Here is a 57,671-nt window from a genome sequence, read left to right as displayed (position 1 = left end):
GACATGTATGTACAATCTTATTTGATAAGTGAATCATTTGATATATTGGTAAAGAAAATAATTGACGATAACGAATCAGATATAATACAATCTTGTCAGGAATATTTAAAACAATGTGAATCTGGTAATAAACATTTTATGACACCGGATATAGACGGAATAATTAATATGTTGAATACAAACAAAGACACCAATTAAGGTGTCTTTTATTGTACTACTCTTTTTCCAGTCCAGTGATATTAATTGACACTCCATTCTCAGATTCACGAAGCATAATCTTAACCCCATTTGAATATGTCCGTGTGATCACAACAAAGTCATCAAGTTTGATAATTTCACCAGAAACTGTAGTCCCTTCGGGATATGAAATTGTCATCATGTGTGCCTCCACTACCCTTTTGTGAATAAGTAATATGAATATTATATCATTCACATGGTAAAGAAATAGTTAAGAATTCTGAATGCGTACAAATGTTCTGATAGTATTATGTCTATTATTGGTATATAATGGGAAATAATACATTCAGGGGGAACAAAATGAGCGACAAGTTATTAACATGGATAGAAAATCATAAAAATGATGATGGAGCGTTAGTCCAATTTATTAGGTTAAGTTATTCTGTTGGACAAAAATCATATGTACATACTACTATATCTGCATTATTAGGAATTTTTGCTCCTATTTTATATGAAAAGGGGAAAAATATTCTATTTATTTTATTCTTAATTTTAATAATATTAGATGGCATTTATGCATATATATGTAATGCATATTCAAAAGAAGCTTATAAAAAAAGGAAATTTGCTCATGAAATTTTGTCAAATCAAAGTTCTTTATTAAAATCAATTACTGTTGAAATTGAAAATAATAATAATTGGAAGAGTAAGATTTTTAAAACTGTTTCCGATTTAGTTTGTGAAAAAATATATCAAAATTTTAAAGAAATTTTTAGATGCGACACAAGAGTATCTGTAGAGTATGTTTTTAATAAGAATTTTAAAAATGCAAAAAGCGAAAAACATATAAAAATGGTTAGTAGACGAAGTGGCAAAAGGTCAACTGTTAGGAAATCAGTGGAACTTGAAAAGAAAAGAAAATATTATGCATATAAAATATTTTTAAATGAAGAAGGCGGAGTTAATGTATTAGATACAACTGAGTTGAATGATAAAGATATATGGTATAAAAATCCTATGCATACAACAGATGTTAAAACATATATTGGTATTGCTGTTAAGGCATATGATAAAAACGATTTAAAGTTTATTTTACAAATTGATTTTTTAGATACTTTTGCTATCAATGGACATAATAGTAAAGCGGATATAAGAGACTTTGTAGAGAATTATTTAACTCCATATATTAATTTAATTCATGTCTCTTATTTGTTAAATTTAAACAATAAAAAAGAAATACCGGAGGTGTAATGTGTCAGCTAGGAGAAAAAAGAAAAGCATAAGCGTTAATGAAGAAATAATTAAAAATCAACCTAAAGAGTATACTATTGAAGAATTAATTGAATTGGGAGAAAAAAAGAATAAATTAAAATTAATGCCTACTTTATATAATAATAAAAAAAAGGTTGATCAAAAAGAGCAGGAAAGTTAATCTCCTGCTCTTTTGTTATGCTCATTCATTATTTTGAGGTCGGAAATGGTTCCCGACACACTCTGAAAAGAGTACCTGAGATGATGGATACACCGCCCATCCAAAATAATAATGATTTTATTTTATTTATCTTCTATTTTAGATCGAACGGAATAACTAGATTAATGAAACAGAGGTATATAAACATGAAAACATTGGAAGAAATTAAAAAAGAAATCCATACAATAAATCCAGATATCACAGATGCATTACTGGATCTATTGTATGAATATATGTTTACAAAACATTTAAACGGATATAAAAAAATTAATACAAATGATTTTCAAGACACTATTAATTATTTATTAAGTCCAATAAATTACGTAAAGGACGAGCACTAATTCTACTCGTCCTTTTTATCTTCTTGAGACATCTGAAGTGCTTGCGTTGTCATTTCTGCTATAAGATTAACTATATCTTTACTAAGGTTGGTAGTTAACTTGGTGCTTTTAAAATTAGAAATTAATTTTTCTTTTATCTCTTGGTTTTCTTTTGACAATTTTACTTTCATGATAAATCCTCCTCATTTGTATAAGATGATAATATATTATCATAATTTATACGCATAATACAGGTTAAACATATGTTTTGTGAAAAATTACCAAGATGTAATCTATTGTGATCATGAATATAAAAAATAGACATCCATACGTCAAATAATTATATGAATGCCTATATAACATTATTTCCAACTTGTTATTTTACATGATCGCTTGTGAATTGGCAATACTTATGGCACAAAAATTACCATTCACTCCCACAACTATTGCAGTGCCATTGTTTATGAACTTTTCGAGATAATATTCCAAACATTGCAACTGATCCTGCCTTGGCTAATCCTGATATTTTTTTGATATTGGTTGAGCCACATGTAGGGCATTTTGGAGTATTACTAACTGTAGTGGTATTGCTATTCTGTTGTTGAAGTTGCGTCTTAAATTGGGACATTTTTAATTGGAACTCGATTGGATCTTTTTGCTTAAGTTCATCCATTGCGAGAATAAATGATGTTTCACCGGAGATATCAAGGATTGTATTGAACTCAACAACATCTATTTCCATTTTCTTAGTTGGGTTACCACAAATCGGGCAAGTTGTTATTTCGGTATTGAATCGACCATTAAAGCATTCGGCACATCGGTTACTTCCTTCTGCTTTATCTATACCATGCTCATAACAATATTGACAAAATGTTATCTTATACACTATATCACCACCTTTTTTATTAGTATAACAAAATCATATATTGTATTCAATATAAATATCACTCATATCTTATATAAATGTATTGACATCTAACTTTTATAGTGTTATAGTTAATACTGTAACAAGGAGGTATAGAGATGTCAGATGTAAGAGAAGTATTTATTACTGCCGAAGTCTCTCGACAATTAGATATCACACCTGCATATCTTGTTAGAATGGCGAAAGCGTTGAAGTTACCCGAAACTGATTTTAGAGAAACTTCAAAAGGTAGCTATCTGTTTAATAAGAATGCGATAGATAAGATTAAGTCTAATTTAAAGAGAAAATAAAAAAACTCCTGCTATCTTTGGACGGATGCACAGGAGTTTCTACATATGGTAAGATGTTCTCTTACTCTTCTAGTCTACTATACTTTCAAAATTTTATCAATGAAATTTTGGAGGAATACAGATGAATGAAGTGTTAACAGTCATCCAAGAGACTGAGATTCTTGGGAAAAAGATTAAAGTATACGATAATATTGAAACACCATTGTTTCTTGCAAGTGATGTTGCTGATTGGATTGAACATTCACAGACTTCTAAAATGGTAAAATCTGTGGATGATGACGAAAAGCTGATGGGAACATTATTCCTATCAGGTCAGAACAGAGATGCTTGGTTTTTAACAGAAGATGGGTTGTATGAAGTGTGTATGCAGTCTCGCAAGCCTATCGCTAAAAAGATGAAAAAAGAGATTAAGAAGTATTTGAAATCAATTCGATTAACAGGTGCAGCAATACCTCATGGCAGAGAGCAGGAAATGGTAAATTACTACTTCTCTTCTCTCTCATCAGATTTACAAGGTAAAATAGTGAATGAATTAATAGAGAAGAATAAAGAGCTACAGACATTCTATGATGATTTGATGAATACTGAAGGATTAATGCAAATGAATACAGTTGCAAAAGAACTGGGAATTGGTGAATACACATTATTCGCTTACCTTCGTGGTAAAAAGGTTCTGTTCTATGATAAAGATATGGTGAATGTACCTTATGAGAGATTCAGAAAAGAAGGCAAATTTGCTGTAAAGGAAACACCTTGTCATGATGGAAAAATACGGTCTGTGACATATTCGACTAAAAAGGGATTAGATTACATAAGGAAACTATTGCGTAAAGATGGATATTATGATATACCGATTGTGTCATAATCATTAATAAAAATACTATATTACATTTTGAGAAGCCATTTACATTATTTGGATATAATGAGTACAAAGTGATTTATATTCTACGCTTGCAAACTATGATAATGTGAATGGTTTTTCATTTGGTAAAAATAATATTCAGCTAAATGATGACACGATTGGATTTTTAAACGATGAAAATTTAAACAATCCTAACAAACCACTTGACGATCTCATCAAAAAATACCCAAAAGCTACAGAAGGATCTATTACGTTTGCCAAGTCGGTTCGAGATGGTAATGTTTCTCTCAAAGAAGGTCAAACCTATCTACAAGCATATCAAAAGCAATTAAATCAGACTGGATTTAATTTAAAAAATATTGGCTCATCTATTAAAAATTTAGGCGGTAAGTTACTTGCAGGAACTATCAATGCTATTGGAGGCATGGTTATTGGTGCTGCTGCGTCATTAGTAGTTGAAGGCATTTCACAACTGTTTAAAGAATTCTCTGGAAAAGCCGAGGAAGAAGCTAAACAGAAAATATCTGAACTTGGTGAAACTGCCCGTAGTGAATTCAAATCTATCCAAGACGAAATGAACTCTACCGCTTCAAAGGTAAATGAAGTTAAAGATCGTTATGCAGAACTCGCACAGGGAGTCGGGAATCTTGGCAAAGCAACACAGAATCAGGGTTCATTATCCAACGATGATTATGAAGAATTCTTAAATATTAGTAATGATCTGGCTGATTTATTTCCTACTCTCACCAATGGATATACAGATAATGGAGATGCGATACTCGACTTAAATGGTGATGTACAGATAATTACCTCATCTCTTAATGGTTTAGTAGAAGCACAAAAAGCTGTTGCTGCACAGGATATGGCAAAACAGATGCCAGATATTTTTAAATCATATCGTCAGGATATGAACGATGATGTTAAGAAATACAACGAAGCATTAGAACAGCAAAAGAAAGCACAGGAAGCTATTGCTAAATTAGATGATAGTAATACTGGGGAATCATATATTACATATTTTGATGATCTGTCAGAGATGATGCAGAAACATCAGATGGATTATGATTCATGGATAAGCCAAACGGGTCATAATACTACTAATGTCAAATTAACCTCTGAAGAAAAAGAAAAATTCACTCAAATTTATCAAGACTATTATGAACAGTATCAAAAAACCATATCTGATTTAGAGACTAAAATTGATAATGAAAATAAATCATTTGGACAGTATGTAACACAGTCACTTTATAGTGATGCTACTTATCAGGATTTTGCCAAGAATAATTCTGTCAAACAAGGGATTGTAGATACAATTGTTTCTAATCTTGGTTATGATGACGAAACGGCTGATTATGGTACTGACTGGGATAAGATGTTCAAGGATAAAATACAGGATGATATTATCAATTCTATTGCCAGTATAGATGACACACGAGTTGTCGATGCTATGAACAAAGTCCTGAACGAAGATCTATCCAAAGCTGATTTTGACCGATATGCACAGATCATACAAGACTACGATACTGATCATACAGAAGTCGATTTCTCTTCATGGTTTAAACCAGATGATGCTGAAATTACAAAAACTGCACAGGAACAGAAAGACCGTATCTTGAGTGTGTTTGGAGACACAAGAGAAGGTGATAGACATGTTTTAAACAACTTTATCGATTCTCTCACTCCTGATAATCTGGATATACTGGACAAACTGTCTATAGATAAACAATCTACTGACCAGACTGCAAAAGAATATGTTGAATATCTTAAACAGAAAATTGAGGATTATATCAATTCGGATGAGCTAGATGCATCATTTAAAGCCGATCCTATTGACCCATTAAAGGATATTAAGGATTCATTCTCTGGTTTTGAAGATATCTATAATGAAATTGTATCTGGTTCAAGTGTAGCTGCTGATGCGATCGAGGGACTGAATGAAAAGTTTAGAGAACTTGATGGCGGTACTGCCCTTGAAGATTTTAAGGATACATTGACTTCTATGCCGGGGGATATATCTGCTGGTAAAGAAGCTTTGAATAAGCTCGCAACGGCATATATAGATAATTCTGACCTGATTAAAAACTTGACTGAAGACAATGCAGATTATGTAAAATCAGAACTTGAAAAAATCGGTGTTGTTAATGCCGATGAGGTTGTTAATAGTCGATTGGCAAGTTCAACAGATTGGTTGACACAAGCGCAGGAAAATCAGAGTGCTATTTTATCAAATCTGTCCACCAATATCAACGCAGCAACAGATGCTAAACGATATTCACAGTTAGCTTCGATTGATTTGCAGAATGCTACATTAGGAGATATTGCATCGTTAATTAATGAAGCAAACGCATCAGGACAAGACGCAACTGCATTACAGAATTATGCGATTCAGAAGGTCGCAGCAAATCAGTCATCTATTTGGACATCTGGTAGTATTCAGAACTTAGCGAAACTGGCTGACTCTTTAGAGGGTACAACTCGTTATATGGGCTTGTATCAAAGAATGAAAAATGCAACCAGTAGTCAGGAAGCTATTGAGATTGAAAAGGAATTAAATCATCAGGTTAAGGTTGCTATTAGTGCAAAAATGGCATCAGATGCACAAGTACAGTATAAAGCACCTAGTACGGTTAAGTCGTCAAATTCTGACAAAACAGGTTCGTCCGCCAAAAAGAAAACCCCACTTGAAAAACTTCAAGATTGGCTCTCTACTCTCTTCGACTGGATAGAAATCAAACTGGAACGTCAGACGGATAAGATCAGTAAATACATTTCTAAGGCTGAATCCCAGTTAGACGACAAGAAATATTCATCCTCTGCCAAAAATTACAACAATGCTATAGACGCAACAAATGTACAGGTTGGCTACGAGGAAACTGCTAGAGATAAATATTATACACAAGCAAGTCAAATTCTGGATAAAGCTGTAGCAGGTGAAGTTATCTCACAGAAAACAGCCGATGTCATTGCGACTCGTGTTGCGGATGGTAGCATGAATATTTCAGAATACTCAGATGAGATTCGGGAAGTTATCTCCGCTTATCAGGAATGGTATAACAAAGGCAAGGATGCTTCTGACGCATTAGAAGAACTGCACAAGAATATCCGCACCTATATTCAGGATCTGAAGGATGTTCGGGATAAACAGCGTGACGCTAAACTCGATTCCATTACAGGATATAATGATATTGCGACAAATACAGTAGCTAATTCAGCCAGAGCAAAGAATTCACAGCTTAATGCTTCTAACTCTTCGCTAGGCAAACAGAACGCAACATATCGTGACTATGTTCAAAATGTAACCCGTGATACAAATGGAGTAGCTGCATCGGCAAATGGCTCGGTTACTAATGCTATTAAAGGAACGAAAGATACTAAATATCGCACTGCTCTGTTGAATGCTCAGAAAGCGATTAAGAACAAGACTGCTGTATCTGATGCGGATTTATCTACAATCAGTGCACATTCTACTTATGTGTATAATCGGTTATATGCATACAATGTAGCTCTTGATAATGCTGAAACTGCTAGGATGGAATACGCAACAGCTTACTCTAGCAATTACACCGATGCGATTAAGAATATTACAGAGAAGTATAGTAACAAAGACGATGCCACAAATGTTACTATGGATTTGAATAGTTCGAAGTCTGACAATGCTGTTACAGCAAAGACTAAGAACAAATATCTTAATAAACAAGCTTCTGGCTATGATACAATTGCTAAGAATAATCAAGCTGAAATTGATCAATATGCTTCATCTGTAAAATCTGCAAGAAAGACTATGAATAAGTCTGCCACAGCAACAGCTTATAAAGGGTTGGGAAGCAAAGGTCAGAAAGCAGTATCAAATGTAATTGAAAAGGCACGTACACAGGCAAAATCTAAGAAACCAATTTCTGCATCATTAATATCTAAGATCACAGAATACTATAAAAAGGGATATATCTCTCGCTCTTTCTATGAATCGTGTATCCGCTATAATAATGCTCGTGAGTCATTAGACCAAACAAGAAAACAGGCTGAAATAGATAAGCAGACCGCTATTGCACAGAAAGCGGAATTGGCACAGCAGAAGTTCTCCAATATCTCAACAGAGATGGATAACAAACGTCATAAATATGAACAAACTGCTACAGAGTTAAATGCCAAAATGTCTTTATATGAGGAGCGTGGCAATGGAGCTTCTGCTAATTGGTATGTTCGTTTACAAAAGACCGAACAGAAAGAATACGATTCTCTTATAGAAAAACGTAAGAAACAGATTAAAGAATTAGACGACAGTGTGGCTAATGGAAGCATCAAAAAAGGAAGTACGGAATGGCATGATATGAAGTCGCAAATTGACGACACAACCAATTCCATTAATGATGCGAAAAAGGCACTTGCTGAATATAATAATCAGATTTTACAGGTACGTTGGGATCGTGTAGATGAATATGTTTCTAAGTTGCAGAATCTTACAACAGAGACTGACTTCGTTATCAATGAATTGTCTCGTAAGGATTTGACATCCGATAAGACTGGTGGCTTAACAAAAGAAGGTAACGCTGTTGCCGGATTACATGTATCTAACTACAAAGTCTACCAAACGGAAGCCAAAAAGTATCAGAGTGAAATTAAGAAGATTAATAAACAACTTGCGGACGATCCGTATAATCAAAAACTGATTGCCCACAAAGAAGAATTGGTTAAATCATATCAGGATGCAATTGCAGGGGCACAAGATGAAAAATATGCCGTGATTGATCTCATTGAAAATGGCTATACTTCACTCAGGAATCATATTTCTGATTTGATCGACCAATATAATGATCTTATTAGTTCTGAAAAGAATGCTTATGATTATGCAAACAATATTAGTGATAAGACTCAACAGATTGCTAATATCCGTAAGCAACTTCAGGCATATTCTGGTGATGTTTCTGAAGAAGCAAGAGCAAAAGTTCAGGAATTAAATGTTTCACTCAAAGATGCTGAGAAAGATCTCAAAGATACGCAGTTTGACCAGTATGTTTCTGCTACACAGGATATGCTCTCAGACTTCCAGGATGATTTGGACGAAAGTATCCAGAATATCATTGACACATTGGATGATAAATTCAAAGGTCTTATTGATACAATCAACGAGAATTGGTCAAGTGATAATAATGTCATTAACAAGACATTATCTACTATTGGTTATAGTGCTACAAAAGATGGACTTAAAATGTATGCTAATGGCGACATTACCAAGAATACAACGGATGCGGTTAATGGAGTTAGGATTTTCTTAGAAAAGGCATGGGCAAAGTATGATAAAACGGCTCATGATTCACAGACAACAAGTGAAAAAGAAAAAGAACTGAAACAGAAACAAGAACAGATAGATGCATTAAATCAGCAGATTAAAGCACTAAAAGAAGAAAAGGTAACATCAAAAGCACAGAAACAGGATGTTGCGAATCGCATTAAAAATTTACAAGATCAGATTAAAGAACTTGAAGGGAACAAATCTGGTAATTCTTCTGGTGGAACATCAGCTTATGGTGGTGGAAATGGCTCTGAAAACAAATCTACTTCAAAAACGACAAGTTCTGGAACAGATGCAGGTAAAAAGTTGTCAAAGTCCAGGGTACGTGAGATTCAGAATTTCATAAATAGCAGTTTAATTAATCCTGCCAAGGGTAAAAAAATATCTGATTATGATGCTTTTAATCAAGCTATATGGAAATCGTATGGTGGTAAAACTGGTAAGATTTTGTCAAAGGAAGCATTACAACATCTTGCCAACTTGACTGGTTACGCATTCTCAAATAAAGCTACTTCGCCATTCTGGCAGACACTTCACAAATCTGGTATTAAAGGATTCAGACGTGGTTCAGAGAGTATTCCTTATGATATGATTGCTAATCTCGGTGAAGATGGCACAGAGTTACAGTATGATGTGTCTAAGGGTGTACTGAAATCTGTTGGTCAGAATGATATGATATTCACTGCTGAACAGGCTAAAACATTGATGGATTTTGCAAAGAATCCTATGATGTTTAGTAATATGTATACTGGTAATGCATTTAGAATGCCAAATATGCCTGTTACTAATCGAACGGATAATGACATCAATATCACTATTGGTGATGTAAACTTAGAGGGAGTACAGAATCCACAGCAGTTTGCTAGTTCTATGAAGGACGCTATTAAAAATAATACGGGTGGAGTTCGTAATATGATTAAAGATACTACAGTAGGATCTTTATCACCTAATCACAACTCACTTGGAATACGGAAATATTAAAAATTAAATATTAACATAGTAACAGGGAGGAATGTCACAATTCCTCTCTTTTATTATGCTTATTTTCTCATCAAAACACATTAAATCGGAGGTGGATATTTGTGAGATATAAATCATCCAAGACAAAGAAAATCGAAAAATTAAAGGCAGAAAATGAAGAATTGCGTAAGTATATACGGGAAAATAATGTGCGAAAATTCGCTACACAGATCGAAGCTACTCTCGTAGCGAAGGAAGAATATGAAGACTTATTAGATGAGTGTAAACAGCTCAAGACTGACTACGAACACATGATAAATGAATTACAACTTGACGCAAATGAATATCACGAACAGATGAATCAAGAAATGGATAATAAATAAAATTAAAATAAGGAGGCATTTTGTAAATGGCGAAAGTATTATTTAATAGCCAAGGTTTAATAGAGACTCCTACTCTCCTATTACAGCACAAAAATTTTGAAACAATCGGTAATGGAGGAATTACTAATGTCTCTGGCTTAACATATAAAAACAATTTTAATGATGCAAATGAAATATCATTTAAAATACATAAATTTAACAATGGAATAAAACATCCACTATGGGATCAGTTAGTGGATTTTAGAATTATATATATACCTGAACTGAAAGAACGATTTCAAATTGCTGTTTCGGTGAATGAAGAAGATCCAGATGATTTATCAAAATCTGTTACAGGTACAGCATTGTGTGAATCTGAATTATCGAATATCAATCTACATGGAGTACAGATTAATACGGAAGCTGATATGACAAATGATTTGTACGATGAGAACTTCCCAACTGTATTATATCGAGATCCTGATGACTATGATTCAGAAGATAATTTAAAAATATGGGCAAAGTCAAAATATGATTATCTTAAAGATAAAACAGCATATCCAACAACTGCTTCTGTAATTGCTAGAAAGAAATATATTCTTACACATGCTTCTCTTCTGCATCGTGTATTAGAAAAAGCACCACATTATTCAATTGCTCATGTGGATTCTACTCTTAGAGAATTATCAACAGTACACGAATTCATATTTGATGGAACAGATACCTTATCGGCACTAAAAAATGATATTGCCGAAGCGTATCATTGTTTATTCTCTTTTAATTCTGAACAAAGAACTATTTCAGTATATGATTTATATAGCACATGCACTGCATGTAAATACAGAGGAGATTTTCTTGATACATGTCCTGAGTGTGGATCAACAAAAGTAATTAATAAATATGGTGAAGATACAAATGTATTAATCAACAGTACCAATTTAACAAAAAGTATTACTTTGGAGTCAAATCAAGACTCTTTAAAGAACTGCTTTTATGTGACTGGTGCAGATGATTTAATGAATGCTACTATTCGTAATATTAATCCAAACGGATCACAGTATATTTATTACTTTTCTGACGATGTTTTATCAGATATGCCTGACAATCTCAAAAATAAATTAAAGTCATATGATGCACTGTACAACGAAATTCAGAAAACAAGAAAAATGGCTTTGGATTCTACGAAAGTTACAAACTACAATAATGTCGTTACTTCCATAACCAAGAAATTTGCTAATGTTTCAGATGATGATAAAGATAAAGTCACTTTTAACAAATTGACCAACCCTCTTGTGGGTTATTCATCTCTCATTGCTGCTCGGTATGATGCTACTGATTTATATTACTACATTAATGATAGTATGATGCCAGTAATTGATATAAATGGACTAGGGGTTCAGGATAGTTTAACATCAATAAAAAATGGTATCAAAGCATTGGGTGGAGTTGCTGTAACAAAAGTATCTTCAATTGAATCCAGTGTAGTAAGAAATACATTGGAAAAATTATGTCAAGTATTTTGCAGCACAGCATATTATGATATTTCGGTTGAAACGAAATCGCTGTCTGCTTACAACTCTTCCACGAAAACTAAAACATATTCCTGTACTGTTACAATTACAAGTTTAACTCAGCAGGACGAAAATGAAGAATATCTGACAGGATCTGTTGATGTTACATGTTCTGTACTAGAAAATAACGAGAAGTATATTGAGCAAAAAATCAAGCGTATGACTGCTGAATCAAAGAAACTCAAAGATAAGCAGATAACCAGTTTTGATTTATCAGATACAGATTTTAAAAAGGAATTGACATATTATTCATTGACTGAGCTTACTAATATGTATACAGAATTCCAAGCTTGCCAAGATATAGTAACAAATGGATTTACAGAAGATTCTGTAGATGTACAATATAATAACAGCGAGCTTAAAAAGAAGTATCAAAAATTCTACGCAAATAGATTGACGTGGATCAATAATGAGATCAAAACAAGAACTAGCGAATTAAATAGTGTTAAAGCTATATTTGATCCAGTCAATTCAACTGGTGTTCTGCAAACTTTGAAACAGTCAATTCAAAAAGAGTTAGATTTACAGAAATATCTCGGTACTGACTTATGGAATTTATTCTATTCTTATCGGCGTGAAGATGATTATAATAATTCAAACTACTCTTCTACTGGATTAAATAATACGGAACTTATCAAGAGAGCCACCGAATTATTTAAGGCGGCGCAGAGAGAATTATATAAGGCAGGAAACTTACAGTATTCCATTAACACAACAATGGGTAATCTACTTGCTCTGCCAGAATTCAAACCAATTGTAAATAAATTTGAAGTTGGTAATTTTATCAAGGTCGGAATTGACGAGAAGGTATACTCGCTTCGCCTGCTCTCTTATCAGGTTGATTACGATAATCTGTCAGAAATACCTGTAGAATTTTCTACTGTAGAAAAAATCTATTCTGGTTATTCAGATGTAGAGTCTGTATTACAGTCAGCAAAATCTATGTCTACATCTTACTCTTCTGTTAAAGATCAAGTAGATAAGTCAAAAGGTACGACAAAAACAGTTTCAGATTGGACAAATAATGGATTACTTGGTGATAATATATCATTCAGTAATTCTAAAGAGCAAACAGTAACACTTACCAAAAATGGTTTATTAGCTCGATCTTGGGATGATGTGTATAATGAATTTTCGTTAAAGCAGTTAAAGATTGTAAACAACGGACTATATCTCACCAAAGACGGTTGGGAGACAATTGAAACGGGCGTTGGACGATTTACATATACAGACATTAATGGCAATTTAGTTGAGGACTACGGAATTATCGCCAAGACTGTAGTTGGTAATCTTATTATAGGCAAGGAACTCCAAATCTATAATGAAGATAAATCTATTGTTATAGACGAAAATGGACTTACGATTGATGGTGGATATCTGAAGATTAAAGGCACAGAAGTTGGCTCTGATGGAAAGACCATATCAGAGGTTATCATTGACCTTGACACAGCTAAAAAGTTAGTAGCACTTGCTCAACAAGCAGCCGAAAAAGCACAAGAATCGGCTAATCAAGCACAAGCATCTGCCGATAAAGCAAACAAGGCTACAGAAGATTTAAAGGTTGAAACGAATAAAATTCGTGAACTTGCCGAAAAAGGCGTGGATCATGTAACGACATATTTCTATCAATCTGATTCTGCTACAGAGTTAGTTGGTGGCGAATGGACAACAAATAGTGTTGCATGGATAAGCGGAAAATATGTGTGGCAGAAAGTTATTACATACTACAAGGACAAAACAGATAATTCTCAAACAGCAAAAGCTATTTGTATATCAGGTGCTAATGGTCAAGATGGTAAACCAGGTGAAAATGGTGTAAAGGGTAAAGGTGTAAAATCTATTACTCCTCAGTATGCCATTTCTGATAGCAACGTTTTACAACCAAATGAAGGTTGGTCGGATAAAGAACCAGAATGGTCAGAGGGAAAATATATATGGACAAGAACACTTGTTATTTATGACGACAATACGCAAGAGACAACTACTCCTATCGTATCTAATGGATTAAATAGTGCTCTTTCTATTTCTACTGTCGCAAGAAAACAGGCTAATACAGCTAATACAAATGCGTCTAATGCATTGACCACTGCTACTTCAGCTAATACAACTGCAAAAGAAGCCGAAACAAAGGCACAACAGTCCTTGGATCAGTTCTTATGGCTCGTAAAATCAGGTTCATCTTCTACCTCCCTTACTCTTACAGATTCTGCTGTTGCGGCAATCACAAAACAGTTCATCATCAAATCTCCTGATGGTTCAGCAACGATTATTGAAGGTGGAAAGCTCAAAACAGATGCCTTGAAGTCAAACAATTATGTAGCTGGTAACGATGGAACATATAGTTCACTTGGTACGTTTCTTGATTTGTCTAATGGAGAAATTCACACACCTGGATTCTATTTAGATTCAGTTGGCAATGCCTTTTATCAAGGTACAGTCAATGCTGATGCAGGTTACTTTGGTGATGCCAATAATAACTGGTATATTGGCTCTGCTGAGTTTGATAATATTAGGAACAAAGATGATGCACTTGTGAACGGTGTAGAATATAGTGCATTGATTTCTAAGGGTAACGCTGCTCTTACGGCTGGTCATTGGTATCTTATGTCTCAAGATGGTAGTCTCGGTATTCAATCGGGATGGACAACCATCAATGGTGGTAACTATGTCTTCGATAAAGAAACACAGAAATACTATGATATGGGTATGGTTGAACCTATCTTCGGCTCTAAGAACGAATGGGATAATAAATTCTTATATATTCGTAGAGTTAAAGATCCGTCTTCTTCTCAGTCTACTTGGGAATATCTATTCAAGGTAGATAAAGATGGTACTATTTATGAAAATGGTATAAAGCTTTCAGATAAATATGCTCGTAAGGATGCTATAGGTAGTACATATCTTCCAATTTCAGGTGGTACAGTCACAGGTAATTTAACTGTTAATGGTACTCTCACTGCTACAGCTAGTAAGGCTAACCAACTCACTCATACATTGAGTATCAATGGTAAGTCATGGAATGGCTCGGCTGATTTGACAGTTGGAACTATGGGCGTTGCTTATGGTGGTACGGGCAAATCATCTTGGACTGCTAATGCTATTATATATGCAAGTGCAAGCGGTACATTGTCGCAGTTATCTCTTGGAACTGCTGGTTATATATTACAAAGTGGAGGTACTTCTGCTCCATCATGGATAAATCCATCGACTCTTAATGTAGCAAGTGCAATAAAGGCAACTCAGGATGGAAACGGCAATACAATTTCAGACACATATCTCAGAAAAGATTTTGATTCGGTTAGTCAGAACGTGTCATTTGGTGGTTCGGTAGATGTAGATGATCTTACAACAGGAACACTTCTTGTTAGTGGTGCAGCTAGATTCGCCAATGGTTTGATTGGTAACTTAAAAGGAACTGCATCTAATGTTCCTTGGAGTGGAATCACCGATAAACCAGATACATTTACGCCATCTGCACATACACATACTATGGCTAATATATCTGATTGGGAAACTTATGTTTATAATGCTCAAAGCACTCGAACAAAAAATACTATACTTGCAGCTCCTAATGGATCAGATGGAAAGGCAACATTTAGAACACTTGTTGAAGCTGATATCCCTGCATTGTCGAAATCTAAAGTTGGTCTTAGTAATGTAGATAATACGGCTGACTCAACCAAGAATGTTTTATCGGCAAGTAAGTTGACAACGGCTAGAAATATTACAATTGGTTCAGCTAAGAAGTCATTTGATGGCGCATCAGACATATCATTTTCTCTCTCTGATATTGGAGCGTCTTCATCAAGTCATACACATAATTATGCTTCAAAGGTGACTCTTGCTGGTACGGACTATTCATGTGTAAGCAACGTGATTACTATAACAAAGGCTAATCTTCAGACTGCAATAGGTTCGACTGGTCTTGGTCTTATGACCGAAAAGGAACGTAGTAAATTGGATTCTATCAAGGTTTCTAGCGGTGGTACAATCGACTTCTCAGGTGTAACTGCAAGTGGTGCATTAGCTGCTACGATAGGTGATGATAAGACAGTTGCGATTACACACAATGTAAGTGGTGTGAAAGCTGGTACATATAAATCTGTTACTGTTGACACTTATGGTCATGTAACGGCTGGTACTAATCCTACTACGCTAAGTGGCTATGGTATTACTGACGCTTTGAGTTCAAGTACGAAGTATGCTCTAAGTGATAGTGTTGGTGGCAATGCTTTAAAGGCTAATTTATTAGCTAATTTGTATAGTAATCGTCCTACAAATGCTAATATAGCCATTACAGGTAGTGGTGGATTAGCTACATTTAAAGCAACAAAATTAATGACTACGAATAAGCCAAAATCTGATGGACATATTTTACATTTCTATTGGGATAATACAGGTGGATATGATTCTCAATTAGCAGTTACTATTGGAGAGAATCCTGAGTTACAAATGCGTGGGCAACAAGCTAATACATGGGGTGAATGGCAGACCGTTTTATCAAGTAATAATTACACTGATTATGTTCCTAAAAAAGATGGTACAGGAGCTAGTGGCACATGGGGAATTAGTATAACAGGTAATGCTGCTACCGCAACTAAGGCTATATCCGCTGATTCTGCTACAAAAGCTAATCAAGACGGAAATGGTAATGTGATTAGTTTAACATATCTTCCTCTTACTGGTGGAAGTATGACTGGTACGATCATCTCATCATCTGCGTCCCAAATTCTTAGATGGACTCCTTCGGCTACTAGTGTCAATTCTACAGGCTGTAGTTGGTACGGACTTGGTACATATAGAGCTGATGATGGGGTTAATTGGTTAAATATATCTAATTATTGGGGTATTAATTTTACCACAATAAGCTCAAATAGATTTACTCATAATGGTAATATTATAATTACATCTGCAAATATTGGTTCTCAATCAGTAGCTTCAGCTACCAAAGCAACCCAAGATGGTGCAGGCAATGTAATTACATCTAAATATGTCACAATAGATACAACACAAACCATATCAGGAGCAAAAACCTTCTCGAAGGAAACAACGATTTCATCTACCACAGCTTCGACCAATAAGACCACTGGCGCACTGAAAGTAAAGGGAGGAATTGCTTCTGAGGGGCAAATAAGCGCAGATAAGACAATGATTGGAGATGCCGTTACATTAGAGTATAACGCCGAATTACAGTGCTTAAACTTCGTTTTTGCATAGGCATATATAGTATATTATGGAGAGTAGGTTCGGTGCTACTCTCCTATTTTTAGAGAAAGGAGTGTGATAGATTGTTATGTTTATGGCTACCATTTACAGATGGGGTGATAAAAAATCAAGGATTGATTAATGATGAATTTATTACCAGTATTGACCCAACATTTTCTAATGATGGTAAGTTAGGAAAATGTCTTGAACAAGGGCAGTTTGATATGAGTGCTACAATGACATCTAAAATTTTAAATAACCAAGCATTGACAATTTGTTTTTGGATATACATAAATGCAGAAGAAGGGTCAAAAGGTGGCACAATATTTGGAAATATTAATACTAATGTAGAATTTAATAATCGGAAGTTTTCTATTTTTCAATATCCTACATGCAATGATTTACATCTAAGTTGGATGAACGATGCTGCAAACGCATTTATGATGACTCCAATTTACAAGGGAGTATTGCCATCTTATCAATGGACACATGTTACCGTAACATATCATAATCCAACTATGACAGTTTATATTAATGGTATCAAAAAATATACATATAGTAGCGTAAGTAATTCATCATCTTTTGAATATCAGACAAGGATTGTTTGGCAAAATGCTTATAGAAAATTAAACGACTTCCGAATCTATAATGAGTGTTTATCCCCACGCCAAGTCAAGGAAATATCAAAAGGATTAGTCTGCCACTATCCTATGGGAAATGTTGATGGTAAGATTGGTGGGAGAAACTTGCTTGTAAAAACAAATCAGGGTAAAACCAAATGGGCAAATGCTCATGCTGATGGTTCATATTCGTGTGAATCTGTTAATTGGAATGGTATAAATGCTGTAAAAATGAGTTGTACTACTCCTACTACTTCTTGGAAAATGTTTATTTTCAATGGTCTATTGGAGAATTTTGATAAGTTAGAACCAAGTTCAATCTATACATTGTCTTATGATGTGATTGGAAACATTAAAGTAAGTTTTTCAAACTTATGGGATAGTGATGCAACTCATAGTATTGTGGCTTCAGCACAGGGAACTGTTATAAAAAAAACATATGGTTTCCATTATATTGTAAATATAACTTTGAAAGATGCATTAAATAAAAGTAAACAATTAGTATATTTTAGAAATGACTTAAAAGCAGGAGAATCTGTAATTATCGCAAATCTCAAACTTGAAAAAGGGAATAAGGCAACTACTTATACTCCATGTCCAACGGATGATCCTGTAATGTATGATAATATGATTTATGATACAAGTGGTTATTGTAATAATGGTAGTGTATCTGGTGATATTTTATGGGATACTAACACCCCTAGATATAACGGGGCTTATGATTTTAATGGGACTGGCTATATTTATAATGATAACTTAAATTTAACAACGACTGCATTTACAATATCATTTTGGATTAAAATACCTTCAGCTATTACTCATCAGCATTTTGACTTCGCTACTTTTAATAGTTGGACAAGTGAAGGTGTTGGTATTTATTGGGATACAAGTGGGCAAAAAAGTTCTAGTGGTGGTATATTTGGTAAAGATTCAAATGGAGATAAAATTCATGTAGGAGTTCAGTGTCGAGGTAAGTTAAATGAATGGACACATTTTGCTATTACATGGGATGGTACAAACGTGTATAGATATAGCAATGGTATAAAATTTTCTGAGTCTGATTTTAATGCAGTGTCTGTTTATCACCCTAGATTATGGCTAGGCAATAGTACATTTGGAGATCGAACATTAGAAAATAGTGAAAGCTGTATGTCTGATTTTAGATTTTATACTACTGCCCTTTCTGATTCTGATATTCTTGAATTATATCAATCCTCTGCTTCAGTGGATAATAATGGAAACTTAATGTTAGCTGGCGAGGTGATTGAAGAATGAGTAATATAACAAAGCAAGGGAATCTAATTACTACTGAAATATATGAAACAGATGCGGTTGTTGAAGATGAGAATTTATTAAAATACGCAATTAACGACAACATTAAAATCAGAATTGCGAATGATTTTGTCGTTTGTAACGAAATATGGGAAATTTAAAAAGAATAAATTAACACACATAGAGTCTACTTCGGTAGGCTCTTTTATTATGTAGAAAGGAGCGTTAAATGCGAAGTTACGTTCTAGTTAATAATCAAGAAACCTATACTCTTGTGAAGTTCTCTGCACAGGATTTTGCGAATGATCCTGTGCTATATTTGCAGACAGATTACTTACATGGAGTGAAGGAGAATTTCAAGAAAATAACAGCTATACAGGTATTCCAGAATGATATATCTGTTGGCTTATACGAAATATACGATACATACTCTGACATTACAGACTGTGGTGCACAGTATAATGAAGATGTGAACCAATTTGTAGATTGCTTGGCGGTTAGACTAACAAAGAATAATCTCGCTGAACAAGTTCAGAGTTTACAGGATATTGTAAATCCTGTTATAGATTTTAATACAATGTCTGACGAGGAAATTAAGACATACAAGAAAGGTGTACTCAATAGTACCTGCACAGCAGAAATATCAAAGGGTGTACAAATAGAAACAGATAAGGGCACAGAGACATTCAGCCTTGAACAACATGATCAGAACAATATCTCTTCTCTCTGTTTGACTGCAATGCAGAATCCAGCAGTTGCATATTTGCCGTATCACTCAAATGGTAACGAATGTCGTATGTTTCCTGCTAAAGTAATTATATCACTCTATCTTCAGATGCAGTTAAAGATTACTCAGGAAACTACTAAATGTAATCTGCTTCGTGTACAGTTAGACGGAGAGACAGACAGAAATACAATTATGTCTTATACATATGACACACCTCTTAATGAATCATATCAGGCACAGTATAACGAGATTATAGCTAATACTCTTGAGATTATACAGGGACTTATTGCTGGGTTTATGGGCGGTTCAGGAACTACAGATGACTCAGATAATACACCTGACACGGATACCTCTACATCAGAAAGTGGTGATTCAGATGGCGAAAATACAGAAACTACTACAAAAGATACTACAGCTAACTAGCATTGGCATAGTATCTGGTTTTATATATTGTGGTTTAGAAATTTTATGGCGAGGTTGGACACATTGGACGATGTTCATACTCTCTTTTATTGTGGGAATTATCATTTCACAGTATAACAATATGTTCACATATGATATGGATTTAGCATGGCAAGTATTATTTGGTGGTTTGACTTCTATCATGTTGGAATATTTATTTGGTATTACATTCAATCAAGATTTTACCATATGGGACTATAGGGGACTTTGGGGAACATTTGCACAGAATCAACTTAACATCTTCTTCTGTTGTACTTGGTTTGTGATTGTATGTATATCAATTTTTATATTGGACTGGTTTGAATATAAGGTGCTTCATGCTGAGAATAAACCTTACTATGTCGTGTTCGGACATATATTCAGACCGTATGGAGAATAAGTTAATGGGCTGTTATATGCCCTAATTTTAGTTGAGAAAAAGGAGAATTTATTATGTCATTTAATAAGAAGATTGCAACAAAGGGATTTTATAACATTGAACTGGTAAATATTGCAGAATGGTATGCACAGAGTAGACAGGAAGACAAGGAAAAGTTTAATGTTCTGCCATTCAGAATACAGTTGGCACTTCGTACAAATATGCAGGAAGTAAATAAGACTGCTCAAAGTTTAATAGAAATAAGAAACGAATTAGTACAGGCGTTATGGAATAAATACATCGAAGCTGGCAAAACTGAAGAAGTTGAAGTAAATGGAGCAAAGCAGATTGAAATTAAGAAAGAATTTGCAGAGGAATACCAGACTGAAGCGGCTGAATGTCAAAAGAAATTTGATGAAGTATTGAATGATAGAACTGAAGTGACGCTTTCTGTATTCGATATGGATGCAGTATATGATACTCTTCCTGATGATTGCAGATTAAATATCCGTGATATTGATATGTTGTCCTTTATGGATAAGATTCAGCAAGACGAAGAAATTAAAGAAAATACAGTTGTGGAGGGCAAGTAAATTGCTCTCTTTAGAAAGGGGTGATTTTACTTGGCACAATTAGGAAATTTGCTTGTCACAGGGTCAAGTAGACTGCTTGGCAAGCTTTTTTGTGAGGACATAATCGTTGGAAATTCATTGACGGTTAAGACATTGAGTGCCACGAATTTTACGTCAACAAGTATAACAACAAGCGGATTAACTGTTAATGGTAATGCTACCACTACTGGTACATTGAATGTTGGTAATTCATCTACTAACGGAAAATTGTCTCTCAATAATAAAATAGCTATCAGAGATAACGGATATAGTTGGCTAGGAATAAACGACCAAATTGCTTTTGGTAGTGGAGTATATTTTGGCAAAAGTACGGTACGAACAGACGGGACTTTTCAAGTAGGAGATTCTGGTAGCAGAGTTTTATTCAACACATCTTATGCTCAATTTGGTGTCCCAGTCACAATTAACAACTCTCTCGCCGCTAATAATATTACAGCAACCAATGTAACAATCAATGATACTCTGAAAGCATTTAAGTATGAATTAAATACTATTCAAGACTTAGGTGGTGAATTCTGTGTTGCTCCTATAATATATATTCAATCAGGTGCAACAGTTAATGTATCTAAAGCAAGTGCTACAACTATTACTGTTTCTATCTTAGATAAAACAGCAATTACTTCTGATTCTATTCAAGGGGTTCGTTGGGCACAAAATTCTAAAATTAAATTTCAAGGTAAAATTGATGGATTAAATATTAGATGTAGCGGTGTTATGGCTGCTAAATTGAATACAACTGCTAATACTATGTCATTAACACTTACTGTCGAATCTTCAATAGCCGATCATTTTTCTACGGCTAAAAAAGGCGCATCGTATAGTGATATTAGTGTAATGCTCTATCAGAGATATGGTAAAAAAATTGGCTCAACTACTGAGAATGTATATTCACCTGTCGGTATTAGAATGTCTGCCACAGGTAGTGCAAATTCTGCACCTTATGTAGATATTTGGGGCAGTAAATCAAGCTCTGATCCTGACACTGTGTATACTATTCCGAGTGTAAGATTAGGGTATCTTGACGGATTAAAATGTGGCACTTATGATTGTGTCGGTTATGGCTTATATGCGGATAATGTATATCTGAACGGTACTATTATAAGTAATTCTGGACAACTTGGTGGATTCAAAATTGGTGCAAACAATCTCAGTAATGGAACTTGGGGTACAGATAAATCAGTATTAATGTCAATAGGAACTACAGAGAATAAAGCGATTGGTGGTTCATCCGCTATTTCTGGTTGGTGTTTCACCGCTGGTTCGAAATTTGGCGTTACTACAAGTGGCGATTTATATGCGAGTAATGCAAATATAAGTGGTACGATAAATGCTTTGAAAGGTACGATTGGTAGATTTAATATTACAGATACATATCTCATAACAGGAAGTGACGATACATGTACAGGAATGGGTGAAAACCAAGCTTTTTGGGCTGGCAGTAATGATAGCAATAATGCACCATTTCATGTTGGATATGATGGCAGTATCTATTCTATTAAAGGTTCGGTCGGTGGTTGGAACATTGAGAATGGTAAGTTATATGCTGGTGATGGATCAGCAGATAATCCTGTGGCAGTTATGCAGATGCCACAAAAGAATAATTTATGGACATTTGCGGTTGGTGGCACATCTCATAGTAATTATAGTGATTGTCCTTTTAGAGTAAGTAAAGATGGTAAAATGAGAGCTTCATGGGCAAGTCTGGCAGGTTGGACTATAACAGATGGTAAAATATATAGTGGAGATCCTACTAATAGTGGCGAAAAGGTTTCAGTAATGCAAATTCCAACTGCAAACACAACATGGACATTTGCAACAGGAGGAACTTCTCACACTAATTATTCTGATTGCCCATTTAGAGTAAGCAAAGATGGGCATGTGTTTGGTACAGAAGTAAATGTAGGTGTAGATGATGATACACGAGGACGTGCATCTACATTAATTACTAATATGGGAATAACAATTAATGTTAATAATTCTACGACTAATTATGGATTAATTATGGAACAAACAGGGAGTTCTGGAAATCCTTATTTTGGTGTCACATTACAAGGAAAATTATTTGCTAGATCTAGTTCTGGATTTTGCAAAAAAGGAACTGTTGTTTGTAAAGCAACTGCAAATACTCCAACAAAAACATCCGTTACCTTTAGTAGCGCATTTAGTGCAGTGCCAACTGTTGTTGTTACCCCTATCTCCGCACAACCTGGAACATATGTAAAATGTGTGTCGGTATCAAATGTTACAACTAAAGGATTTGATATATATTTGAATCGAACCGATGCTAATAGTACAAGTGTAGCATGGATTGCTATGTTATAAAGGAGGTGAAAATGTGAAAGTAAATGATTTTACCTTTGCTGATAAAACATTGGCAGATTTTAACTGTATATGTTGTAATTTTGATAGTGGATCGGGTATGGTGGAAGTCGGTGTGGAATTAAAACTAAATCAAGAAAAATCATCTGGATCGGATTGGTTCAATTTATATTCTACGACATATGATGAGCCATTTACTCTTCCACTCTCTATATGTGTAAACATGTGTAATTCAGATATAGATTATCTGACTGTTGCACAAGCGAGAAAAATTCAAAAGTGGCTTTCTCTAAAAAACAAGAAATTCAGAATCAATTGTTCTGGTTATGAGAATATCTACTGGATTGGTAATTTTTCTGCAAAACAAGTGATGATAAATGATCAAATCATTGGTTTTAATTTGACTTTTACAGCCAATACACCATATGCTTTACAAGATGATTTGCTTATTAATTGTGATTTATCAGCGAATATTCGAGAAACAGAATTTGAAATCAGTAGCGATAAATATGGTTATATAAACGCTGATTATATTATTACATGTAAAGAAGCTGGCGACTTAACTATTTCTAGTTATTATGTAGACCAAGAGAACAAATTATTAATTCTTGACAGACAATTTAAGATTGATAATTGTAGTGTGGATGAGATTATTACTATTAATGGGGCATCTCAACTTGTGACAAGTAGCATAACTGGTAGGCAATTAGGAAAGGACTGTAATTTCTTATTACCTAGATTAATCAATACATATCAAGATGTAGACGAAACCGTTAAAAATCGAATTGTGGTTAATCGCCCGTGTACAATTAAAATTACATATACCCCTATTGCTATGATCGCATATGGATATAAGGGTTAGGAGGACGAAATGGCTAAAATAAATGAAACACAATATATAATACTTGACGTTATGAATCATGCCGCTGTTGGCACTATATATGCCAAGCAAGGTGACATCAATCGTATTGTCAAGTTTAAAATCGTAAATGCTGGAAAACCAGTAGATATATCAAAACTAGATGCTGTTATCAATATTAAAAAGCCAGATAAGACCGTTATTATATCGAATTTAGATAAAGACAAGAGGAATAATCTTCTTGTCTTTTCTTTCGGTAAAAATGCAACGGTTAAGCCTGGTGAAATTGAATATGACATCTTATTAACTGAGCAAGGTACTGCTATCTCTACCGTGACAGGTAAAATGATAGTTGCTAAAAAAGTTATTCAGGACGGAGATATTAAAAGTTCAAATGAGTTTAATGCATTAGTTGATGCATTAGAAAAGGTAACTCATATACCTGAAATTGCCGATGATAACATCTCCGAAAAGACAACATGGTCAAGTAATCAGATTGTTAAATGTATCAAGGACGGTGGTTTTGGTAATATAGATGATGAATTATCATCCGAATCCGAAAATCCTGTAAAGAATAAAGTTATATATGAAAAAATATATCAATATTTCTTGGATAATGCTGTCTACCCAATTAATCTCATTGTAAAAGACTTTTATAAGGACGGTATCGCAAAGCAAGGATTGTTGAGTACAAGAACTTGCGATGGTTTCAATTATGCCACAGGTGAAAAAGTTTTAAATACAGATAATAATTATGATGATTCTATCAGTTGCGTTGTATTAAATGCTGATATAGGAGCTGTCGAACTGAAATCTGATCTCGAATATCCATTTGTTGTAATGGGTGATGAAGATAAAATTATTCATGTAGAACATAATGAACATGCAGTAAAAGGAAACATTGTAACAATGACATATTGCATTCCTTACAATGCTAAATATATTTATTTTAATTATTATAAAGATGAAATAAATGATATCTTTCCTACTTTTGGGAAAGGTGGAACATGTATGGTTAGATGTAAAGCAAGTGGATTGCCTATGATTACCTATTATGATAAGGATTATTATGAAGAACATGGTGCTGTAGATGTAGGTGATTTATCTCAACAAGTTGAAAAATGTAATACCGATATTGAGACGTTAAAAAAATCTGTCAGTGATGAATTTGAAACGATAACAGAGAAGATCAAGCAGATTCAGACAGTCGGATATGGCGTATATGGAAAAGCTGATACGACTATTGTAAGTAACGGAACGGCAAGATATATATATGGAACATGCACGATAGAACAGGAGGGTGAATGATGAAAGGATATAAGGAGTTGATATTGTCAAACTTGGTTGACAACAGCTATATTGTAACAATCACTGATGAAGTGATGCAGCAGATTGCTGATGCACTCAGATGTAAGTTAAGTACAGTTACAAGCGGCAGCAAGTGGATTCTGTACAGCGGAGAATCTACAAAAGATGGATTTATTTGTTCTATATCCGGCAGTAATTTTACAATAAGACAGTACATAAATGGCGTAGAACAGACATCAACAAACAAACCAGCAACGGTAGTTAACCAGAATATGAATGGAAACAGTGCAAAGAATTTCAGGCTAAGATATGCAAACGGGAAAAATGGAGCGACATTCTTTGTATTTATTTCAGACACAATGACATCAGGAACACAGTTATCGTTTTTGATAAGCACAGCGACATTGCAGGACAAGTCAAATATCGGAGTATACGGATATATAGGATCTAATTACAAATTCTGGATTGATGGTGGCGAAACATACAATTTGTATGGAGAGGAAACATATGGATATGCGGATGACTATGTTGTTATGACTATTATACCACTTCCGAGGAAAAATACCGTTATCAATGGATTATATCGGTGTTTGGTCAACAAGAATCAGGCAGACAGATATGTATTCAGTATTGATGCTAAAAAGTATCTTGCATGTGATGATCAGACAGGCTATGGTAAATGCGTCATTGAACTTGACGACAATATGTTAGCATAAAATTATAGGGTATGCAGATTAATTTCTGTATACCCTATTTTTTACGATTTGCAAAGATTCTTTGTCTCTAGTTCTTTATTATTTTGTCTCCACGCATTTTGAAGAGTCTCCATTTTGTCTCCATTAATACATCAAAATATACCAATTTATATCAAGATATAACAACTTATTCCAGTTTTCTCGATTTTACGATTTTGCCTTAAACATTTGATAACACAAGATTTTTCAAGGTTTTCCTTGCTTTTCTGTCCATAAATACGGGGTTATCTGGTATACGTAATAATTCAGCCAATTGGCATATAATGTATTAGCATGGCAGCGCCAGGATTTGATTGGTGTCTTGCTTGAATCGTTGTCCGGATAATAATTTACCGGAATATCCGGATTCAGTCCCTTTGCAAGATCACGCTTATATTCTTTATCAAGCGTCAGAATATCATATTCCGGATGTCCGGTTACGAATATATTCTTTCCTTCATCGCCAATGATCAGATAAGGACCTGCCTCATCGGACTCCGCTACGATCTCCAGATGCGGATTTTTTACGATCTCATCTTTGTCTACACCTGTATATCTGGAATGCGGTACATAAAAGATATCATCAAACCCACGAACAAGCGGTGTCTTTCTGTGGAAGGTATGATGCATATAGATTCCTGATAATTTCTTATCCAGCTCATGCTTCTGCACCCCATACCGATAATACAGACCTGCCTGTGCGCCCCAGCAGATATGGATCGTGGAGGTTACATTTTTCTCCGACCAGTCCATGATTTCTTTTAATTCATCCCAGTATTCTACATCTTCAAATTCCATCTTCTCGATCGGTGCTCCTGTGATAATGAATCCATCCCATTTCCGATCTTTGATGCTGGAAAAATCGGTGTAGAACCGTTCCAGATGGCCTTTTGGTGCATGCTTGGATTCATATGTCATCGTACGGATCAGGGAAATATTCACTTGAAGCGGCGTATTTGACAGACTTCTCATAAGCTGTAATTCTGCATCCTGCTTTAAAGGCATCAGGTTCAATATCAATATATCAAGCGGACGGATATCCTGACGGATGGCTCTGTCTGAACCCATCACAAAGATATTCTCATCCTCCAGTATTTTCTTTACCGGTAAATCATCGTCAACTCTAATTGGCATTTTCTATCAAGTCCTTTCTGTTTCAACTGCCATTTTTCTGTTTCTATATTATCAGGAAAACTGTTCCAGAAACTGCGCTTCTGAAATGATCGGTATTCCCAGACTCTGTGCTTTTTTATTCTTCGAAGATGTGGATGTCACATCGTTATTGACCAGATATCCGGTCTTTGAAGATACAGAACCTGCTACCTTTCCGCCCCGGTCTTCGATATACTGCTTCATCTCATCCCGGTTTGCAAATTGTACCAGGCTTCCGGTTATTACAAAGGTAATACCTGCAAGCGTCTGTGGTACCGTTTCAGTCTCTGCTTCAAACTCTAATTCACGAAGCAACCTATCTATAATAGCACAATTCGACGGATTTTTAAAATATCTTACAATTTCCTCTGCGATCACTGTTCCGATTCCATCAATCTCTGTATATGCTTCTACATCCGCATGCATGATCTGATCCAGGTTATTTTTAAAATGTTTGCAGATCAGCTTCGCTGTTGCATCTCCGACCCCAGGAATTCCAAGGCCATAGACAAAACGGTTCATCGTTGTGTGTCTGGATGTATCAACAGCCTGAATCAGCTTCGCATAAGACTTCTCTCCAAAGCCTTCCAACTCAACGATCTCTTCTTCATGACGATTCAGGTGATAGAGATCATCCAGATGATCCAGATATCCCTGTTCAATAAATTTGTCTATCGTGGCTTCTGAGAGACCGTCAATATTCATAGCATTTCTGGATACAAAATGAGCAAATGATTTTAACTTCTTTGCAGGGCAGAATTCATTGGTACAATAAAGGGTCTCTACCTGATCTACACCCTCTCCCTCCGTCACGATCTTTGTCAGACCACCACAGGCAGGACAGGATTCCGGAATCGATACATTTCCACTTCTGGTATGATTTTCGGCAATCTGCGGAATGATCATATTTGCCTTATAGACCGAGATCTCATCTCCGATCCCAAGCTGCAACGACCGAAGGATACTGACATTATGGATACTTGCACGGCTGACTGTTGTTCCTTCAAGGGACACCGGATCAAATACCGCAACCGGATTGATAAGTCCCGTTCTGGAAGGGCTCCACTCCACATACTGCAGATGGGTCACTGCCTGTTCATCCGCCCATTTGAATGCCATACTGTCTCTTGGGAACTTCGCTGTTCTACCGAGACTCTTTCCATATGCAAGATCTTCTAACACCAGTACCAGACCATCCGAAGGAAAATCGTTCTGCTCAATCTGTTCTGCAAACTTTGCTACACGCTCCGGCAGCTTATCAGCATCGATCAAATAATGCTCTACGACATCAAAGCCCTGCTGCTCCAGCCAGTCTAATTCATAGGAAAAGGAATTCTTAAAGTCCACATCTTCTCCATCCACCAGATTAAAGGCAAAGAAATGTACGTTTCTCTCTTTTGTAATGCGGTTATTCAACTGTCTGACAGAGCCGCTGCATAAGTTTCTCGGGTTTTTATATTTTGCATCTGCATCTGTGATCTGCTCATTTATCTTCTCAAAATCTGAATACTTGATAACTGCCTCTCCACGGATCGTCAGCTTACCCTTATATGGAATCTCTTTCGGAATATTTGCAAATACTCTTGCGTTGTTCGTTATAACCTCGCCCTCTAAGCCATTTCCTCTGGTTACTGCTTTTACAAGCGTGCCATTCTCATAGGTAAGGACAACGGTAAGACCATCTAACTTCCATGAGATCACACCCTGATGTGTGCCAAGCCATGCTGCCAGTGCTTCCACACTCTTGGTCTTATCAAGAGAAAGCATTGGATGCTCATGAGCCTCTTTCGGAAGCTCACTTACAATCTCATATCCGACATGAACCGTCGGACTGTTCGACATTACAATTCCTGTCTCTTTTTCAAGTTCTACCAGTTCATCATACAAGGCATCATATTCCAGATTGCTCATGATCTCGGTATCTTCCTGATAATATTTCTTTGATGCCTCATTCAGTTTTTCAACTAATTCTTTGATTCTGTCTCTCTTTTCCAACTGACATACCTCTTATTTCCAACAACATTCTGTTCATTTTTATTATCCGGCTGTGCTTCTTCCCGCTTTGTTTTTACTTCTTCTTTTCGTTCCACTAAACGTCTGAGTTCTGTTTCTTCTTCCTTTGTCAAATGGCGGTACTCACCCGGTCTCAGATTCCCCAGACGAATATTGATCACTCGAAGCCGTTTCAGATTTACGACCTTATATCCAAAATATTCGCACATTCGGCGGATCTGGCGATTCAGCCCCTGTGTAATTATGATCTTAAAGGAATAATTATCGATCTTATACAGACGACATTTTTTTGTCACCGTATCAAGAATCGGAACACCTGCCGCCATCTGTGTTAAAAATTCGTCCGTGATCGGCTTATTCACACGGACACGATATTCCTTCTCATGATTATTGACTGACTTCTGGATACTGTTTGACAGGTCTCCATCGTTTGTCAAAAGCAGTAATCCCTGTGAATCCTTATCTAATCTTCCTACATACTGCAATCGGATCGGATACTTAATATGATCAAAGATGTTATCCGGATCATCATGACTTGCCGTGCAGGTCAGTCCCAGTGGTTTATTGTATGCAAGAATAACTGTCTCTTCACGCTTTCTTACAGGCTTTCCATCGACCATTACCCTGTCATTTGCCTCTATCTTCTGTCCCATTTCCGCAGGCTTCCCATTTATTGTGATCCTGCCTTTTAATATATATTCATCTGCCGCACGTCTGGAACAAATGCCAGCTTCGCTCAGATATTTATTAATTCGAATGCCTTCTGCCATATCATGACCCTTCCTGTTCTGTCTCTCTGCTGCGACTGTTTTGCCGCTCTTTTTATCTGTTTTCTTTATAACCATATCTTTTTAATCATACCATTCTGATCATTAAAAGTAAACAATTACAACTTTTCAATTTCGGGGCTTGTTTTTTCTCTTTTTCCGACGTATAATAAGGCAAACGCAAAGGTGTGTTTCTACGGAAACGCACCTTTTTTTGTATTTAAATTTAGAAGCTGAAGTTATAACATTTTATAAAGGACGTGAATATATGGATAATATCGATAAGAAAATATTACATTTATTACAGCACAATGCCAGAACCCCTTTAAAGTATCTGGCAAATAAAGTATTTCTCTCCTCTCCTGCGGTATCTGCAAGAATCGACCGGCTGGAAAAGGCAGGTGTGATCACCGGATACCATGCAGGCATCAACCCGGAAGCTCTGGGGTATCACATTACCGCATTTATACACATGGCACTCGATCCAAAACAGAAACCAACCTTTTATCCCTTTATCGATGCCTGCCCCAATGTACTGGAATGTAATTGTGTGACCGGTGCCTACTCTATGTTGATGAAGGTTTGTTTTCCAAGCACAATGGAACTGGATTCTTTCATTGGCCAGCTACAGCGATTCGGAAATACAGAAACACAGATCGTATTCTCCACTCCTGTTCAAACTCGTGGAATCGACATCGGTATTGTATCTCCTGTAAATGAAGAAAATGCTATCTAGTATGTCTGCGGACGGTCGTCTGTAACTTCTATATTATATAAGGCAAATAATAAAACAAAAAAGTTCCGTATCAGAATTCTGTCATATCCGAAGAATTCTTTTATGGAACTTTTTTATGTCTTGATATCTGCTTACAAACCTACTGCTAACTGGTTCACACATTTGCAGAATCAGCTAAAATATCCTTCCTATTGTGCATCTTCCGGTGTAGCTGCAGTATTCTCTGTTGTAGCCGGTTTGCTGATCAAATCATAAAATGCCCGGAATGTTTTATCTGTATCCAGAAGATATTCTGTATTCTCTTTTACATGAACATAGATATCCTGAATATCCTTTGATGCCTTAAAGCTGTTCAGATAAGAAAGCTGTGCATTTGACAGCTCCCCATTAGCGATCTTATACGAACCGTCCTGGTCTGTTATAATATAGAAGGTCACGATATCAAGCGGCTTTGATTCTACGTCCGCAATGTCCATATAGGACAATTCAACCACAACATATTCTCCTTCTGCATAACCATCTGCCAGATAACAGGTCGTATCTTCAAAACCTTTTAGGTATTTTGCAGAGTTTTCCAATACTGACATATCATCAAACTCGGTTGGATCCGTCACCAGTGACTGTAACGTTGCCTGATCACAGGCTGCTTTTGCCGTAAGATACTTACTAACCAGATCATTAATCTCTGAAACATCACTTTTCTTATATGATGCATTCTCCGGAATCGTCAGCTCAACCGTATTATTTTCTCCCGGCACAATTTTGGGTTTTCTGATAAAAAATGCGTACACATAACAGGAACACAATAATGCAAATATCACCCAGCCGATCGCAAGCTTCATTCCAGCCCGGATCACGATCTCTCCTTCTTTTGTCTTTATATATGTATCACCAAGAAAACTGTTTTTTTTATGATTCAATTTTCCTATGCTCCTTTTCATATTTTATATCGACAAAATTCTACCATTCTGTTCTGTATTTTGCAAGTTCATCCAGGAAGTATTCATAATTCAGCGAAGAAATATAAGAAAATATTTGATTATTTCAGCGAAATATTGTATTATATATAAGTCATGCACCAGTAGCTCAGTGGATAGAGCAACGGCCTCCGGAGCCGTGTGCGGTGGTTCGATTCCACTCTGGTGCATATTTTTTATGCATAAAAATACCGGCAGCCACTTAAAAGGAATGTGGCTGCCGGTATTTTCTTTTAATAAAATGATGATATTTTTACATTGTAACAAAGATGAACTTTACAACGAATAACGCTGCGATGATCGTTACAACGATATCTTTCTTCTTGTAGTTACCTGTGAATAAGGTAATCAGAACGTATGAAATTGATCCTACACCGATACCATTTGAGATAGAATAGGTTAATGGGATCATAAGGAAGGTAAGGAACGCAGGAACTGCTGAACGCATATCATCCATATCGATCTTGGCAAAGTTCTTAGCCATTAATACACCTACAAAGATCAGTGCCGGAGCTGTTGCACATGTTGGGATCACACCTGCGATTGGGCTTAAGAACAGACATACTGCGAAGCAGGCTGCTGTAACTAAACTTGCAAGACCTGTTCTACCACCTGCTGCGATACCGGATGCAGACTCAACGAAGGTTGTACATGTCGATGTACCAAGAATAGCACCTGCTGCTGTACCGATAGAGTCGCACATCATACTCTTATCTAAGTTGATCGGGTCACCATTCTCATCTAACATATTTGCCTGTGATGCGGTTCCGTATAAGGTTCCGATCGTATCAAACATATCTACCAGACAGAATGCAACGATCAGCATGATACCTGAGAATACGCCACCAACATATGGGCTTTCAAATGCATTTCTCCATGCATCCGCCTTGAAGCATCCAAGGAAACCGATCTCGCCAAAGTCTTTGAAAGACTGACCGATGCTGGATACATCAAAAGATGGTGTCTCCAGATTAAATACATAATAAAGGACTGTGGAAACAATGATACCGATTACGATATTTCCCTTTACATTTAACTTTGCAAGAACTGCGATCAGGATAATACCGATGATAGTTACAACCGGTGGAATAACTGCTTTCCATGCAGCTGCCGGTGTCTCTGCGCCTGAAATTGCTCCATGGAAATCAAAGATCTGTACCAGTGTATACTTGTTCGCCTGTACAAGACCTGAGCCCTTTAAACCAACCAATGCGATGAACAAACCGATACCGGCCGGTATTGATTTCTTCAGACATTCCGGCATGGCTGTCGCAATGTACTTACGAAGTCCGGTTACGGATAGGATCAGGAATACAATACCTGATAACAGAATGATAACAAGACCCGACTGATAACCTTCAATCACGCTGCAACCTGCAAAGAATGCACCGGATACAAATGAGGTACAGAAGAATGAATTCAGTCCCATACCACATGCCTGTGCATACGGCATTCTGGCAAGGAATGCCATAAGAAGTGTACCGATAACAGCCACAAGAACGGATGCGATAAATACTGCATTCCATACCCTGCCTACTTCTGCTGCGCTTGCGCCTTCTGCAACAAGCCATCCAGCCTTACCATCTGCTGCTACCTGATTTGGGTTTACCAGGACAATGTATGCCATGGCAAAAAATGTTGTGAGTCCGGCCATAATCTCTGTACGAACATTAGAACCGCGCTCTGAAATGTGGAAAAATTTATCCATATTTCCCTTCCTTTCTTTTGTTTATTCTTATTAAAAGCATTGGTTGTCTACCTGTCCCTCACTACAGATATATGCCATGCTTTATAATCAAAATTCTGTGTGCCGTTACCGCACTGTTTCTTCCAGGAATTCGGCAACACTGTCATCCAGATAATCACCGATCACAAGATCCGCCGCTTTCTTGCAACACTCTGTCGCGTTTAAAACCGCAACACCAAGTCCGGCTTCTGCTAACATCTCACTGTCATTATCTCCATCGCCGAAAGCAATTGTTTCTTCCATTGATATTCCAAGGAATCGTAAAATTTCCTTTAACCCATTATGTTTGCCGGAATGACGATCAGATATCTCGATCAATCGCGGCGCTCCGGATGTTACATAAACAGTATGGATATTTTGTGTTAATTCATGCATGATACGGTATTTTTTCTCTGTCGGTCCTACAATCGAAATCGAATCCAACTCCGTATTATGCTGTAAAATAAACTGCCTTATATCAGGCACCGGCGTTCTGGTGCTTCTTACATAAGCACTGATATCCTCTGACTCTCCAAAATTCATTGGATTCTCATAATATATCTCAGATGTATATCCTCTACCGTCTATAAAACATTCAAAGAATACATCTTTATCCGTAACCAGATCAAATATCTGCTCCGGTACTTCCGGTCGTAATTTTAAATTATATACTGAATGATCATCTGATAAATCATAGATTGCTGCCCCATTGGATGTGATCGCATACCGGACACCCCGAATCTCCCGGATGCATTCTGGAATGGAATAAACAGATCTTCCACTTGCCGGAATAAAAATAACGTGGCTGTCTGCCAGTTTTTCAAGAACTTCCTTTGTTCTATGGGAAATCCCATCCCGTCTTAAAATCGTTCTGTCCAAATCTGAAACCACGCATCTGTACTTCATCTGCTTTTCCTCTGTTTTCGAATTTACTTTCATATGTTACCATATTTCGTAAGGGAAATAAAGATATTATAAACTTTTTTTACATAAATACAGAAAAAGGGGCTATTTTCATTACATTTTTACCCGGTTGTATAAAAACTGTGATAAAATAAATACACATCAGAAAGGAGACCACTATGTTGCATGAAATATCCGATGAACGCTACTGCTTTATTGAAGATACCATTTGTGATGCATTTTTATTGGTATTGAAAGAAAAAGGAATAGAAAAAATAACCGTGACCGACATCATAAAAAGAGCCGGAATTGTTCGCAGTACATTCTATAACCACTACGAAAATATTCCAGCTCTTATAACTGCTGTTGAAGATAAAACTATCCAGGATATTTTCACCCTCATGGAAGACTTTCATCCTGAAAACAATCAGGATATATGCAAATCTTTCTTTCTGACAATTTGTAATTATACCAAAACGAATCCGTTTCTGGCAAATATTCTCCGGAGTCCAAGAGGCGATGAATTCTTTGAAAAGGCTTTAACTATGTTCCATCGTTATGTAACAGATGCCACCCTGAAAACAACGCCTTCCATGCACTCCAAAGAAGAGGTCTCATATATGATCGCATGCAGCATTGGCAGTACCTTGGGTGTTCTCCATAAATGGACAAGAGAAAATTTTGAGAGTTCCGAAGAAATCATTGCCGGAATACTGACACAGTCATTTCTCACAGGTATACTTCCTTATCTGTCTTAAAGTGCTTCATCAATCAGAACTTCCTGCCTTTTTATCTTCTTAGTCGCACTCTTGATAAATGGATATTTACGAATAATCAACCCCGTAATCCGACGATAGGTCGGCTGCGTATTATTATAACTGTCGATAAATGCCTGAAGCTCTGATCTGATTGTTTCCTCGTTCATCCGTTTTGCCGAGACAGCATCCTGATCCGGATAGATCCTTGCAATAAGACCATTGTTCTCTCCTGTCACAATCACCTCCCCCACCAACTTTCCAAGAGCCAGCTTATTTTCTATTTCCTCCGGTGATATATTTTCTCCGTTTGAAAGAATGATCAGATTCTTTATTCTTCCATTTATAAATAAGAATCCATCTTTATCCAGATATCCTTTATCTCCTGTATGCAGCCATCCACCTCTTAAGGCTTCTGCAGTCTCTTCCGGCATCTGATAATAACCCTTCATAACGCTGCTGCCCCGTACCAGAATCTCGCCATCCTCAAAAGAAATCTCAACATTGGAAAGCGGTCGTCCTATAGAACCGGTCTTATGATCTTCCGGTACATTGCTACTGATAACAGGAGAACATTCCGACATTCCATATCCCTCATAAATATTTACACCATATTCTGCAAATTTCTCAATATAAAACGGATCCAGATGTGCTCCACCTGTAAATATTGTTTTCAGCTTTCCCCCAAATGCCTTGGCTGCAACTATTTTCTTTGGGATCAACGGGTTCATTGCCGAAAGACGTTTGTAGATTGTTTCTACCATCAAAGGTACCATCAGCATAATATCAGGATGAAAGACGCCCATATTTTTTACCATATGCAACAGAGAATCATTAATACATACCGTTGCTCCAAAGGAAAAACCTTTGAGCCAATCCATAACAAGGCAAAATGCATGATGAATCGGTAAAACACTTAATACTATGGTTCCGGGCTCTGCAGTATAATTAACAGATTTTACATTTTCTGCCAGATTTCTCTGTGTCAGCATAACACCTTTACTCTTTCCTGTAGTTCCGGAGGTGAAAATGATCGTAGCAATATCTTCCGGATCCGGTGCTGCAAAATCATCTGTACCGTTTATACCTGACGTCATTAATTCTGCTACAGATGCAACTTTTTTCTGATTTGTTTCGATTTTTTCTTCCTGTAATATCCAGATTTTTTTCAGTTTTGGACATTCCTCCAGTATCCGTTCCGACAAGGTCTGAATTTTAGGACTTAAAAAGAGTGCTTCCGCATCTGAACGATTCAGAAGATCTATCAAATCCTCTACCGGAAGTCCTGCATCAAGAGGAACGGCTACTGCCTGACCTGTTATAATTCCCAGATAAGCTTCTATCCATTCCACAGAACTACTACCGATCAATGCTATATGCTTTCCCTGAAAGCTTTCCTCACACAATCCTTTTCTGACAGACTTGGCATTCTCCATCAGCTCCCGGTAGCTTCTATCACAGATTTCCTTTTTCTTCAACCATTGCACTGCCTTTATTTCTGAAAACTTTTTTTCGCTTTCTTCCAAAATATCACGAATTAACATATCTTATTATACCTCCGCACATACTTGCTGCGATCATATACTTATATTCTCTGATTATACAGTTTCCTGCTGTAATCGCTCTAACAGATCAAGTGCTTCTACAATTGTGAATACATGCAGTGCATCGTCTTCCTCCAGTTCAATGTCAAATGTGTCTTCGATTTCTCCCAAGAAAGACATAAAATCAAGCGAACTAAAGCCCAGATCTTCTCTGAACTTCATATCGTTTGTCATCTCCTCCGGCTTAACATCACAATACTGTGCTATGATTTTCTTAAATTGCATTTCCTGTGTCATAATAATTTCTCCTTTATATGTTTTATTTTATACCTGTTCCATGATTTCTCCGATACTCATATCAGGTTCCGCGATTCCTTTAAATAATATCCGCATCATATAGTAATATAACAATTCCATATCATGTTCTGCCAAATGTGCGGTCTGGTAATGATATGAAAAATTCATACCTCCATTATCTGTATGAGATACTGTCAGATACATTTTCTTTGTAGCTGCACCATTTGCAAACCATTTTGCATGCTGTGGAATTTGTACCAGATGAGGATTATCCAATTTTACCGGCATCGGCTGATAAGTAAGGTAACAGCTTTCATAGGCTGTATTCTTCGGTGTATGATATCGTTTCTGCATCTCCTCTCTGATCAACGCCGGATCATAGTTACTGTGCATATAGATCCGATTCTGCATATTCTGGATCTCATATGCTGCCGACAGGAAATCAGTATCTGCCGAAATCACAGTTCTACATGGAAACATAATAGTTCGACTACCACCGGAGGTCCATTCATCATGAGTAGACCGTCTTGAAATGAAGTTTTCTATCGTAATATCTTCCTGTCCATGATTCATCTTTGACAGATATGTACGAATACCAAGTAACAACAGATTTGTCATTGAAAGCTGATGGTTCATACAAAAATCTATCAGGTTTTTCGTTGGCTCCGGCTCCAGTTGATAATCCTTTACTGCCACAAACAACTGATCTAATTCTATATCGGCAGCCCTGAGTGTTTTATTCCTATGTAACTTTCTTGATGCTTCCAGTACATCTAAACCCTGGATATCAGAATAAAGGGGTTCCCCCCATGCATCCAGCTGATCATCCCAGAACTTTTTATCTTTGGCAAAACGTTTTTCATTATTTGCACGATTCAGATCTTTAACCAGCACTTCCTCAAAATCAGCTAACTTCTGCGGATATGGTGTATTGAATTTATAATGCGTATATAGCTGCATCAGATCATTGATCATCACAACCAGTCCACAGGAATCAATCAATCTATGATCCATATGGATGAAGAAACCATTATATCCATCCGGCAGTTTTACCATCACTATATCGCAAAGCGGAATATCATCTCCGTCAAATGTCTCATATGCCCACTGCTGCATTAGATTGTCTGCTTCTTCCATATGCATTCCTGATAAGTCTTTTAAAGGAATATCACGGGTTTCTTTTTCAGTAAGATATTGCTTCACATCACCATTTTTATCACGTTTCGTAAAACGAATACGCATACATCCATATCTCTCATATTCCAACTGAATACATTTTTTTAAAAGTCCGAAATCCAGTTCTGCTTTTAAAGATGCCACAACACTGACACCGGACACCTGCTGTGTTTTATATTTTTTTATCCAGTCATCATGCATTTTTTGTGCTGCTGTTAAGGGATATTGTTTCATCATCATGGATAACCTCCTGTATTCTTTATTCTTTTGTGAACTTATCACATTTCATTTTTGAATTCCACCCCTTGTACAACTTAACAAACACTTTACATGAAATTGACCGAAACTTTAAAAGTAATCTATGGATCAGAATTATCACAATATAAAAATCCCCCTTAAACAGATTCGGCATTTACCTTATCTGCTTAAGAGGGATCCTGTTACTTCTGATGATTCTATTTTAATTATCATATTTTTCAAAAAAATCAAGCAGCTTTTGTCGATAAAGCTCTGGAGCTGCATATGGCGCGCATAGATGCCGTGCTTCCGGTATAATGACCAGTTCTTTGGGAGCACTGCATAATGCATAATTATATACAGAATTCTCCGGAACTACATAGGTATCTGCTTCCCCATGAAAAAACAAAACCGGACGTTTATTTTTCTTCATTGCTTCTATCGTGTCAGCATCACTCATACGAAATCTTCCAAACATCCTGCAAAACAGATCTACACGGAACAAAAGCAGCTCTACCCAGCCCAAATGAAACCAGTTAGCTGCGATATCCTGAAGCTGCCGTTTCATCGAGCAAAATCCACAATCTGCAATCAAGCCTTTCACTTCTTCCGGCAGTTTATGTCCGGAAGCCATAAGCACTGCCGCAGCTCCCATGGATTCTCCATAAAGATAAATCGGGAGCTTCTCTCTGTTTCTTGCAGCAATATAATAACTCCATTGCTGTACATCCCATTGCTCTTTTGCACCAAATGTAATATATTCACCCTCGCTCAAACCGCAGCATCTCTGATCAATAAACAATAAATTACACGCATTCTCATGAAGGAAACGTGCTGTATATGCAAAATCGCCAAAGCCGCTACCTTTATATCCATGACTTAACAAAACAAAACGTTTCGCTTCTTTTGTCGGAAGATAATAAGCATGCAGATACAGTCCATCTCTGCTTCTGATAAAGCAATCCTTCATCTGCTGTTCAGCACACCACAGTTTTCCTTCTTCATATTCTTTTTCATATTTGTCTCTTGGATGATTTTTCTTTATATGAGACAGTTGAAACCATTTCCTTTTTTTCTGTCGTTTTTTCCCTTTGCAACGAACAAGCATATCAAAGAAAGACCAACCAAATGCAACAAACAGACCAAATGCACCGGCTGTTATTTCCAGTAATCTTAATATTTTCTGCTTATTCCCTGTATCATTCATAATCGTTATCTTCTCCGCTTCTTTTTCGCGTATTTGTAAAACAGCCCTTGAAAACATAATGTTTTCAAGGGCTTGAAATACTTTATTATCATTCAACAAATAAAATTATACATTCATCTGCTTAGCAACTTCTGCTGCGAAGTCTTCATTCTTCTTCTCCATACCTTCACCAACTTCGAAACGAACGAACTTAGCGATCTTAAGAGCAGGATTTACAGACTTCAGGTATGCTGCAACTGTCTGCTTGCCATCTTCAGCCTTAACATATACCTGATCAAGAAGACAGATTTCCTTCATCTGCTTGGAGATACGTCCTTCAACAAGTCCTGAGAAGATCTTGTTGCCTGAGATCTCTTCCTTATCAGCACAAGCGATCTCTGCTAACTGAGCCTTAGCTTCCTTTGAAAGGAAGTTAGGTAAGAAGTTCATATTTGACTTCTTCTCTTCGTAGATAGCTACATCTTCTGCGCTCCATACACTGGCTACAGCCTTCTCGATCAACTTGGAAAGAACCGGCTTTGGAAGTGAGAACGGATCATTTAATGCACTGTCAATTGTGATCTCTTTCATCTTAGCAAGCTCATCTGCTGAAATCTCGTCTCTTGAGATGTACTGTGGGTTCATAGCTGCGATCTGCATTGCAATGTTTGTAAGTGCTTCCTTAGCTGCATCATCTGAAGCACCGTTACCGGCTACAAGAACACCGATTCTTCCGCCACCATGGATATAAGAAGCAACAACATCTGCTGTAACCTTCTCAAATCTTCTGATGGAGATTTTCTCACCAATCTTGAGAATCTTATCATCAAGATCAGCCTTCATATCAAGGATTGAAACAACGTCTTCGCCATCTCCAGCCTTTTCTGTATCTACTGTAAGTGCCTTATCTGCAACTGCCTGTACAAATTCCTGGAAAATTGCATTCTTTGCAACGAAGTCTGTCTCTGAGTTAACTTCAACAACTACTGCTGTATTACCATCAATTGCAACCTTAGCGATACCTTCTGCTGCAATTCTTGCTGCTTTCTTCTCAGCCTTAGCTGCACCACTCTTTTTGAGTACTTCCACAGCGGCATCCATATCGCCGTTTGTCTCTGTAAGTGCTTTCTTACAATCCATCATACCAGCACCTGTGAGTTCTCTTAACTCTTTTACCATGCTTGCTGTAATAGCCATCGTAATAACCTCCAAAATTCTAGTATTTATATTCTAAAATATTACTCTTCTACTGCTGCATCCTCATCTGCAACTTCTTCAGCATCTGTTGCATCAGCACCCTGCTGAGCTTCGATAACTGCATCTGCCATCTTTGAAACAATAAGCTTTACAGCTCTGATAGCATCATCGTTACCAGGAATAACATAATCTAATTCTTCCGGATCACAGTTCGTATCAGCAATACCTACAAGCTTGATTCCAAGTGAATGAGCTTCCTGGATACAGATTCTTTCCTTCTTAGGATCTACAACGAAGATCATGTCAGGAATTTCCTTCATTTCCTTGATACCGCCAAGGTTCTTCTGAAGCTTCTCCATCTCCTTCTTGATCTGGATAACTTCCTTCTTAGGAAGAACATCAAATGTTCCGTCAGCTTCCATAGCTTCGTACTTCTTAAGAGTAGCGATTCTTGTCTGGATTGTGCTAAAGTTTGTAAGCATACCGCCTAACCATCTCTCGTTTACATAGTACATACCGCAACGCTCTGCTTCACTCTTGATTGAGTCCTGAGCCTGCTTCTTTGTACCAACGAAAAGAATCTTTCCACCATTTGCTACGCAGTCACCGATTGCATTGTAAGCATCGTCAACCATTCCTACTGACTTCTGAAGGTCGATGATGTAGATACCATTACGCTCTGTGTAGATGTATGGCTTCATCTTAGGGTTCCATCTTCTTGTCTGGTGTCCGAAATGTACACCTGCTTCTAATAACTGTTTCATTGAAATAACGCTCATTTTTTCTACCTCCATGGTTATATTCTTCTGCTGATCTCTCTTTCACCGAGTCACCCGAGCTATAGGCACCACTTCAGGAATCAATCAGCATGTATATTGTTTTTTATGAGCCTGCTATATTCAAGCCCACACACAAAATCGATAATAACACAAAAAGAAAGTGCATGCAAGCACTTTCTTTTTATAATCTCATGTCACTTAACAGTTCCATGTCTTTTTCGCATTATGCTGGTATGTGCGAGCACATTCCAGCGCAATGCTCATTATCTCATATTTTGTTTTAATTCATGCTATAACTATCGTCCATCTCTCATAATGGTGATCATCTCATCGTAGGTTTCATCACCCTTGAATGTGAAAGTTCCACACATCAGTTTCATGGAATTACCGGAGCTTACAAGATAATCATAGAAATCCTGTACACTGTCTACCATTCCGATATCATATAATGCCTGAGAGATTGCCTCTGCATACATACCCGGCTTGATCGTAATCGAACCACCCTTTTTCTTTTCTTCTGTAGTTGTCTCTGTCGTAGCTTCCGTAGTTGTTTCTGTCGTCGTCTCTGTCGTAGCTTCCGTAGTTGCTTCTGTTGTAGCTTCCGTGGTTGCCTTGGTTGTACTTTCGGTTGTGGCTTCCGTGGTTGCCTTGGTTGTATTTTCCGTTGTGGTTTCCTTTGTCGCCTCTGTTGTAGCTTCTGTCGTCACTTCCGTCGTTGCCTTAGCTGCATCCTCTTTTGTCGTTTCCGTTGCAGTCTCTGTCGTTTTCGCTGATTCAGTAGTTTCTTCTGATGCAACAACTTCTACCGCATCTTCTTTTGACGGATCATTCTTCTTTGTATCTGCAAAGCTTCCGGACTTAATTCCAACCATCATAACGAGCGCACCAATGATAAGTCCAAAGCCTAATCCTCTGAAAAAATATTTTTTCTTCATACTGCCGTTTCTCCTATCGTATAAAACAATTTCAATTTACTGCTTCTGATTCTCAATATTTTTAATGATCACCTTGGTTTCACCAACACCGATTCCAAGCTGGTTCGCGATCTCCATAATTCCAAATCCCTGCTTGTAAAGCTCTGCCACTTCTTCATCGATATTTTTCTCATCATCCCAGATTTCTTCCGGTGCAGGAGCTTCTTTCTTTGCCTCCTGTGCACGATTCTGATTTCTGTTTGTTCTGTTCTTCTTGCGGTTCTTCTTTCTGGAACGGTTGCCTCCCGCCGGCTGTTCTGTCTTCTGTACAGGCTCAGTACCGGTTGCTTCTGCGACTGTTGTTTCTTCTGTAATTTCGGTTGCTTCTGACTCAACAGCAGGCTCTTCTGCTTTCTTAAAGGCAACAACATTGGATTTTTCTTCTGCCGCTTCTTTCTCGGCTTCCTCAGCAACAGCTTCTTCTGCAACAGCTTCCTCTACTTCTTCCTTTGGTTTCTCCGCATCATCTTCTGCCGTGTTCTCTTCAACATCCTGTTCCGGTACAGTTTCGGTTATATCACCATTTGCAACCGCATCTCCGGAAATAACTGTCTCCGTCTCGCTTGCTTCTAATGCTCCGAGAGAATTCTCATCCGGCTCTTCTTCGATTTCTTCTGTCTGCTCATTTTCTTTGGGAGCTTCTTCTGTCTGCTTCTCTTCCGAAACAGCTTCTTCAGCCTGTTGTTCTTTTTCTTTTGCGATCTCTTCTTCGGTTTCCTTTACTTCCATTTCAAGAAGTTCTTCATAAGTAACCGCTTCCGGTTTTTTCTCTGCATCCGGATTATATTCTTCATAGGCTTCTGCAAGGCTCTGATTGATATAATCGATCATCTCCTTCTTTGCCTTTTCAGACAACTTGGATGCCCATTTTTCAATCTGTTCCTTCAGTTCCTTTTCTGTCTTCTTGTGGACATCTTCGCTGTATTCATCTAACGATGTCTTGCTCTGCTCAAGAAGAGAATCACATAATTCCGTGATCTTTCGTTTTAATTCTTCTGAGCTTTCATTATATATCTCATCTTCCTCTTTAAAATTATGACTATCCAGAATAAAAAAGCTTACACCTACAACTGCTACGCCAACTAATAATGTTATGATTGGTAATATCATTTCTTTACTCTCCTTTGCAAAATTTTATACGGCTTTTAATTCGTCAAATACAACATCATTCAGAACCTTAATATAAGTTCCCTTCATGCCTGAGGATCTTGCTTCTATAACACCCGCACTCTCAAACTTTCGAAGTGCATTCACGATTACGGAACGGGTAATTCCGACCCGGTCTGCAACCTTACTTGCAACAAGGATTCCCTCATTTCCATCCAGTTCCGAAAAAATGTGCTTGATCGCCTGTAATTCTGAAAATGATAAAGTACTGATCGCCGAACGCACGATTGCGATCTTACGATCTTCTTCTGCATTTTCTTCATTTAAAGCCCGCATCATCTCAAGTCCTACAACCGTTGTTCCGTATTCCCCGAGAATAATATCATCAATATCATACTGTGCATCCAGCTTATACAGAAATAACGTTCCAAGCCGTTCTCCTGCTATATCAATTGGAAGTAGAAGTCCCTGATATTTCTCTATGTTATCACTGTCAAATCCGAGCGTAGTCAGATTTACATTTTCCTTTGTTGACAATACAAGGAGAAGTCTCTCATTCAGCATACTGTCGATCAGCAGACCGACCTTATCCTCGATCAGTTCATGGATCTCAGGTATATCTTCACGGTTCTTAATTCCCAGAACCTTACCTTTTTTACTGATAACCAGTACATTTGATTTTAAAATATCACTCAAAACATCACAAATATCATTAAAAACAACCTTATGCGAATTGTTATTGTGCAATAATTTGTTGATTTTTCGTGTTTTATCTAATAATTGAACACTCATTTCTGTTCCTCCGTATGTAAAATACAAAAAAGTTGTTTTTGCATAAAAAAATCTACACTATTTGACATTCTATCACAATGGTCTGGAGATAACAATAGCCTTTCCTGTCAAACGAGAGATTTAATATTTAAAAACAACTTTTTTTTATATGGCAGGCCGGACAACTTCATCCGATCACTTATGCCTGTTTTTCCTTTTCGGTATTATCTCTGGAATATCCACAGTTTTCTGCTGAACAAAGTAACTTATTACCCTTTTCAACCATATAACTGCCACATACCGGACATTTTTCCTTTGATGGTTTTGCCCATGACATAAAATCACACTCAGGAGCATTGATACATCCATAGTATCTTCTGCCCTTTCTGGTCTTCTTTATTACAATGTCACCGCCACACTTTGGGCAAGGAACTCCAGTTTTCTCAAAGAACGGCTTGGTAAACTTACATTCCGGAAATCCTGGGCATGCAAGGAATTTGCCGTGTGGACCATACTTTACGACCATATTGCGCCCGCACTCGTCACACACCTCATCCGTTACCTCATCCTCAATCTTAATGGACTGCAACTCACTCTCTGCTTTCTTAACCGCCGCATCGAGATCCGGATAGAAGTTTCTTACTACAACTTTCCATTCGATAGCACCCTCACCGATCTTATCGAGAAGGGACTCCAAATTCGCTGTAAAATTCACGTCGATAATAACCGGAAATGCCTGTTCCATAATCTGATTAACGGCTTCTCCCAGTTCTGTTACGTATAATTTCTTATTCTCTTTTGTGATATAACGACGATTCAATATTGTTGAGATCGTCGGTGCATAAGTACTTGGTCTTCCAATGCCAAGCTCCTCTAAGGTTCTTACCAGAAGTGCTTCTGTATATCTTGCCGGCGGCTGTGTAAAATGCTGCTTCTCGTCAAAATCTTCTAATTTTAACAGATCGCCTTCATTCAGATCCTTAATGCCGGCAATATGCTCACTCTTCTCATTGTCCACATTATAAACCGTTGTAAATCCTGCAAATGCAATCTTTGATACTGAGGTCTGGAACCGATAGCCTGCTACTTCTGCCTTTACGGTCTTAATGCTGTATACTGCCTCTGCCATCTGGCTTGCAAGGAAGCGGTTATAGATCAGCTGATACAGACGGAACTGTTCTCTGCTTAACTGATCCTTGATAGCTGCCGGTGACAGTGTGATATCCGTCGGACGGATTGCTTCATGCGCGTCCTGGATCTTCTTACCCGGTTTGTCTGCCCGAGGTATTCCCGCTGTATAATCTTCTCCAAAATTCTTTATGATATAATCCTTGGCTGCTGCTGCCGCTTCATCCGATATTCTGGTAGAATCCGTTCTCAGATAAGAGATCAGACCGATGGAACCTCTGCCCTTGATCTCCACACCCTCATATAACTGTTGTGCGATACGCATCGTTTTGGATGTCGCAAAGTTCAGCTTGGAGGAAGCTTCCTGCTGCAACGTACTGGTTGTAAATGGAAGTGGTGCTTTCTTATGACGCTCACTGTCCTTGATCGATGCGATCTGAAAGGACTGCTTTCCGATCGTTTCTATGATATGATCCAGTTCTGCTCTGGAAGATATTTCCTCCTTATCACTTCCATTTCCCATGTATTTGAATTCAATGCTTTTCTTTGCCTTTTCCGGTGCCAGCATAGCAGAAAGTGTCCAGTATTCCTTTGGAATAAATTCGTTAATCTCTTTTTCTCTGTCACAGATCAGCTTCAATGCCACTGACTGTACACGTCCGGCACTTAAACCTCTCTTGATCTTTGCCCAGAGAAGCGGACTGATCTTATAACCAACCAGTCTGTCCAATACACGTCTCGCCTGCTGTGCATCCACAAGTGCCATATCGATATCGCGTGCCTGCTTAATTGAATTCTTTACCGCATTTTTCGTAATTTCATTGAAGGTAATTCGCTTGTACTTCTTATCATCCAGTTTCAGTGCTTTTGATAAATGATAGGAGATCGCTTCACCCTCACGGTCGGGGTCAGTTGCAAGATACACTTTGTCAGCTTTCTTTACTTCTTTTCGAAGCTGTGCGAGTATATCTCCTTTTCCTCTGATCGTTATATATTTCGGTTCAAAATCATTATCAACATCAATGCCCATCTGGCTTTTAGGCAGATCACGCACATGACCATTCGACGCAATCACTTCATAATTACTGCCTAAAAACTTTTTAATCGTCTTGGCTTTCGCCGGAGACTCTACAATAACAAGATATTTAGCCATGTACTCTTTCCTTTCCTGTTCGTTTAAACGACACAAACTATACACCATTTTTTCCTGCCATGCAAGTGAATATTTTATTACAATTTTCTGAAAAAATGCCCCGGATTCTGTTTTCATCCCTGTGTAACAGCAAAATAATACCGTACCGGCTGCCGAATTATTCCTTTTCTTTCCATATCAAATAACGCTGTCAGGATTCTTGCAGGAGGCTGATCCACGCGGGCACAGATTTCCTCTATATGCAGCACTTCCCGCCCCATACAGGCACATATCTTCTGTTCCAGAGCGGTAAGCCGGCTGTCCTCCCGAAATTCTGCTTTCCCTGCTGCAAGGATCCTCCGTTCAAGTTTTAAATCCTCCACAATATCCTCAGGATCCGTCACAAGCATAGCCCCCTGCCGGATCAGATGATTGCAGCCCTCACTGTTTCTGTCTCCAATCCGTCCCGGAACTGCATACACCTCACGCCCCTGTTCCAGCGCCTGATCGGCGGTGATCAGAGATCCGCTTTTCTTCTGTGCTTCTACAACCAGCACCCCTTTTGCAAGTCCACTGATGATCCGGTTCCTAAGTGGAAATCTCCATGCCGCAGGCTCTATATCCAACCCATATTCTGACAGGATCACACCCTGATGCCCAATCCGTTCAAACAAATTGTAATTTTCCTTCGGATAACAGATATTGATCCCACAACCTAGTACTGCAACTGTAAATCCATTTTCTACATTGATTGCCGCACGCTGGGCGGCGCCGTCGATTCCTGCTGCAAGTCCGCTGATAATACCAGTCCGATATCCTGCAAGCACAGAAGCAAACTGCTCCGCCATCTCTTTCCCATATGCGGAGGCCTTTCTTGCACCTACGATCGCTATACCGGTTCTGTCTGTTTTAAGCGTCTCCACACACCCCTTTGCATACAGCAGAAACGGACAATCCGGAATTTCCCGCAGGACTTCCGGGAAATAAGGATGTCCTGGATATATATATGTAATATTCCGCTCCTTTAGTCTGTTTTTATAGACGATTATTTTCTTTTCATCCCGTGTGCACAGGATCCGTTCACTCTGTTTTTCTGTCAACGTTTCCCGAAGCACATGTTCTGGAACATTCCACAGTTCTTCAGGTCCTCCAAAATAATCAAGGATCCTGCCAAGTGCTGCATTCCCCATATCCGATATCATCCCCAGCCACAGCCTTATAAGATCATACTCCATATCTGTCCCCCCCTTTCATTCCTTTGTACTGCATATTTCCCTCTGTCTCTTCTGTAAGATTCTGATACCGGAAAAACAATGCCTCTTTTAAATGTTCCTCATGGATCCCGATACTTCCTGCCAGATCAGCGATCGTCCTTGCGATCTTAAGTACCCGGTTATAGCCTCTGGCAGAAAGTTCTGTATGTTCAAACGCTTCCCGCACCAGCTCCTGCTCTGCCCTTCCCAGGGAAATATATTGCTTTGTTCTCTTTCCATCCAGTTGGGAATTAAAATTTATCGACTCTGAACGGTAACGCTCCTTCTGTATGTTCTGCGCCGCAAGCACCCTTTCCCGGATCTCAGCCGAAGTTTCTGCCCGTTTATCCTCTAACAGGTCAGAACAGTCAATCCTGCGGACATTTACGTTGATATCAATACGATCGAGCAGAGGTCTGCTAAGCCTTGCATTGTATTGTCGGATCTGCCTACAGGTACAGGTACATTTATTCAGATCCGGATACATGCCGCAGGGACAGGGATTTCGTGCCGCAACCAGCATAAATCCTGCCGGATATATATATTTACCCTGGATCCTTGCGATCGTTACTTCCCGATCTTCTAACGGCTGCCGCATTACTTCAAGAACATTTCTGCCAAATTCCGGAAGCTCATCCAGAAACAACACCCCATTATGACTGAGACTGATCTCTCCCGGCTTCGGTATTGCTCCGCCACCGGTCAGAGCAATGGCAGATACGGTATGATGCGGTGCCCGGAACGGACGCTTTGTTATCATCGCCTGTCCTTTTTTCAGCAGACCTGCCACACTGTATATCTTGGTAATATCAATACTCTCCTCAAATGTCAGACGTGGAAGGATCGTTGGCAGGCATTTTGCAATCATGGACTTTCCTGAACCTGCTGCTCCTGTCATCAGAATATTGTGCATTCCGGCTGCTGCGATCTCCATTCCGCGCTTCAATATTTCCTGCCCTTTAATATCTGCAAAATCTCCCAGTTCCCCCATATCCTCCTGGTCGAGCAGAGCCTCCACATCTACAAATGCAGGCTCGATCACCGCTTTTTCATTCAGATAAGATTCCGCTTCTGACAACGTCCGGAGCGGGATCACTTCTATATTTCGGATCAGTGCCGCCTCCTCTGCATTTTCCGCCGGAACAAGACAGCGTGTGATTCCTTGTTTTACTGCATGATGAACAACCGGGAGTATTCCTGATACAGCATTGATCCTGCCATCCAGCCCCAGTTCACCCATAATCAAGGTATTTTCTATTTTATCGTTTGGAATAAGCCCCATAGATACCATAATTCCTATGGCAATGGGAAGATCGTAGGCAGTTCCTTCCTTCCGGATATCTGCCGGTGATAAATTGATCGTGATCTTTTTCGGTGGTATCTGAAATCCAGAGTTTTTGAGTGCTGTTCTCACCCGCTCTCCGGCTTCCTTTACGCATGCAGACAAAAAGCCTACCATATGAAACATTGGCAGTCCGTCATTGATATCTGTTTCCACCTGAATCAGAAGTCCCTCTACTCCAAGGACTCCTCCACTTGTTACTTTACTGTACATCTGTATCTGCTCCTTTCGACATTTCTGCCGTCTCTCCATGGAGCATGCCTGAACAGAATCAGCGAAAACAAAAAGCTGCCACCTGGCAGCTTTTTATACGCCTGCATTTATACTACCTGTATCCATACAAAAAGTCAAATGCATTTTTATATTAACTGAAGTATACAACCTCTTCTTCCGGCGGACCGGTCAGCACAACCTTCTCTGCATAAAGAACCGGACCATCTCCCTCAAAGTCAGGATAGTATTCTTTCTTGATCGTTGCTGTTACATCTACCCACTGTCTGTCAATCAGATTCTTAGAGCCATCGTAATAGCATTTGAAGCCTACAAATGTAATATCCTCTACACAGCAGGTCATCGCAAAACGTCCCGGTACAAATGCATTCTTACCATACTGTTTCGGCTTGAATACCATGCCACGGAAATGAATCTTCTTACCGACATAACGATCCGGCTGATCGGAGGCATCCACATACCAGATACCGAAATCCTCATCGTTCAGCTCGATCACGTCAGCCTTTACATCGTATGGCAGATCTTCTTCGTCATTCTCATCCGGTGCGATCGAACCATCCTTCATCTCAAAGATGATCTGTGCCCGTCGGTTGACTGCTTTGATTCCTCTGCGCCATTCTGCGCGCTTGGACTTCTCATCACAACGGTTAAATACAACCATATCCGCACTGTTAACCTGATCCATCATTGTTGCTTTCATATTCTGCTGATATACATCATATGTCTCAGCATTTACAAAGGATAATACCTGGACAACGGTCCATCCCTTCGGCACACGGATATCAAAGATCTTGTCCAGCTTCCACATACCATTGTATTCGATCATAACCTGCTCCGGCTGATATTTGTCCTGCAGATCTAACAGATGCTCTGTGTTCAACTGATCTTCTTCTATGAATTCCAGAAAAATATTTTTCTTTTTCAGGTCTTTCTCATCGTACTCTTCTTCACCGTCTTCGCATACAAGAAGCAGTGTCTTGGCGCCTCCGGTGAATTCCCGGTCTAATAATGTCTCCTTCACAAATGTAGTTTTACCACTGTCAAGGAAGCCCATAAATACATAAACCGGAATCTCTGTTTCCTGTTGTCTTGCCATCATTTTCTCCTATACCTCAAACAGCTCTGCAAGCTTGTCTTCTGCCAGTTTGCTTCCGATCACACATAACTTACCTGTGATATCCGGATTTCCCTTACGGATCTCATACTCACCCGGTACAAGATCAAAGTATAACCAGTCTGTACCATCACTTGGAACGATACCCTTTGCACGAAGGATAATACCATATTCCTCTGTGTTAGCAAGCTCATCCAGAGTCTCTTTTAACTTATCTTCATTAAACTTATGTGGAGTTTCCTTACCCCAGCTTGTAAATACCTCATCTGCATGGTGGTGATGGTGATGATCGTGATCATGACAGCCACAACTACATTCGTCGTCATGGTCGTGATGATGATGTTCATGATCGTGGTCATGGCAGCCACAGCCACATTCGTCGTCATGGTCGTGATGATGATGTTCATGATCGTGGTCATGATCGCCACAGCCACATTCATCGTCATGGTCGTGATGATGATGTTCATGATCGTGGTCATGATCGCCACAGCCACATTCGTCATCATGGTCGTGATGAAGGTGGTGATGCTCATGCTCATCTTCATCCTCAAATAAAGCGTCCTTAACGGTTTTATGATTCTGCATAGCTTCTTTGATCTTAGAACCGTCAATATCATCCCATGGAGTCGTGATGATCGTAGCATCTGCATTGTGCTCACGGATCATGGCAACTGCCTTTTCGATCTTATCCTGGGAAGCTGTCTGTGTTCTGCTCAATACGATCGTATTTGCACTTTCGATCTGATTATTGAAGAATTCACCAAAGTTCTTCATGTAAATCTTGCATTTGGATACATCTGCAACTGTTGTATAGCTGTCAAGCTGTACTTCAACTTCTTCAGCAACATCCTTTACAGCCTTGATAACATCTGAAAGCTTACCAACACCGGATGGCTCGATAATGATTCTGTCCGGTGCATATTCTGTAATAACCTTCTTTAAAGCCGTACCAAAATCTCCAACTAAGGAGCAGCAGATACAACCGGAATTCATCTCAGTGATCTGTACACCGGCATCCTTTAAGAATCCGCCATCAATACCGATCTCGCCAAATTCATTCTCAATCAGCACAAGCTTCTCGCCCTTAAAACCTTCTTCGATCAGCTTCTTGATCAGAGTTGTTTTTCCGGCACCTAAGAAACCGGAAATAATATCAATCTTTGTCATTTCTAAATCACTCCTAATCTATTAAATGTACGGATAATTGTGTGATAGTAAACTCATCACACAATTATCTAGTTTTCATATCACAACCGATTATTATACTCGATTATCTGTTTTTTTGCAAGAATCGAGGTTGACATCCAGTTTATTGTATGGGATAACGATGCCATTTTCATCAAATGCTTTCTTGATATTCCATCTTGCCGACCAGAGTGCATCCCAGTACTGGTCGATCTTCGCATAGAACCGAACACTGACCACAATGCTGCTATCTGCGAATTCATCAATGAAGAAATCCACGACTTCATCCTCCAGATATCCCGGAACTGTCTTTACCGCATCCAGTACCACACGCTTTACCTTATCCAGATCTTCATCGTAACCGACACCGAGCTTGATCTCTGCCCGCCTCTTATCATGTAAAGTAACATTCACCAGTGATGTATTCGATATGCTTCCATTTGGTATGACTACGGAACGATTATCGATCGTCTTAAGCTTTGTATAGAATATATCGATCGATACAACCTCGCCTTCACATTTGGTATTATTCTCGATAATATAGTCACCTACATGAAATGGTTTCAATATCAGGATCAGCACACCACCGGCAAGATTGGACAGGCTGCCCTGCAACGCAAGACCGATCGTCACACCCGCCGTTCCAAGCAATGTAACAAATGAAGTAACCTGAAAACCGACAATGGATGCCGCTGTTATCAATATTATAAAATTCATCAGAATACGGATGGCAGACAGTAAAAATCCTACGACACTGACATCCATATTGGACCGGTCAAAGGTTCTCTTTATCAGCTTGATGATCCATTTCACAACCCGAAATCCGATCACCATAAAGATAACCGCCACTACCAGGCTTCCAACCTTTGACATGCACCAATCCAGCAGATCTGTCATATACTGTCTGAGCAATCCAGCTTTTTGTTCTGCATCCTGTACGATCTCCGATGCCGTTTCTGATGCTGACTCTGTAGTATCCGCCAGCTTCTCCGTCAATGCTATACCTATCACTTAATTATTTCACCTTCTTAAATACTGTGATTGAAAGTGCCGGGAGAACAATCTCGATATCACCGTCCTTCGTCACCTTCTGCTGTTTATTGTTATTACCTTCTCCACCATACTTTGCCGCATCACTGGAGAAGATCTCTTTATAAGTTCCCGGAGCTCCGGTCTGTAATACATAGCTCTTCTGATCTGAAGTTCCAAAGTTCGCAGCTACATAACAGACAGAACCCTTACTGTCTGTTCTTGTGAAGCATACAGTATGTGGCTCCTGCTCTCCTGCAAATATAAATGGAAGTTTGTCTGCTTCATAAAATGCCGGTTCTGCAAGATATAAAGCATTCAGATCCTTTACATACTTCTGAAGATATTTATTTGCTTCAAACTCCAGAACGCTCCAATCAATAACATGATAGCCATCAAATCCGCCAAACATTCCAATCTCCTGTCCCATAAACATCAGTTTTTTACCAGGAAGGAACATATTCAAACCATAAAATATACGAAGATCTGCATATTTGTCTTCATAGCCACCCGGCATCTTCTCTATAAAGCTTCCCTGACCATATGCCACTTGATCATGTGATAATGCACTTACCTCCTGATGCTCGGATATAAATCCGGTTACAGAAGATACATAGTCTACAAAGTTCTCTCTGCGATCCGGCGCAGTCTTCATATACTCTGTAAGCTTTGAAACGCCCATTGTGTTCCATGTAAGATCCACCATAACATCCGCATATCTGTCTCCGGTCACCTTTCGGAAGGAACGGATCAGCTCTTTATTATCCAGACGGATGCCATCCAGATGATACGCTTCCAACCAGTAAGTCATACAGTCAATATCCATCACAGGCACCATATCAAGGATCACACCAATACCTTTTGCATGCAGATAATCAACCATTGCCATGAAATCAGTTGGAGAACCAAATCTGGACGTTGGTGCATAGATACCCGTCGTATCATATCCCCATGTATCCTCACCGGAATATTCCATGATTGGCATAAGCTCGATGTAATTATACTTCATGCTCTTTACATAAGCTGCGATTTCTTTTGCAAATGCCTGATAGGAAAGCCGTTCTCCATCTTTGTCGGTCTTAAATGTCTGCATATGTACCTCATAGATATTCACAGGTTCCATGCTGATATTCTTCTTTTTTCGGTCTGTCATATATGCCGCATCCATCCAGTCATATGTCAGCTCTGTAAATAAGGACGCATTGCCCGGAACCGGTTCAAATGCTGTTGCATATGGATCGGAGAAAATATCGGTTTCTCCATTTTCATACAATACTTCAAATTTATATCTGGTCTGGTTAATGTCATATGGTATAAACAGTTCAAACAGATCGGTATACTCGATCTTCCGCATCTGGTTCACTCTGCCGTCCCAGTTATTGAAATCTCCGACCACGCTGGCTCTGACGCAGCCCGGAACCTGAATACAGAATGCCACTCCTTCTGTGCCATCAAAGTTCAGCTTTCTGGCTCCAAACAATTCTTTGATCCGGAAGCCTGATTCCACGTCATCTTCTCCATTTACCACCTGCATTACTTTTTCAAGATCCGCAGAATAGGAAAAGCTGTATGCATCCTTTATCAAACTGACTTCATCTGCTTCTTCTCCGTCTGCATCCCATACCTTCCGGACAATCTTTAGCAGATATGCAAATGGCTGCCGGTTCTCAATCTTTACTGTAAAAAATCCATCGGCGTATTCTACATGCATCGGATATTCTGTCTGATCCTTTTCATCCACTACATAAACTTCTGCTGCATCCGGCAGAAATGCATTCACATATACATCAGCCAGACAGGCATGCATACCAAGTATGTGATGTGGATTGCCATGTCTCGCCCCCGTGATCGCCATAACCTCATCCTGATTCAGAACGAAAATCTCTGTGTTCTTTGTCATAACCCATTCTCCTCATGTGTATTCTTTTCTATATGCAAAATACGAAATAGCTGCACCGTTTCCCTGTTCAATTTTCTCATTTGCATATGACTGTTCATCTTTATTCGTTTATCTTGTGGATAAAGATTCCGCTTCGAAGCTTTGGTTCAAACCATGTAGACTTCGGCGGCATCAATTTGCCTGCATCCGCAATATCAAATAATTCTGTAATGGAAGTCGGATACATGGAAAATGCTACCTTCTTTCCTCCATCCACCAGTCGTTCCAGCTCGGAAAGTCCACGGATACCACCGACAAACTGGATTCGTTTGTCCGTTCTCGGATCTCCAATGCCAAGCATCGGTGCCAGAACATTTTCCTGAAGCACAGATACATCCAGACAGCCGACAACATCCTCCGGAACAACTCCGTCCTTTACCGTTAACTGATACCATCTGCCATCCATATACATGCCAAAGCTGCCTTTCTTCTCCGGTGAAACAGCCGCATCACATGCTTTTACTTCAAATTTGTCTTCCAGTTTCTTTAAAAATTCGTCATCAGTCATACCGTTCAGATCATTTACAACACGGTTATATGGAAGGATCATCAACTGATCATGTGGAAACAGAACGGACAGAAAATAATTAAATTCTTCCTCTCCGGTATAATCCGGATGCTGTTCTCTCATATGGAGGCCTGCTTTTACAGCAGAAGCAGAACGATGATGTCCGTCTGCTATGTAAATCTCGTTGATACCTGCAAATGCTTCCTGAATTATCTGAATATCATCTGCTTCATCAATGATCCATACATTATGTGTGATACCATCCGGTGAAGTAAAGCCATATAACTTTTCTCCTGTCTTTACCCGGTCAATGATCTGATTTACAATATCAATCGAACGATAGGCAAGGAAGATTGGTCCGGTCTGCGCACCACAGGCTTCTACATGGCGGATACGATCCTGTTCTTTGTCTTCTCTGGTATTCTCGTGTTTCTTGATCACACCATTCACATAGTCATCAATCGAAGCACAGGCAACCAGACCTGTCTGATGACGTCCATCCATGATCAATTCATATATGTAGTATACCGGCTTTTCTTCCTCAATATAAGTACCATCCTCCATCATCTCATGCAGAAGATCTCCTGCCTTCTTATACACTTCCGGTGCATAGGTATCCACACTGTCATCAAATGATGTCTCTGCACGATCTACCTTTAAAAATGACATCGGTTCCCGACGTACTTCTTCACAGGCTTCTTTTCTGCTATACACATCATATGGTAATGCTGCCACTCTGTCGCAGATATCCGGTCTTGGTCTGAATGCTTTAAAGCATCTGATTGCTGCCATGTTCTGTTCCTCCTGATCTCTGTTTGTCTATATAAATATTGCAACAGAAAACATTGCTGATTCCTGTTGCAATACTCAAAATCACTATCAACCTCTGATTGCCTTAACAACCTTATCTATAGATGCCTTAAATTCTTCATCGGAAGAATTCTCAAATATAAAGAGCTCTTTGATATTTGTTGGCGGATTGAAGTTCTGACTGTTGATATATTCATCCCAGTGCTCCAATTTCCAGGTATCTCTGTCTGATGCACGCTTGATCATTCTTTCGTGGCAGACATCTTTTCTGGTATTTACCCAGATCACAAAGAGCTCTGCACCTTTTTCTGCAAGCTTTGCACGGAGATTGTCAAGATATTCGTCATCTCTGATCTCATCTGTGAATGGTGCATTTATAAGAACTGTATCATTGTATTCCAGTGCTTCAAATGCAAGATCCAGTACACAATAATATTCGTAGTCGCGGATATTTTTCTGGAAGAAATCGGATGAACGGTTATATTCCTCACCAGCCACTACAAAAATCTGCTTTGAAAGAACAATTAATGTATCCTTATCCAGATATACACAATTTGGCAGTGCCTTTGCCACCTGTTTGGAAATAAATGTCTTTCCACAGGCTGGCGGTGATGTAACTAAAATTAATTTCTTCATGTGTGTGCCTCCATTTTTCTCATTATCTCAATCCTGTTTGATTTTAGCACAATTGTATGATGGTAGCAAGAATTTGTTAGCGAATTTGGTGTTATTTCTTATTTCTTAATAATTAATACATTGTACATAAATTGACTATTCCAGTAATATGGATTTTCAACAGATGTAAATACCAATTCACAACCATGCTTTTGTGAAAACATTTCAAACATGGATTTTGAAATAAATAACTTATCAAGATTTTTATATTTTTCATCATAATTCTGTATTTTAGCTCTTCTATACTGCATGCAGGCATCTTCCAGCTCTTTATCAAATATCTCTGTGATCAGCACAGCCTTAT

Annotated in this window: 47 protein-coding genes and 1 tRNA gene (2 of these 48 only partly in view); 20 read left to right on the top strand and 28 right to left on the bottom strand. The window is 38.1% G+C overall.

Annotated elements, in window-relative coordinates; translation table 11 throughout:
• Positions 1-198: the end of a hypothetical protein gene (locus OCV60_RS07910; protein WP_262529951.1), read on the top strand. 270 nt of this gene lie to the left of the window's left edge; the window shows 198 of its 468 coding nt (coding positions 271-468); its start codon lies beyond the left edge, outside the window; the stop codon is at positions 196-198.
• 16 nt (positions 199-214) lie between these two features.
• Here OCV60_RS07910 and OCV60_RS07905 read toward each other — a convergent pair whose 3' ends face one another.
• A complete protein-coding gene (locus tag OCV60_RS07905; protein ID WP_262529950.1) occupies positions 215-379 on the bottom strand; it encodes a hypothetical protein in 165 nt (54 codons plus the stop codon).
• 158 nt (positions 380-537) lie between these two features.
• On the opposite strand from OCV60_RS07905, the gene OCV60_RS07900 reads away from it, so the two are divergent.
• The 3 genes from OCV60_RS07900 to OCV60_RS07890 all read left to right on the top strand — a co-directional run bounded on the left by OCV60_RS07900 (position 538) and on the right by OCV60_RS07890 (position 1,989).
• Entirely contained in the window at positions 538-1,428 is an 891-nt protein-coding gene (locus OCV60_RS07900) for a hypothetical protein (protein ID WP_262529949.1), read from the top strand.
• A gap of 1 nt (position 1,429) precedes the next feature.
• Positions 1,430-1,609 carry a hypothetical protein gene (locus tag OCV60_RS07895; RefSeq protein WP_262529948.1) on the top strand — a complete coding sequence of 60 codons (180 nt, stop codon included), beginning with the start codon at positions 1,430-1,432 and terminating at the stop codon, positions 1,607-1,609.
• A 185-nt stretch (positions 1,610-1,794) separates the two neighbouring features.
• Positions 1,795-1,989 (top strand): hypothetical protein, encoded by a 195-nt coding sequence (locus tag OCV60_RS07890; protein WP_262529947.1) that lies wholly within the window; start codon positions 1,795-1,797, stop codon positions 1,987-1,989.
• A gap of 2 nt (positions 1,990-1,991) precedes the next feature.
• Here the strand turns inward: OCV60_RS07890 and OCV60_RS07885 are convergent, their stop codons facing one another.
• Together OCV60_RS07885 and OCV60_RS07880 are read right to left on the bottom strand one after the other, a co-directional pair.
• Positions 1,992-2,159: a hypothetical protein gene (locus tag OCV60_RS07885; RefSeq protein WP_262529946.1), complete on the bottom strand. Its 168-nt coding sequence runs from the start codon at positions 2,157-2,159 to the stop codon at positions 1,992-1,994.
• 233 nt (positions 2,160-2,392) lie between these two features.
• Complete coding sequence (locus OCV60_RS07880) at positions 2,393-2,854, bottom strand: hypothetical protein (protein WP_262529945.1); 462 nt, start codon at positions 2,852-2,854, stop codon at positions 2,393-2,395.
• A gap of 137 nt (positions 2,855-2,991) precedes the next feature.
• Here OCV60_RS07880 and OCV60_RS07875 point away from each other — a divergent pair, with 137 nt between their 5' ends.
• From OCV60_RS07875 to OCV60_RS07815, 13 genes are all read left to right on the top strand, one after another.
• Positions 2,992-3,183 (top strand): hypothetical protein, encoded by a 192-nt coding sequence (locus tag OCV60_RS07875; protein ID WP_262529944.1) that lies wholly within the window; start codon positions 2,992-2,994, stop codon positions 3,181-3,183.
• 121 nt (positions 3,184-3,304) lie between these two features.
• The gene (locus OCV60_RS07870) at positions 3,305-4,048 is read left to right on the top strand and encodes a phage antirepressor KilAC domain-containing protein (RefSeq protein ID WP_262529943.1); all 744 of its coding nucleotides are present in this window, start codon (positions 3,305-3,307) and stop codon (positions 4,046-4,048) included.
• 103 nt (positions 4,049-4,151) lie between these two features.
• On the top strand, positions 4,152-10,316 hold the full coding sequence (locus tag OCV60_RS07865; RefSeq protein ID WP_262529942.1) for a hypothetical protein: 6,165 nt from the start codon (positions 4,152-4,154) through the stop codon (positions 10,314-10,316).
• Positions 10,317-10,417: 101 nt separating this feature from the next.
• A complete protein-coding gene (locus OCV60_RS07860; RefSeq protein ID WP_262529941.1) occupies positions 10,418-10,678 on the top strand; it encodes a hypothetical protein in 261 nt (86 codons plus the stop codon).
• Between the two features lie 26 nt (positions 10,679-10,704).
• Positions 10,705-17,445: a hypothetical protein gene (locus tag OCV60_RS07855; protein WP_262529940.1), complete on the top strand. Its 6,741-nt coding sequence runs from the start codon at positions 10,705-10,707 to the stop codon at positions 17,443-17,445.
• Between the two features lie 71 nt (positions 17,446-17,516).
• The gene (locus OCV60_RS07850) at positions 17,517-19,328 is read left to right on the top strand and encodes a LamG domain-containing protein (protein ID WP_262529939.1); all 1,812 of its coding nucleotides are present in this window, start codon (positions 17,517-17,519) and stop codon (positions 19,326-19,328) included.
• Positions 19,325-19,486: a hypothetical protein gene (locus tag OCV60_RS07845; RefSeq protein ID WP_262529938.1), complete on the top strand. Its 162-nt coding sequence runs from the start codon at positions 19,325-19,327 to the stop codon at positions 19,484-19,486. Before OCV60_RS07850 ends, OCV60_RS07845 begins: the two co-directional genes overlap by 4 nt.
• Positions 19,487-19,554: 68 nt before the next feature.
• Positions 19,555-20,475, top strand: coding sequence for a hypothetical protein (locus OCV60_RS07840; RefSeq protein WP_262529937.1), 921 nt, complete (start codon positions 19,555-19,557; stop codon positions 20,473-20,475).
• Between the two features lie 471 nt (positions 20,476-20,946).
• Positions 20,947-21,465, top strand: a complete 519-nt coding sequence (locus tag OCV60_RS07835) for a hypothetical protein (protein WP_262529936.1) — start codon at positions 20,947-20,949, stop codon at positions 21,463-21,465.
• 30 nt (positions 21,466-21,495) lie between these two features.
• Positions 21,496-23,826 carry an H-type lectin domain-containing protein gene (locus OCV60_RS07830; RefSeq protein WP_262529935.1) on the top strand — a complete coding sequence of 777 codons (2,331 nt, stop codon included), beginning with the start codon at positions 21,496-21,498 and terminating at the stop codon, positions 23,824-23,826.
• A 13-nt stretch (positions 23,827-23,839) separates the two neighbouring features.
• Entirely contained in the window at positions 23,840-24,685 is an 846-nt protein-coding gene (locus OCV60_RS07825; RefSeq protein WP_262529934.1) for a phage tail domain-containing protein, read from the top strand.
• A 9-nt stretch (positions 24,686-24,694) separates the two neighbouring features.
• Positions 24,695-25,990, top strand: coding sequence for a phage baseplate upper protein (locus OCV60_RS07820; RefSeq protein WP_262529933.1), 1,296 nt, complete (start codon positions 24,695-24,697; stop codon positions 25,988-25,990).
• On the top strand, positions 25,990-26,706 hold the full coding sequence (locus OCV60_RS07815) for a hypothetical protein (protein ID WP_262529932.1): 717 nt from the start codon (positions 25,990-25,992) through the stop codon (positions 26,704-26,706). Before OCV60_RS07820 ends, OCV60_RS07815 begins: the two co-directional genes overlap by 1 nt.
• 225 nt (positions 26,707-26,931) lie before the next feature.
• On the opposite strand, the gene metA is transcribed toward OCV60_RS07815, so the two are convergent.
• From metA to OCV60_RS07800, 3 genes are read right to left on the bottom strand one after another with little or no spacing between them, the layout of a single operon-like run.
• Positions 26,932-27,858: a homoserine O-acetyltransferase MetA gene (gene metA / locus OCV60_RS07810; RefSeq protein ID WP_262529931.1), complete on the bottom strand. Its 927-nt coding sequence runs from the start codon at positions 27,856-27,858 to the stop codon at positions 26,932-26,934.
• 51 nt (positions 27,859-27,909) lie between these two features.
• Entirely contained in the window at positions 27,910-29,871 is a 1,962-nt protein-coding gene (gene ligA / locus OCV60_RS07805) for an NAD-dependent DNA ligase LigA (RefSeq protein ID WP_117821889.1), read from the bottom strand.
• On the bottom strand, positions 29,841-30,659 hold the full coding sequence (locus OCV60_RS07800; protein WP_117807448.1) for a pseudouridine synthase: 819 nt from the start codon (positions 30,657-30,659) through the stop codon (positions 29,841-29,843). The genes ligA and OCV60_RS07800 overlap by 31 nt, the downstream gene beginning before the upstream one ends.
• A gap of 265 nt (positions 30,660-30,924) precedes the next feature.
• On the opposite strand from OCV60_RS07800, the gene OCV60_RS07795 reads away from it, so the two are divergent.
• Positions 30,925-31,392, top strand: a complete 468-nt coding sequence (locus OCV60_RS07795; RefSeq protein WP_021944425.1) for an Lrp/AsnC family transcriptional regulator — start codon at positions 30,925-30,927, stop codon at positions 31,390-31,392.
• A 188-nt stretch (positions 31,393-31,580) separates the two neighbouring features.
• Here OCV60_RS07795 and OCV60_RS07790 read toward each other — a convergent pair whose 3' ends face one another.
• Positions 31,581-32,312 (bottom strand): hypothetical protein, encoded by a 732-nt coding sequence (locus OCV60_RS07790; protein WP_021944424.1) that lies wholly within the window; start codon positions 32,310-32,312, stop codon positions 31,581-31,583.
• 155 nt (positions 32,313-32,467) lie between these two features.
• On the opposite strand from OCV60_RS07790, the gene OCV60_RS07785 reads away from it, so the two are divergent.
• A tRNA-Arg gene (locus OCV60_RS07785) sits at positions 32,468-32,539 on the top strand.
• Positions 32,540-32,622: 83 nt separating this feature from the next.
• On the opposite strand, the gene OCV60_RS07780 is transcribed toward OCV60_RS07785, so the two are convergent.
• Positions 32,623-34,077, bottom strand: a complete 1,455-nt coding sequence (locus OCV60_RS07780) for an NCS2 family permease (protein ID WP_117807416.1) — start codon at positions 34,075-34,077, stop codon at positions 32,623-32,625.
• Positions 34,078-34,182: 105 nt separating this feature from the next.
• Positions 34,183-35,034 (bottom strand): HAD family hydrolase, encoded by an 852-nt coding sequence (locus tag OCV60_RS07775; RefSeq protein ID WP_173788575.1) that lies wholly within the window; start codon positions 35,032-35,034, stop codon positions 34,183-34,185.
• A 143-nt stretch (positions 35,035-35,177) separates the two neighbouring features.
• Between OCV60_RS07775 and OCV60_RS07770 the strand changes: the two genes are divergently transcribed.
• Positions 35,178-35,756, top strand: a complete 579-nt coding sequence (locus OCV60_RS07770; RefSeq protein ID WP_117785409.1) for a TetR/AcrR family transcriptional regulator — start codon at positions 35,178-35,180, stop codon at positions 35,754-35,756.
• On the opposite strand, the gene OCV60_RS07765 is transcribed toward OCV60_RS07770, so the two are convergent.
• From OCV60_RS07765 to OCV60_RS07675, 19 genes are all read right to left on the bottom strand, one after another.
• On the bottom strand, positions 35,753-37,297 hold the full coding sequence (locus tag OCV60_RS07765; RefSeq protein ID WP_262529930.1) for an AMP-dependent synthetase/ligase: 1,545 nt from the start codon (positions 37,295-37,297) through the stop codon (positions 35,753-35,755). The genes OCV60_RS07770 and OCV60_RS07765 overlap by 4 nt on opposite strands.
• A 54-nt stretch (positions 37,298-37,351) precedes the next feature.
• Positions 37,352-37,594 (bottom strand): acyl carrier protein, encoded by a 243-nt coding sequence (locus tag OCV60_RS07760; protein ID WP_008402883.1) that lies wholly within the window; start codon positions 37,592-37,594, stop codon positions 37,352-37,354.
• A gap of 27 nt (positions 37,595-37,621) precedes the next feature.
• A complete protein-coding gene (locus OCV60_RS07755) occupies positions 37,622-39,010 on the bottom strand; it encodes a condensation domain-containing protein (protein WP_008402884.1) in 1,389 nt (462 codons plus the stop codon).
• Between the two features lie 220 nt (positions 39,011-39,230).
• Entirely contained in the window at positions 39,231-40,214 is a 984-nt protein-coding gene (locus OCV60_RS07750; RefSeq protein WP_021944419.1) for an alpha/beta hydrolase, read from the bottom strand.
• Between the two features lie 105 nt (positions 40,215-40,319).
• Positions 40,320-41,390 carry a translation elongation factor Ts gene (gene tsf / locus OCV60_RS07745; RefSeq protein ID WP_021944418.1) on the bottom strand — a complete coding sequence of 357 codons (1,071 nt, stop codon included), beginning with the start codon at positions 41,388-41,390 and terminating at the stop codon, positions 40,320-40,322.
• A 41-nt stretch (positions 41,391-41,431) separates the two neighbouring features.
• Complete coding sequence (gene rpsB, locus OCV60_RS07740) at positions 41,432-42,169, bottom strand: 30S ribosomal protein S2 (protein ID WP_021944417.1); 738 nt, start codon at positions 42,167-42,169, stop codon at positions 41,432-41,434.
• Between the two features lie 296 nt (positions 42,170-42,465).
• Complete coding sequence (locus OCV60_RS07735; protein ID WP_262529929.1) at positions 42,466-43,104, bottom strand: hypothetical protein; 639 nt, start codon at positions 43,102-43,104, stop codon at positions 42,466-42,468.
• Positions 43,105-43,140: 36 nt separating this feature from the next.
• Positions 43,141-44,253, bottom strand: coding sequence for a DUF6115 domain-containing protein (locus OCV60_RS07730; RefSeq protein WP_262529928.1), 1,113 nt, complete (start codon positions 44,251-44,253; stop codon positions 43,141-43,143).
• A gap of 24 nt (positions 44,254-44,277) precedes the next feature.
• On the bottom strand, positions 44,278-45,042 hold the full coding sequence (codY, locus tag OCV60_RS07725; RefSeq protein ID WP_021944414.1) for a GTP-sensing pleiotropic transcriptional regulator CodY: 765 nt from the start codon (positions 45,040-45,042) through the stop codon (positions 44,278-44,280).
• Positions 45,043-45,220: 178 nt separating this feature from the next.
• Positions 45,221-47,302, bottom strand: a complete 2,082-nt coding sequence (topA, locus tag OCV60_RS07720; RefSeq protein WP_262529927.1) for a type I DNA topoisomerase — start codon at positions 47,300-47,302, stop codon at positions 45,221-45,223.
• Positions 47,303-47,415: 113 nt separating this feature from the next.
• Positions 47,416-48,516 carry a DNA-processing protein DprA gene (gene dprA, locus OCV60_RS07715; RefSeq protein WP_117785416.1) on the bottom strand — a complete coding sequence of 367 codons (1,101 nt, stop codon included), beginning with the start codon at positions 48,514-48,516 and terminating at the stop codon, positions 47,416-47,418.
• Positions 48,506-50,089 carry a YifB family Mg chelatase-like AAA ATPase gene (locus OCV60_RS07710; RefSeq protein ID WP_117785417.1) on the bottom strand — a complete coding sequence of 528 codons (1,584 nt, stop codon included), beginning with the start codon at positions 50,087-50,089 and terminating at the stop codon, positions 48,506-48,508. The genes dprA and OCV60_RS07710 overlap by 11 nt, the downstream gene beginning before the upstream one ends.
• Before the next feature lie 151 nt (positions 50,090-50,240).
• Positions 50,241-51,203 carry a TIGR03943 family putative permease subunit gene (locus OCV60_RS07705; RefSeq protein WP_021944410.1) on the bottom strand — a complete coding sequence of 321 codons (963 nt, stop codon included), beginning with the start codon at positions 51,201-51,203 and terminating at the stop codon, positions 50,241-50,243.
• 9 nt (positions 51,204-51,212) lie between these two features.
• Positions 51,213-52,388 carry a GTP-binding protein gene (locus tag OCV60_RS07700; protein WP_262529926.1) on the bottom strand — a complete coding sequence of 392 codons (1,176 nt, stop codon included), beginning with the start codon at positions 52,386-52,388 and terminating at the stop codon, positions 51,213-51,215.
• Positions 52,389-52,481: 93 nt separating this feature from the next.
• Entirely contained in the window at positions 52,482-53,417 is a 936-nt protein-coding gene (locus OCV60_RS07695) for a mechanosensitive ion channel family protein (protein WP_021944408.1), read from the bottom strand.
• Positions 53,418-53,421: 4 nt separating this feature from the next.
• Entirely contained in the window at positions 53,422-55,335 is a 1,914-nt protein-coding gene (locus tag OCV60_RS07690) for a GlgB N-terminal domain-containing protein (RefSeq protein WP_262529925.1), read from the bottom strand.
• Between the two features lie 100 nt (positions 55,336-55,435).
• On the bottom strand, positions 55,436-56,674 hold the full coding sequence (locus tag OCV60_RS07685) for a DUF1015 domain-containing protein (RefSeq protein ID WP_021944406.1): 1,239 nt from the start codon (positions 56,672-56,674) through the stop codon (positions 55,436-55,438).
• Positions 56,675-56,761: 87 nt separating this feature from the next.
• Positions 56,762-57,328, bottom strand: coding sequence for a P-loop nucleotide/nucleoside kinase family protein (locus OCV60_RS07680; protein ID WP_021944405.1), 567 nt, complete (start codon positions 57,326-57,328; stop codon positions 56,762-56,764).
• Between the two features lie 98 nt (positions 57,329-57,426).
• Positions 57,427-57,671, bottom strand: partial view of a class I SAM-dependent methyltransferase gene (locus tag OCV60_RS07675; protein WP_021944404.1) — the final stretch only. 478 nt of this gene lie beyond the right edge of the window; 245 of the gene's 723 nt are visible here — the last part of the coding sequence; its start codon lies beyond the right edge, outside the window; its stop codon occupies positions 57,427-57,429.

Source organism: Coprococcus ammoniilyticus, assembly GCF_025567345.1.
GTDB classification, from domain to species: domain Bacteria; phylum Bacillota; class Clostridia; order Lachnospirales; family Lachnospiraceae; genus Coprococcus; species Coprococcus ammoniilyticus.
This window is presented reverse-complemented; position numbering and strand designations above follow the sequence as displayed.

Coding starts and splice junctions, on each gene's coding strand:
- OCV60_RS07905 (WP_262529950.1), bottom strand. CDS start 379: ATGATGACAATTTCATATCCCGAAGGGACTACAGTTTCTGGTGAAATT.
- OCV60_RS07900 (WP_262529949.1), top strand. CDS start 538: ATGAGCGACAAGTTATTAACATGGATAGAAAATCATAAAAATGATGAT.
- OCV60_RS07890 (WP_262529947.1), top strand. CDS start 1,795: ATGAAAACATTGGAAGAAATTAAAAAAGAAATCCATACAATAAATCCA.
- OCV60_RS07885 (WP_262529946.1), bottom strand. CDS start 2,159: ATGAAAGTAAAATTGTCAAAAGAAAACCAAGAGATAAAAGAAAAATTA.
- OCV60_RS07875 (WP_262529944.1), top strand. CDS start 2,992: ATGTCAGATGTAAGAGAAGTATTTATTACTGCCGAAGTCTCTCGACAA.
- OCV60_RS07870 (WP_262529943.1), top strand. CDS start 3,305: ATGAATGAAGTGTTAACAGTCATCCAAGAGACTGAGATTCTTGGGAAA.
- OCV60_RS07855 (WP_262529940.1), top strand. CDS start 10,705: ATGGCGAAAGTATTATTTAATAGCCAAGGTTTAATAGAGACTCCTACT.
- OCV60_RS07845 (WP_262529938.1), top strand. CDS start 19,325: ATGAGTAATATAACAAAGCAAGGGAATCTAATTACTACTGAAATATAT.
- OCV60_RS07840 (WP_262529937.1), top strand. CDS start 19,555: ATGCGAAGTTACGTTCTAGTTAATAATCAAGAAACCTATACTCTTGTG.
- OCV60_RS07835 (WP_262529936.1), top strand. CDS start 20,947: ATGTCATTTAATAAGAAGATTGCAACAAAGGGATTTTATAACATTGAA.
- OCV60_RS07820 (WP_262529933.1), top strand. CDS start 24,695: ATGGCTAAAATAAATGAAACACAATATATAATACTTGACGTTATGAAT.
- OCV60_RS07815 (WP_262529932.1), top strand. CDS start 25,990: ATGAAAGGATATAAGGAGTTGATATTGTCAAACTTGGTTGACAACAGC.
- metA (WP_262529931.1), bottom strand. CDS start 27,858: ATGCCAATTAGAGTTGACGATGATTTACCGGTAAAGAAAATACTGGAG.
- OCV60_RS07800 (WP_117807448.1), bottom strand. CDS start 30,659: ATGGCAGAAGGCATTCGAATTAATAAATATCTGAGCGAAGCTGGCATT.
- OCV60_RS07795 (WP_021944425.1), top strand. CDS start 30,925: ATGGATAATATCGATAAGAAAATATTACATTTATTACAGCACAATGCC.
- OCV60_RS07780 (WP_117807416.1), bottom strand. CDS start 34,077: ATGGATAAATTTTTCCACATTTCAGAGCGCGGTTCTAATGTTCGTACA.
- OCV60_RS07775 (WP_173788575.1), bottom strand. CDS start 35,034: ATGAAAGTAAATTCGAAAACAGAGGAAAAGCAGATGAAGTACAGATGC.
- OCV60_RS07770 (WP_117785409.1), top strand. CDS start 35,178: ATGTTGCATGAAATATCCGATGAACGCTACTGCTTTATTGAAGATACC.
- OCV60_RS07765 (WP_262529930.1), bottom strand. CDS start 37,297: ATGTTAATTCGTGATATTTTGGAAGAAAGCGAAAAAAAGTTTTCAGAA.
- OCV60_RS07760 (WP_008402883.1), bottom strand. CDS start 37,594: ATGACACAGGAAATGCAATTTAAGAAAATCATAGCACAGTATTGTGAT.
- OCV60_RS07755 (WP_008402884.1), bottom strand. CDS start 39,010: ATGATGATGAAACAATATCCCTTAACAGCAGCACAAAAAATGCATGAT.
- OCV60_RS07750 (WP_021944419.1), bottom strand. CDS start 40,214: ATGAATGATACAGGGAATAAGCAGAAAATATTAAGATTACTGGAAATA.
- tsf (WP_021944418.1), bottom strand. CDS start 41,390: ATGGCTATTACAGCAAGCATGGTAAAAGAGTTAAGAGAACTCACAGGT.
- rpsB (WP_021944417.1), bottom strand. CDS start 42,169: ATGAGCGTTATTTCAATGAAACAGTTATTAGAAGCAGGTGTACATTTC.
- OCV60_RS07735 (WP_262529929.1), bottom strand. CDS start 43,104: ATGAAGAAAAAATATTTTTTCAGAGGATTAGGCTTTGGACTTATCATT.
- OCV60_RS07730 (WP_262529928.1), bottom strand. CDS start 44,253: ATGATATTACCAATCATAACATTATTAGTTGGCGTAGCAGTTGTAGGT.
- codY (WP_021944414.1), bottom strand. CDS start 45,042: ATGAGTGTTCAATTATTAGATAAAACACGAAAAATCAACAAATTATTG.
- topA (WP_262529927.1), bottom strand. CDS start 47,302: ATGGCTAAATATCTTGTTATTGTAGAGTCTCCGGCGAAAGCCAAGACG.
- dprA (WP_117785416.1), bottom strand. CDS start 48,516: ATGGAGTATGATCTTATAAGGCTGTGGCTGGGGATGATATCGGATATG.
- OCV60_RS07710 (WP_117785417.1), bottom strand. CDS start 50,089: ATGTACAGTAAAGTAACAAGTGGAGGAGTCCTTGGAGTAGAGGGACTT.
- OCV60_RS07705 (WP_021944410.1), bottom strand. CDS start 51,203: ATGGCAAGACAACAGGAAACAGAGATTCCGGTTTATGTATTTATGGGC.
- OCV60_RS07700 (WP_262529926.1), bottom strand. CDS start 52,388: ATGACAAAGATTGATATTATTTCCGGTTTCTTAGGTGCCGGAAAAACA.
- OCV60_RS07690 (WP_262529925.1), bottom strand. CDS start 55,335: ATGACAAAGAACACAGAGATTTTCGTTCTGAATCAGGATGAGGTTATG.
- OCV60_RS07685 (WP_021944406.1), bottom strand. CDS start 56,674: ATGGCAGCAATCAGATGCTTTAAAGCATTCAGACCAAGACCGGATATC.
- OCV60_RS07680 (WP_021944405.1), bottom strand. CDS start 57,328: ATGAAGAAATTAATTTTAGTTACATCACCGCCAGCCTGTGGAAAGACA.